This is a genomic window from Paenibacillus xylanexedens (assembly GCF_007680605.1).
Taxonomy (GTDB): Bacteria; Bacillota; Bacilli; order Paenibacillales; family Paenibacillaceae; genus Paenibacillus; species Paenibacillus xylanexedens_B.
Genome location: NZ_VEIO01000001.1, coordinates 519,043 through 576,713 on the forward strand (window position 1 = coordinate 519,043; position 57,671 = coordinate 576,713).

The 57,671-nt window shown below is 47.5% G+C and carries 50 protein-coding genes, 1 tRNA gene and 1 pseudogene (1 of these 52 running past the window's edge); 35 read left to right on the forward strand and 17 right to left on the reverse strand.

The window, feature by feature from the left end; translation table 11 throughout:
- Window positions 1–390: 390 nt before the first annotated feature.
- The 7 genes from FS818_RS29180 (at window position 391) to FS818_RS02465 (ending at window position 13,917) form a co-directional block, all read left to right on the forward strand.
- Window positions 391–6,150 (forward strand): collagen-like domain-containing protein, encoded by a 5,760-nt coding sequence (locus tag FS818_RS29180; protein WP_260989769.1) that lies wholly within the window; start codon window positions 391–393, stop codon window positions 6,148–6,150.
- Between the two features lie 372 nt (window positions 6,151–6,522).
- A complete protein-coding gene (locus tag FS818_RS02440; protein WP_145329259.1) occupies window positions 6,523–7,950 on the forward strand; it encodes an NAD(P)-binding domain-containing protein in 1,428 nt (475 codons plus the stop codon).
- A gap of 132 nt (window positions 7,951–8,082) precedes the next feature.
- Window positions 8,083–8,589: a hypothetical protein gene (locus tag FS818_RS02445; protein WP_145329261.1), complete on the forward strand. Its 507-nt coding sequence runs from the start codon at window positions 8,083–8,085 to the stop codon at window positions 8,587–8,589.
- A gap of 571 nt (window positions 8,590–9,160) precedes the next feature.
- Window positions 9,161–9,907, forward strand: a complete 747-nt coding sequence (locus FS818_RS02450) for a DeoR/GlpR family DNA-binding transcription regulator (RefSeq protein ID WP_090920406.1) — start codon at window positions 9,161–9,163, stop codon at window positions 9,905–9,907.
- 2 nt (window positions 9,908–9,909) lie between these two features.
- Complete coding sequence (gene pfkB, locus FS818_RS02455; RefSeq protein WP_145329263.1) at window positions 9,910–10,821, forward strand: 1-phosphofructokinase; 912 nt, start codon at window positions 9,910–9,912, stop codon at window positions 10,819–10,821.
- Window positions 10,822–10,890: 69 nt separating this feature from the next.
- Window positions 10,891–12,861, forward strand: coding sequence for a PTS fructose transporter subunit IIABC (locus tag FS818_RS02460; RefSeq protein ID WP_145329265.1), 1,971 nt, complete (start codon window positions 10,891–10,893; stop codon window positions 12,859–12,861).
- Between the two features lie 267 nt (window positions 12,862–13,128).
- Entirely contained in the window at window positions 13,129–13,917 is a 789-nt protein-coding gene (locus FS818_RS02465) for a class I SAM-dependent methyltransferase (RefSeq protein WP_145329267.1), read from the forward strand.
- 134 nt (window positions 13,918–14,051) lie between these two features.
- Here FS818_RS02465 and FS818_RS02470 read toward each other — a convergent pair whose 3' ends face one another.
- Window positions 14,052–15,215, reverse strand: coding sequence for an oxalate decarboxylase family bicupin (locus FS818_RS02470; RefSeq protein ID WP_145329269.1), 1,164 nt, complete (start codon window positions 15,213–15,215; stop codon window positions 14,052–14,054).
- A gap of 202 nt (window positions 15,216–15,417) precedes the next feature.
- A complete protein-coding gene (locus FS818_RS02475) occupies window positions 15,418–16,263 on the reverse strand; it encodes an SDR family NAD(P)-dependent oxidoreductase (protein WP_145329271.1) in 846 nt (281 codons plus the stop codon).
- A gap of 204 nt (window positions 16,264–16,467) precedes the next feature.
- On the opposite strand from FS818_RS02475, the gene FS818_RS02480 reads away from it, so the two are divergent.
- The 4 genes from FS818_RS02480 to FS818_RS02495 all read left to right on the forward strand — a co-directional run bounded on the left by FS818_RS02480 (window position 16,468) and on the right by FS818_RS02495 (window position 20,443).
- Window positions 16,468–16,902, forward strand: coding sequence for a MerR family transcriptional regulator (locus FS818_RS02480; RefSeq protein ID WP_260984495.1), 435 nt, complete (start codon window positions 16,468–16,470; stop codon window positions 16,900–16,902).
- 45 nt (window positions 16,903–16,947) lie between these two features.
- Window positions 16,948–17,850, forward strand: a complete 903-nt coding sequence (locus tag FS818_RS02485) for a LysR family transcriptional regulator (RefSeq protein ID WP_145329273.1) — start codon at window positions 16,948–16,950, stop codon at window positions 17,848–17,850.
- A 70-nt stretch (window positions 17,851–17,920) separates the two neighbouring features.
- Window positions 17,921–18,655 (forward strand): spermidine synthase, encoded by a 735-nt coding sequence (locus FS818_RS02490; RefSeq protein WP_145329275.1) that lies wholly within the window; start codon window positions 17,921–17,923, stop codon window positions 18,653–18,655.
- 165 nt (window positions 18,656–18,820) lie between these two features.
- A complete protein-coding gene (locus FS818_RS02495; protein WP_145329277.1) occupies window positions 18,821–20,443 on the forward strand; it encodes a sensor domain-containing diguanylate cyclase in 1,623 nt (540 codons plus the stop codon).
- Between the two features lie 71 nt (window positions 20,444–20,514).
- On the opposite strand, the gene FS818_RS02500 is transcribed toward FS818_RS02495, so the two are convergent.
- Window positions 20,515–21,507, reverse strand: a complete 993-nt coding sequence (locus FS818_RS02500; RefSeq protein ID WP_145329279.1) for a Gfo/Idh/MocA family protein — start codon at window positions 21,505–21,507, stop codon at window positions 20,515–20,517.
- Window positions 21,508–21,729: 222 nt separating this feature from the next.
- Between FS818_RS02500 and FS818_RS02505 the strand changes: the two genes are divergently transcribed.
- Window positions 21,730–21,814 (forward strand) — tRNA-Leu (locus tag FS818_RS02505).
- A 65-nt stretch (window positions 21,815–21,879) separates the two neighbouring features.
- Here the strand turns inward: FS818_RS02505 and FS818_RS02510 are convergent.
- A complete protein-coding gene (locus tag FS818_RS02510) occupies window positions 21,880–22,071 on the reverse strand; it encodes a hypothetical protein (protein WP_145329281.1) in 192 nt (63 codons plus the stop codon).
- Between the two features lie 190 nt (window positions 22,072–22,261).
- Window positions 22,262–22,858, reverse strand: coding sequence for a helix-turn-helix domain-containing protein (locus FS818_RS02515; protein WP_145329283.1), 597 nt, complete (start codon window positions 22,856–22,858; stop codon window positions 22,262–22,264).
- A gap of 456 nt (window positions 22,859–23,314) precedes the next feature.
- Here FS818_RS02515 and FS818_RS02520 point away from each other — a divergent pair.
- The 9 genes and pseudogenes from FS818_RS02520 to FS818_RS02560 all read left to right on the forward strand — a co-directional run.
- Window positions 23,315–23,698: pseudogene (locus tag FS818_RS02520) on the forward strand (phage holin family protein); the annotation flags it as partial.
- 315 nt (window positions 23,699–24,013) lie between these two features.
- Window positions 24,014–24,301, forward strand: coding sequence for a Dabb family protein (locus tag FS818_RS02525; RefSeq protein ID WP_123064255.1), 288 nt, complete (start codon window positions 24,014–24,016; stop codon window positions 24,299–24,301).
- A gap of 174 nt (window positions 24,302–24,475) precedes the next feature.
- On the forward strand, window positions 24,476–24,931 hold the full coding sequence (locus FS818_RS02530; protein WP_145329287.1) for a DUF86 domain-containing protein: 456 nt from the start codon (window positions 24,476–24,478) through the stop codon (window positions 24,929–24,931).
- Between the two features lie 17 nt (window positions 24,932–24,948).
- Window positions 24,949–25,851 (forward strand): DUF4261 domain-containing protein, encoded by a 903-nt coding sequence (locus FS818_RS02535; protein WP_145329289.1) that lies wholly within the window; start codon window positions 24,949–24,951, stop codon window positions 25,849–25,851.
- A gap of 186 nt (window positions 25,852–26,037) precedes the next feature.
- Entirely contained in the window at window positions 26,038–26,490 is a 453-nt protein-coding gene (locus FS818_RS29470; protein ID WP_145329292.1) for a YtxH domain-containing protein, read from the forward strand.
- Window positions 26,491–26,713: 223 nt separating this feature from the next.
- Entirely contained in the window at window positions 26,714–27,523 is an 810-nt protein-coding gene (racE, locus tag FS818_RS02545; RefSeq protein ID WP_145332721.1) for a glutamate racemase, read from the forward strand.
- Window positions 27,524–27,810: 287 nt separating this feature from the next.
- Window positions 27,811–29,043, forward strand: coding sequence for a M14 family metallopeptidase (locus FS818_RS02550; protein WP_397351706.1), 1,233 nt, complete (start codon window positions 27,811–27,813; stop codon window positions 29,041–29,043).
- A 315-nt stretch (window positions 29,044–29,358) separates the two neighbouring features.
- Window positions 29,359–29,661, forward strand: a complete 303-nt coding sequence (locus FS818_RS02555) for an iron-sulfur cluster assembly accessory protein (protein WP_145329295.1) — start codon at window positions 29,359–29,361, stop codon at window positions 29,659–29,661.
- Between the two features lie 21 nt (window positions 29,662–29,682).
- Complete coding sequence (locus FS818_RS02560) at window positions 29,683–29,904, forward strand: YuzB family protein (protein WP_145329298.1); 222 nt, start codon at window positions 29,683–29,685, stop codon at window positions 29,902–29,904.
- Window positions 29,905–30,009: 105 nt separating this feature from the next.
- Here FS818_RS02560 and FS818_RS02565 read toward each other — a convergent pair whose 3' ends face one another.
- Window positions 30,010–30,462 carry a hypothetical protein gene (locus tag FS818_RS02565; protein ID WP_145329301.1) on the reverse strand — a complete coding sequence of 151 codons (453 nt, stop codon included), beginning with the start codon at window positions 30,460–30,462 and terminating at the stop codon, window positions 30,010–30,012.
- 156 nt (window positions 30,463–30,618) lie between these two features.
- Here FS818_RS02565 and FS818_RS02570 point away from each other — a divergent pair, with 156 nt between their 5' ends.
- Complete coding sequence (locus FS818_RS02570) at window positions 30,619–30,900, forward strand: hypothetical protein (RefSeq protein WP_145329304.1); 282 nt, start codon at window positions 30,619–30,621, stop codon at window positions 30,898–30,900.
- 133 nt (window positions 30,901–31,033) lie between these two features.
- Entirely contained in the window at window positions 31,034–31,864 is an 831-nt protein-coding gene (locus tag FS818_RS02575) for an aldo/keto reductase (RefSeq protein WP_145329306.1), read from the forward strand.
- 517 nt (window positions 31,865–32,381) lie between these two features.
- Here FS818_RS02575 and FS818_RS02580 read toward each other — a convergent pair.
- The 4 genes from FS818_RS02580 to FS818_RS02595 all read right to left on the reverse strand — a co-directional run bounded on the left by FS818_RS02580 (window position 32,382) and on the right by FS818_RS02595 (window position 37,165).
- The gene (locus FS818_RS02580) at window positions 32,382–33,116 is read right to left on the reverse strand and encodes a DsbA family oxidoreductase (RefSeq protein WP_145329309.1); all 735 of its coding nucleotides are present in this window, start codon (window positions 33,114–33,116) and stop codon (window positions 32,382–32,384) included.
- 88 nt (window positions 33,117–33,204) lie between these two features.
- Window positions 33,205–33,630 carry a cytidine deaminase gene (locus tag FS818_RS02585; RefSeq protein WP_145329312.1) on the reverse strand — a complete coding sequence of 142 codons (426 nt, stop codon included), beginning with the start codon at window positions 33,628–33,630 and terminating at the stop codon, window positions 33,205–33,207.
- Window positions 33,631–33,691: 61 nt separating this feature from the next.
- Window positions 33,692–35,743: an LTA synthase family protein gene (locus FS818_RS02590; RefSeq protein WP_145329315.1), complete on the reverse strand. Its 2,052-nt coding sequence runs from the start codon at window positions 35,741–35,743 to the stop codon at window positions 33,692–33,694.
- Window positions 35,744–36,013: 270 nt separating this feature from the next.
- A complete protein-coding gene (locus tag FS818_RS02595; protein ID WP_145329318.1) occupies window positions 36,014–37,165 on the reverse strand; it encodes a THUMP domain-containing class I SAM-dependent RNA methyltransferase in 1,152 nt (383 codons plus the stop codon).
- 291 nt (window positions 37,166–37,456) lie between these two features.
- Here FS818_RS02595 and FS818_RS02600 point away from each other — a divergent pair, with 291 nt between their 5' ends.
- Window positions 37,457–38,089: an O-methyltransferase gene (locus FS818_RS02600; protein WP_145332723.1), complete on the forward strand. Its 633-nt coding sequence runs from the start codon at window positions 37,457–37,459 to the stop codon at window positions 38,087–38,089.
- A 52-nt stretch (window positions 38,090–38,141) separates the two neighbouring features.
- Here the strand turns inward: FS818_RS02600 and FS818_RS02605 are convergent, their stop codons facing one another.
- Together FS818_RS02605 and FS818_RS02610 are read right to left on the reverse strand one after the other, a co-directional pair.
- Window positions 38,142–38,714 carry an imm11 family protein gene (locus FS818_RS02605; RefSeq protein ID WP_145329321.1) on the reverse strand — a complete coding sequence of 191 codons (573 nt, stop codon included), beginning with the start codon at window positions 38,712–38,714 and terminating at the stop codon, window positions 38,142–38,144.
- Window positions 38,715–38,847: 133 nt separating this feature from the next.
- A complete protein-coding gene (locus FS818_RS02610) occupies window positions 38,848–40,059 on the reverse strand; it encodes an asparaginase (RefSeq protein WP_145329324.1) in 1,212 nt (403 codons plus the stop codon).
- Window positions 40,060–40,479: 420 nt separating this feature from the next.
- On the opposite strand from FS818_RS02610, the gene FS818_RS02615 reads away from it, so the two are divergent.
- Window positions 40,480–41,682 carry a cytochrome P450 gene (locus FS818_RS02615; protein ID WP_145329327.1) on the forward strand — a complete coding sequence of 401 codons (1,203 nt, stop codon included), beginning with the start codon at window positions 40,480–40,482 and terminating at the stop codon, window positions 41,680–41,682.
- Window positions 41,683–41,750: 68 nt separating this feature from the next.
- Here the strand turns inward: FS818_RS02615 and FS818_RS02620 are convergent, their stop codons facing one another.
- The gene (locus tag FS818_RS02620) at window positions 41,751–42,971 is read right to left on the reverse strand and encodes an MFS transporter (protein WP_145329329.1); all 1,221 of its coding nucleotides are present in this window, start codon (window positions 42,969–42,971) and stop codon (window positions 41,751–41,753) included.
- Window positions 42,972–43,174: 203 nt separating this feature from the next.
- Here FS818_RS02620 and hemE point away from each other — a divergent pair, with 203 nt between their 5' ends.
- From hemE to FS818_RS02650, 6 genes are all read left to right on the forward strand, one after another.
- Window positions 43,175–44,239, forward strand: coding sequence for a uroporphyrinogen decarboxylase (hemE, locus tag FS818_RS02625; RefSeq protein ID WP_145329331.1), 1,065 nt, complete (start codon window positions 43,175–43,177; stop codon window positions 44,237–44,239).
- Window positions 44,232–45,182 (forward strand): ferrochelatase, encoded by a 951-nt coding sequence (gene hemH, locus FS818_RS02630; RefSeq protein WP_145329334.1) that lies wholly within the window; start codon window positions 44,232–44,234, stop codon window positions 45,180–45,182. The genes hemE and hemH overlap by 8 nt, the downstream gene beginning before the upstream one ends.
- Window positions 45,182–46,609: a protoporphyrinogen oxidase gene (gene hemY / locus FS818_RS02635; protein ID WP_145329337.1), complete on the forward strand. Its 1,428-nt coding sequence runs from the start codon at window positions 45,182–45,184 to the stop codon at window positions 46,607–46,609. The genes hemH and hemY overlap by 1 nt, the downstream gene beginning before the upstream one ends.
- Window positions 46,610–46,747: 138 nt before the next feature.
- On the forward strand, window positions 46,748–48,142 hold the full coding sequence (locus FS818_RS02640) for a CapA family protein (RefSeq protein WP_145329340.1): 1,395 nt from the start codon (window positions 46,748–46,750) through the stop codon (window positions 48,140–48,142).
- 27 nt (window positions 48,143–48,169) lie between these two features.
- Window positions 48,170–48,922 (forward strand): glycerophosphodiester phosphodiesterase, encoded by a 753-nt coding sequence (locus FS818_RS02645; RefSeq protein WP_145329344.1) that lies wholly within the window; start codon window positions 48,170–48,172, stop codon window positions 48,920–48,922.
- 75 nt (window positions 48,923–48,997) lie between these two features.
- Window positions 48,998–49,630, forward strand: coding sequence for a fumarylacetoacetate hydrolase family protein (locus tag FS818_RS02650; RefSeq protein WP_145329347.1), 633 nt, complete (start codon window positions 48,998–49,000; stop codon window positions 49,628–49,630).
- A 147-nt stretch (window positions 49,631–49,777) separates the two neighbouring features.
- Here FS818_RS02650 and FS818_RS02655 read toward each other — a convergent pair whose 3' ends face one another.
- A complete protein-coding gene (locus FS818_RS02655; RefSeq protein WP_145329351.1) occupies window positions 49,778–50,182 on the reverse strand; it encodes a hypothetical protein in 405 nt (134 codons plus the stop codon).
- A 250-nt stretch (window positions 50,183–50,432) separates the two neighbouring features.
- Here FS818_RS02655 and FS818_RS02660 point away from each other — a divergent pair, with 250 nt between their 5' ends.
- From FS818_RS02660 to FS818_RS02675, 4 genes are all read left to right on the forward strand, one after another.
- Window positions 50,433–51,242 (forward strand): DUF92 domain-containing protein, encoded by an 810-nt coding sequence (locus FS818_RS02660; protein ID WP_145329353.1) that lies wholly within the window; start codon window positions 50,433–50,435, stop codon window positions 51,240–51,242.
- A 14-nt stretch (window positions 51,243–51,256) separates the two neighbouring features.
- The gene (locus tag FS818_RS02665; RefSeq protein WP_145329356.1) at window positions 51,257–51,835 is read left to right on the forward strand and encodes a TetR/AcrR family transcriptional regulator; all 579 of its coding nucleotides are present in this window, start codon (window positions 51,257–51,259) and stop codon (window positions 51,833–51,835) included.
- 83 nt (window positions 51,836–51,918) lie between these two features.
- The gene (locus tag FS818_RS02670; RefSeq protein ID WP_145329359.1) at window positions 51,919–53,856 is read left to right on the forward strand and encodes an ABC-F family ATP-binding cassette domain-containing protein; all 1,938 of its coding nucleotides are present in this window, start codon (window positions 51,919–51,921) and stop codon (window positions 53,854–53,856) included.
- A 195-nt stretch (window positions 53,857–54,051) separates the two neighbouring features.
- Window positions 54,052–54,996, forward strand: coding sequence for a hypothetical protein (locus FS818_RS02675; protein WP_145329362.1), 945 nt, complete (start codon window positions 54,052–54,054; stop codon window positions 54,994–54,996).
- A 188-nt stretch (window positions 54,997–55,184) separates the two neighbouring features.
- Here FS818_RS02675 and FS818_RS02680 read toward each other — a convergent pair whose 3' ends face one another.
- The 3 genes from FS818_RS02680 to pepF all read right to left on the reverse strand — a co-directional run.
- Window positions 55,185–56,225 (reverse strand): M42 family metallopeptidase, encoded by a 1,041-nt coding sequence (locus FS818_RS02680; protein WP_145329365.1) that lies wholly within the window; start codon window positions 56,223–56,225, stop codon window positions 55,185–55,187.
- Window positions 56,226–56,332: 107 nt separating this feature from the next.
- Window positions 56,333–56,719, reverse strand: a complete 387-nt coding sequence (locus FS818_RS02685; protein WP_145329368.1) for a LapA family protein — start codon at window positions 56,717–56,719, stop codon at window positions 56,333–56,335.
- Between the two features lie 133 nt (window positions 56,720–56,852).
- A protein-coding gene (gene pepF / locus FS818_RS02690) for an oligoendopeptidase F (RefSeq protein WP_145329371.1) crosses the window boundary here: on the reverse strand, window positions 56,853–57,671 show its end. The gene runs 972 nt beyond the window's last position; only the last 819 of its 1,791 coding nucleotides appear in the window; its start codon lies beyond the right edge, outside the window; it ends in the stop codon at window positions 56,853–56,855.

Below are 57,671 nucleotides of genomic sequence, written 5' to 3' on the forward strand. Positions count from 1 at the left end.
GAACTTGGTTTATAAAAAATACAGTTACAGTCGGTGTATTTACTCTCCGAAGGTAACTGTTTTTTTGCGTTAGGGGAAGGGCGCTCCAAAATCAAGGAATCCCTGTGAATTAGGCGGCTCACATAGCCAGTCTTAGACATAAAGTATATGAATACAACAGCGGATAAGTACTTTTATGTAAGGGAGGGTTGTTTTGTGAGTGGTACATCCAAACAAGATCGTAAGTTATCTTTAACTAGCAGAGCAAGACGTAACGGTCAAAAGAAGTCAAAAGTAAGGTTGATGTTAGCAAAAAAAAGAAAATCTCGTAGAAAAAATAAACATAAAGTTAAAAAGAAGAAAAGATGTGTCCCTCTATATCTTAGGGGGCCGAGAGGCTTTCGAGGAAAGATGGGACTAAGAGGAGATAATGGAGCCACTGGTGTAACCGGGGTGACGGGTGTAACCGGACCGTCTGGAGTTACAGGAGAAACAGGGGCAACAGGCGCAACCGGAGCTACTGGAGAGTCCGGAGTAACGGGTGTGACCGGAGCCACGGGTGCGACGGGAATAACTGGAGTCACGGGAGAGACTGGGTCAATAGGCACAACCGGAGTTACTGGGTTGGCCGGAGCCACGGGCTCGACGGGAACGACTGGAGTCTCGGGAGAAACTGGGGCAACAGGTGTAACCGGAGCAACCGGAGCAACCGGGGTTACTGGAGAGACCGGAGCCACCGGGGCGACGGGACCGACTGGAATCACGGGAGAGACTGGGACGACAGGCGCAACCGGGGGAACTGGAGTGTCCGGGGCCACAGGTGCGACCGGAACAACTGGTGCAACAGGTGTAACAGGTGTAACTGGAGCTACTGGAGTGGTCGGAGCCACGGGTGCGACTGGACCGACTGGAGTCACGGGAGAGACTGGGGCGACAGGCACAACCGGGGTAACTGGAGTGTCCGGAGTCACAGGTGCGACGGGACCGACTGGAGTCACGGGAGAGACTGGTGCAACAGGAGCAACTGGGGTTACTGGAGTGGCTGGAGTAACAGGTGCAACGGGAACAACTGGAGTTACAGGTACAACCGGAGTTACTGGGTCGGCCGGAGCCACGGGTGCGACCGGACCGACTGGAGTCACGGGAGAGACTGGTGCAACAGGAGCAACTGGGGTGTCTGGAGCAACGGGTGTGACCGGAACAACTGGGTTCACAGGAGAGACTGGGGCAACAGGTACAACTGGAGTTACAGGGTTGGCCGGAACCACGGGTGCGACGGGAACGACTGGAGTCTCCGGAGAAACTGGGGCAACAGGCGTAACCGGGTTTACTGGAGCGGTCGGAGTAACGGGTGCGACCGGAACAACTGGGATCACGGGAGAGACTGGGTCAACAGGCACAACCGGGGTAACTGGAGTGTCCGGAGTCACAGGCGCGATCGGGCCGACGGGAGTTACGGGAGAGACTGGACCGACAGGCGTAACCGGGGTTACTGGAGCGGTCGGAGCCACGGGTGCGACGGGACCGACTGGAGTCACGGGAGAGACTGGTGCAATAGGAGCAACTGGAGCAACTGGGGTAACTGGAGTGGCTGGAGTAACGGGCGCGACCGGAACAACTGGAGTCACGGGAGAGACTGGTGCAACAGGAGCAACTGGGGTAACTGGAGTGGCCGGAGTAACGGGCGCGACCGGAACAACTGGAATCACGGGAGAGACTGGTGCAACAGGAGCAACTGGGGTAACTGGAGTGGCCGGAGTAACGGGCGCGACCGGAACAACTGGAATCACGGGAGAGACTGGAGCGACAGGCGTAACCGGGGTAACTGGAGAGGCCGGAGCAACGGGTGCGACCGGACCGACTGGATTAACGGGAGAGACTGGGTCAACAGGTACAACCGGAGTTACTGGGTTGGCCGGAGCAACGGGCGCGACCGGACCGACTGGAGTCACGGGAGAGACTGGGGCGACAGGCACAACTGGGGTCACTGGAGAGACAGGGGCGACAGGTCCAACTGGAGTTACTGGAGAGGTCGGAGCTACGGGTGCGACCGGACTGACTGGAGTCACAGGAGAAACTGGCGCAACAGGAGCAACTGGAGTTACTGGATTGTCCGGAGTAACTGGCGCGACCGGAACAACTGGAATCACGGGAGAGACTGGTGCAACAGGTGCAACTGGGGTAACTGGAGTGGCTGGAGTAACGGGCGCGACCGGAACAACTGGAGTCACGGGAGAGACTGGAGTCACGGGAGAGACTGGAGTTACAGGAGAGACTGGGGCAACAGGAGCAACCGGGGTAATTGGAGAGGTCGGGGCAACGGGTGCGACCGGAGCAACTGGAATTACAGGAGAAACTGGTGCAACAGGTGCAACTGGGGTAACTGGAGTGGCCGGAATAACGGGTGAGACCGGAACAACTGGAGTCATGGGAGAGACTGGTGCAACAGGAGCAACTGGGGTAACTGGAGTCACAGGGTCAACAGGCACAACCGGAGTTACTGGGCTGGCCGGAGCAACGGGTATGACTGGAACAACTGGAGTCACGGGAGGGACCGGGGCAACAGGAGCAACCGGGGTAACTGGAGAGGCCGGAGCAACGGGTGCGACCGGACCGAGTGGAGTCATGGGAGAGACTGGTGCGACCGGAACAACTGGGGTAACTGGAGTGGCTGGAGTAACAGGTGCGACGGGAACAACTGGAGTTACAGGAGCAACCGGAGTTACAGGGTTGGCCGGAGCAACGGGCGCGACGGGACCGACTGGAGTCACGGGAGAGACTGGGGCGACAGGCGCAACCGGGGTTACTGGAGTGATCGGAGTAGCAGGTGTGACTGGAACAACTGGAGTCACAGGAGAAACAGGGCCAACAGGAGCAACCGGGGTAACTGGAGAGGCAGGAGTAACGGGTGTGACCGGAACGACTGGAGTCTCGGGAGAGACTGGGGCAACAGGTGTAACCGGAGCTACTGGAGTGATCGGAGCCACGGGTGCGACGGGAACAACTGGATTCACGGGAGAAACTGGGGCAACAGGCACAACCGGGGTTACTGGGTCGGTCGGAACCACGGGTGCGACGGGAACGACTGGAATTACAGGAGAAACAGGAGCTACAGGAGCAACCGGAGTTACTGGGTTGGCAGGAGCAACCGGGGTAACTGGAGTGTCTGGAGTTACAGGTGCGACCGGACCGAATGGAGTTACGGGAGAGACTGGGGCGACAGGCGTAACCGGAGTTACGGGGTCGGTCGGAGCAACGGGTGCGACCGGACTGACTGGACTGACTGGAGTCACAGGAGAAACTGGCGCAACAGGAGCAACTGGGGTTACTGGATTGTCCGGAGTAACGGGTGAGACCGGACCGACTGGAGTCACAGGAGAAACTGGCGCAACAGGAGCAACTGGGGTTACTGGATTGTCCGGAGTAACGGGTGAGACCGGACCGACTGGAGTCACAGGAGAAACTGGCGCAACAGGAGCAACTGGGGTTACTGGATTGTCCGGAGTAACGGGTACGACCGGAATAACTGGAGTCACGGGAGAAACAGGTACAACAGGAGCAACCGGAGTTACAGGTGCGACCGGACCGACTGGAGTTACGGGAGAGACAGGGGTAACAGGTGCAACCGGGGTAACTGGAGAGGTCGGGGCCACGGGTGAGACCGGACCGACTGGAGTCACAGGAGAGACTGGGGCAACAGGCACAACCGGGGTAACTGGAGAGGTCGGACTCACGGGTGCTACCGGAGCGACTGGAGTTACGGGAGAGACAGGGGTAACAGGTGCAACCGGAGTTACTGGAGATGCCGGAGCAACAGGTGTGACAGGATCGACTGGATTCACGGGAGAGACTGGGGCGACAGGCGCAACCGGGGTTACTGGAGTGGCTGGGGTAACGGGTGCGACGGGAACGAGTGGGGTCACGGGAGGGACTGGAGCAACAGGACCAACCGGGGTTACTGGGGTAACTGGAGTCACAGGGACAACAGGCACAACCGGGGTAACTGGAGAGGTCGGACTCACGGGTGAGACCGGAGCGACTGGGGTTACTGGAGTGGCTGGAGTAACAGGTGCGACGGGAACAACTGGAGTTACAGGGTTGGCCGGAGCCACGGGCGCGACGGGACCGAGTGGAGTCACGGGAGAGACTGGTGCAACAGGCGCAACTGGGGTAACTGGAGTGGTTGGGGTAACGGGTGTGACTGGAACAACTGGAGTCACGGGAGAGACTGGGGCGACAGGCGCAACCGGGGGAACTGGAGTGTCCGGGGCCACGGGTGCGACCGGAACAACTGGTGCAACAGGTGTAACAGGTGTAACTGGAGCTACTGGAGTGGTCGGAGCCACGGGTGCGACGGGACCGACTGGAGTCACGGGAGAGACTGGGGCGACAGGCACAACCGGGGTAACTGGAGTGTCCGGAGTCACAGGTGCGACCGGACCGACAGGCGTAACCGGGGTTACTGGAGCGGTCGGTGCAACGGGTGCGACCGGAACAACTGGAGTCACGGGAGAGACTGGAGAAACAGGCGCGACGGGATCAACTGGAGTAACAGGAGAAACTGGGCCAACCGGAGCAACCGGAGCTACTGGAGTGGCTGGGGTAACGGGTGCGACGGGACCGACGGGAGTCACAGGAGAGACTGGGGCGACAGGAGCAACTGGGGTTACTGGAGAGGTCGGAGCAACGGGTATGACAGGATCGACTGGAGTCACGGGAGAAACGGGTGCAACAGGTCCAACCGGGGTTACTGGGTTGACCGGAGTAACAGGTGCGACCGGACCGACGGGAGTCACGGGAGAAACGGGTGCAACAGGTCCAACCGGGGTTACTGGGTTGACCGGAGTAACAGGTGCGACCGGACCGACGGGAGTCACGGGAGAGACAGGGGCAACAGGCCCAACCGGGGTAACTGGAGAGGTCGGACTCACGGGTGCTACCGGAGCGACTGGAGTTACGGGAGAGACTGGGGTAACAGGTCCAACCGGAGTTACTGGAGATGCCGGAGCAACAGGTGTGACAGGTGTGACAGGATCGACTGGAGTCACGGGAGAAACGGGTGCAACAGGCCCAACCGGGGTTACTGGGTTGGTCGGAGCCACGGGCGCGACGGGAACGAGTGGGATCACGGGAGAGACTGGTGCGACAGGTGCAACCGGGGTTACTGGAGTGGCTGGGGTAACGGGTGCGACGGGAACGAGTGGGGTCACGGGAGGGACTGGAGCAACAGGCCCAACCGGGGTTACTGGGTTAACTGGAGTCACAGGGGCAACAGGTACAACCGGAGTTACTGGGTTGGCCGGAACCTCGGGTGCGACGGGAACGACTGGAATCACGGGAGAAACTGGCGTAACAGGTGCAACTGGAGGCACTGGGTTGGTGGGAGCCACGGGTGCGACGGGACCGACTGGAGTCACAGGAGGAACAGGGGCAACAGGTGTAACCGGTGTAACGGGTGCGACAGGCACAGCAGGAATCACTGGAGTAACAGGAGCGACAGGCACGGCAGGAGTCACCGGAGCCACAGGTGCGACAGGTACGGCAGGAGTCACCGGAGCCACAGGTGCGACAGGTACGGCAGGAGCAACCGGAGCCACAGGTGCGACAGGTACGGCAGGAGTTACCGGAGCCACCGGAGTGACGGGCACAGCTGGAGCAACGGGACCCACAGGAGCGACTGGTCCTAATTTTGCAACCGAAGGATTTTCGGCTTTTCTCGCCAATCTGACTACGTCTACAAGTACACAATTAACAAACTGGTCGACAGCCAGTCCGTTCTATACTAGTCCTAATTTTAATGCAACAACAGGGAATTATACGATTCCAACGGCAGGAAGGTATTCAATTGAAGCCACAATTAACTATGCAACAACCGCAGCCATTGCTCTTTCTCTGGGTGCAGGAGTAAATCCGGCTTTTCTGGTTCAGAGAACATCGCCAACCGTCACAACATTAGTGAGTGGACTGTTGCCCGTTCTGAATGTAGCTGTTACGTTGCTCACCCTTAGAGCTGTGCTCGGTAGCAGCTCTGTTACCTTAGCGGTGGAAGTGGCTTTAAATGCAGGTGACGTCATCGGGCTGTTCTATGCTGCAAACGGTCTAACCATTTCACTCAACTTAGGTAGCGGTGCGACGAACGGGATTTTCTGGTCTGTTCATCAGATGACTTAGGCACGCTTATTTAAAATGTGATGTACGAGGCATATAGATAATTTGGCAAAAGTGCAATAACGGGTAGTCATAGAAAAACAGGCTTGGAGCAGATCTGAGTCTGTCTTTTTGTACGCTCTCCCGTTATCTTCATTGATTAAAAAGTATCTCAGCGCAAATTTTAAACATAGTGATTTTCTTTAGTATAGGGAAACAAGTATACCCAACTTTTTTAGGTTGAATGACAATTACGTTTCTGTTAGCTTCCCCTACCGGATTTCAACTCATATAATAACGCTAATTCTATTCGGATATTGCAAAGTAACCTGGAGATGAGTGTGTATGAATGCAACGAAGCCTGTTCTAGATAGATTATGAAAGGGTTGGTGAAGTATGGGCCTCGAAGCTTTGAATGAACGTGTGAAGCAAGATTTAGCTTATCTATGTTTTGGAGGTACCAGCTGGGTTCGTACAAGAGAGCATGCAGAGGGGCATGTCTATGATGTTGTTGTTGTAGGCGGTGGACAGAGCGGCCTTGGGGCTGCATTTGGACTTTTGCGCGAACGGATCTCGAATATTCTGATCATCGACGAGAATGTGGCAGGGCAAGAAGGGCCATGGGAAACTTATGCACGTATGGTAACGTTGCGGACGCCGAAGCACCTAACTTCTATTGATCTAGGGATTCCATCGCTGACTTTTCGTGCATGGTGGGAGGCTCAGGAGGGTGTTGAGGGATGGCAGCAGATCGATAAAATCCCGCGCGGGGACTGGATGAATTATTTGCGTTGGTATCGGGAAGTGCTGGACCTTCCAGTACAGAACGAAGTTAAGTTGAACCTCATTGAACCTGGGCAGGATGGAATCCATCGTCTGCATGTAAACGAAAAAGGAACTCGTGAAAAGCTGATTTTGGCTCGGAAAGTTGTGCTTGCAACCGGTATTCAAGGAGGCGGTGAGTGGCATGTACCCTCAATAATCTCAGATCATCTGCCGCGAGAGTTGTATGCCCATACCTCAGAAAAAATTGACTTTGAACGGTTAAAAGGAAAAAAGGTTGCAGTGCTCGGCGGTGGTGCATCGGCTTTTGACAATGCAAACCACGCGCTAGCCTCAGGTGTGGCTGAAGCCCATGTTTTTGTCAGACGTGAACAATTACCACGAGTCAATCCGATTCGTCAAATGGAACAATCCGGCATGATCGAGCGGTTTCACGCTTTACCTATGGCTGATAAGTATCAGGTGATATCTCACTTTTTCAAATATAATCAGCCACCTACCAATGATACGTTCAACCGGGCCGCATCTTGGCCTGGATTCGAGCTACATCTGGATTCACCGTGGTTAAGCGTGCAGGCTACGAATCAAGGAGCAAAGGTTGAAACGGCACATGGAACTTATACGTTTGATTTCCTTATTGTAAGTACAGGTCTGCTCAGCGATCCCGCTCTTCGTCCTGAACTGCAACTCGTGGAACAGCACATTGCTCGCTGGCAAGATTGTTACGAAGCCCCGCTGGAAGTTCGGAATGCGCTACTTGATGCACACCCTTTTTTAAGCGCTGGATTTGCAATGACCAGTAAAAGTGAACAGGGAAAAACGCTACTGCATGGTTTGTTTATATTCAATTATTCTGCTCTGGCCAGTTGTGGGCTGTCTGCTTCAGCGATATCGGGCACCAGAAGTGCCATCCCCAAACTGGTTGCAGGTATAGCCGATCAATTGTTCCTCGATGACCGGGAGGAGACACTTCGTGGGTTTTATGATTACAATGAGCTGGAATTTACGGAGACATGGGTGAAACGCCCCGTTCTTGGCTGAGGCAATCCTATAAATTATTTCGTGCAGCAGGAGATGCTGTACGTTTTTTTTGTTTTTTTACATTGTGACTTACACTCGGTGTCGATTTATTGTAAAATGTCGTTTGGATCATGTTAAAGGCAGGGATAACAAATGGTAGAAAAGAAACAAATAAAACAAATGAATTATGAGCAATTCAGGGCTCATGTCAAAAAAGCATCACGTGTACGCAATGTACCTCTAACCAAAATTGTAGCTTTTCAAGAGAAGTTTATGAAAATTGAGGAAGTACAGTTCTATGATGTAGAGCAAAATTATATGAGTGTGCAAGCCTGTAACACGTTGTGGATGAATCTTGAGAACAAATCATTCCGTAATATGGTCTCTCAGCCATTACAGCTCTATCGGCAGATGCCCAATCTTGGGCGACTTTCTTTCGAGAATCTGATCCGTGAATTATATGACACCGCTGTACCCATCTTGATTGATTATGATCCAGAACAATATTACACCTTAGAACAGTTAATTGAGATACTGGCAACGGATGAGGAAAAGCTCATCGAGCAACTGGAGATGGGAAGATTCAAGGGTGCTTTTATCAACGAAGAAGGCAAATGGCTCAAACCCAAGCCGGAAGTGGAAAGCACGGAGTTATTGTAGAAATACGCCGTATTATACAAAAACGTCAAAATCCTGCAGCACTGCCACCAGAAGCGGCGGTTGTTGCAGGATTTTTAATGACAAGTCTTAATGAGCACGACGAACTACAAATCCATCTCTGCGACAATTGGGAGATTCGGGTATCGATAAGATACGCTGGCCCTGAATCAGGATTCCTTTATCTCTGGTACAGAAGGCAGGAGGGCGGCCGTTCAGACGACAGTACGGTCCAATCAGCAGAAATCCGCCTATAGGGATGAGTTGTTTTTCTTTTTGCGTAACCGCTCCAATTGAAGGAAATCCAGCCCGAACGCATGCGTGAAGATTCTTTGGTTGGATGTAACACACAGGTTTTCCGTCGTTTGATCGTACGGTCTGACATTGAAGTCATCACCTCTCCGTTGCAGGGACTAGGTTATCAGATGCGTGCTAGGGATTATTGGATAGGGACACTTGGACAAGAAAATAAGTCGAACAGTGAAAGTTTTTGAAGGTTTTTAAATTATTTTGAATGAAAATGATTGTTTTTTACGGGATTTATGATACTATAGAAGCAGTTGGAGGAATGCATATGCTGACTGAAGAACGATATGCTGCAATTGTAGAGCGCTTACATTTACAGGGAATTGTGAAGTTGCAAGAACTGGTTGATGTGTTGGGTGTTTCTGAATCCACGATTAGAAGAGATTTGATTGATCTGGAAAGCCGACAGATGCTCAAACGTATTCATGGTGGTGCTTCACTGGTAAATGAAAAGTCATTAGAACCAGGTATGGAGGAAAAAACGTTCAAAAACATTCAACAGAAGACAGTGATTGCCCGCCTGGCAGCGCAGGAAATCCAGAATGGAGAGTGCATTTATCTGGATGCAGGCACAACAACACTCGCTATGATCCCTTTTATCGAAGCCAGGGATGTAACCGTGGTCACCAATGGACTATCCCATGTGGAGGCGCTGGTAAGCAAACGAATTCGCAGTTACTTGCTGGGTGGCATGATGAAAATTCATACCAAAGCGGTGATCGGCAGTATCGCGCTACAGAACATGGATAATTTCCGATTTGACAAGTGTTTTCTAGGAAGTAACGGAGTAGATCCGGAAATGGGGTATACAACTCCTGATCCAGAGGAAGCCTTGATTAAGAGGCGTGCACATCAATTGTCAGGGAAATCCTATGTGCTGGCTGATTCCAGCAAAATCGGGGATATTACTTTTGCCAAATTGTTTGATTTGGAGGAGGCAGATTTGATTACGGAGCGAATGCCTGAACATTGGCGTGCAGTAATCACCCAGAAAACTAAAATAATTGAGGGATAGCGATGATATATACGATAACACTCAACCCGTCCATTGATTACATCGTCGAAGTACACGATTTGAAGCTTGGCGGGCTTAACCGCATGAATCGGGATTTGAAATTACCTGGCGGGAAAGGCATTAACGTTTCCAGGATTCTGAATCAACTCGGTGCTGCGAACACAGCTATCGGATTTTTGGGTGGATTCACGGGACGTTTCATCAATGACAAGTTGCAGGAAGATGCGATTCAAACGGATTTTGTCACCATTGCAGATGATACTCGCATTAACATCAAGCTGAAGCATGGGGATGAGACAGAAATTAACGGTCTTGGACCAGCGATTCGTACAGAAGAGGCCGAGCAATTACTAAATAAACTATCTTCTTTGCAAAAAGGAGATATCGTTGTTCTCTCTGGTAGCGTTCCGCCATCACTTGGTTCAGATTTCTATGATCGTCTCATTCATGTATGTAAACAGACAGAAGCCGAGTTCGTGATTGATACAACAGGACCTGCTCTGATGCAAGCACTCGTTCATCAGCCGCTACTGGTGAAGCCGAACCATCATGAACTAGCTGAATTGTTTGGCGTAACCATTGAAACACGTGAAGAATTGGTTTCTTACGGACGTAAATTGCTCGAAGCAGGTGCCAAACATGTGTTGATCTCCATGGCTGGAGAAGGAGCATTGTTCATCACCGAGACGAATGTCTATCACGCAACCGTACCTAAAGGCACTGTGAAAAATTCCGTTGGTGCCGGTGATTCGATGATTGGCGGATTTGTTGGTACCTATGTGTTACAAGGAGACTTGCTTGAAGCATTCCGTACAGGGGTAGCTTCCGGCAGTGCGACAGCCTTCTCGGATGACCTCGCTACACGTGAGTTTATTGACGAATTGCGTAATCAGGTGACGATTACAACGCTTTAATTACCTTGAATAACTGATATAAGGCCTGCCCCATGTGCAGGCCGACCGAACTTAAGGGAGTGTTCCAAGATGAAAATCACTGACTTAATGATCCAGGAAACGATGATTATGGATCTGCAAGCAACAACCAAAGACGAGGTGATCGACGAACTGATTGCTAGTCTTAACCAGAGTGGACGTATTAATGATCCAGCGTTATTTAAAGAAATGATCTACAAAAGAGAAGCCGAGTCCAGCACTGGCATCGGCGGCGGTATTGCTATGCCACACGCAAAAACCAAAGCGGTCAATGAACCAACAGTCGTTTTTGCAAAAAGTAAACAGGGTTTGGACTTCGAAGCGTTGGATGACCAGCCTGCTCATATCTTCTTCATGATTGCAGCTCCAGAAGGCGCGGGCAATACGCATCTCCGCACATTAGCGGCTCTTTCAAGGTTGCTCGTTGACAGCGATTTCATCGCTGAGCTGATGAACACCAATACACCTCAAGAAGTTAGCGCTTTGTTTGATGCGAAGCAAGCGGAAGCTGCAGAGAAAGAAGCAATGAAAGAGAAAGCGAAATTAGAGAAAGAAGCACAAGCATCTTCGACTGAAAGTAGTGCTAACAACGTGAAAAACAACTCCGGTGTCATTGTTGGAAACGCAAATACAGAAGATTTCGTTGTTGCTGTTACAGCATGTCCAACAGGTATCGCTCATACATTTATGGCAGAGGATGCTTTGAAGAAAAAAGCCCAAGAAATGGGCATCAATATACGTGTTGAGACCAACGGTTCCGAAGGTGCACAAAACGTATTAACTGCTGACGAGATCGCTCGTGCCAAAGGTGTTATCATCGCTGCTGACAAAAATGTAGAGATGGCTCGTTTTGACGGTAAACCGGTGTTGCAAAGACCCGTAAGTGACGGGATTCGTAAATCCGAAGAACTGATCCGCAAGGCGGTTAACGGCGATGCACCGATCTATCGTAGCCAAGGTGGAAAAGCGAGCGATGAAGGTGCAGGCGATAGCAAGATAAGCGTGGGAAGCAAAATTTACAAAGATTTGATGAACGGGATTTCACACATGCTACCATTCGTTGTCGGCGGTGGTATCCTGCTCGCCATCTCCTTCTTGTTTGAACAACTTGCAAGTCCTGAGAATCCGATCGTACAATTGCTGCAAACCATTGGTGGAGGAACAGGCGCGTTCCATTTCCTGATTCCTGTACTTGCCGGATTTATCGCGATGAGTATCGGTGATCGTCCAGCCCTGATGCCTGGTATGGTCGGTGGTTTGATGGCTGTAAACTCCAATGCAGGTTTCCTTGGTGGTCTAGCTGCCGGTTTCCTTGCGGGTTATGTTGTTATTGGATTGCGTAAAGCGCTGAAAGGTCTTCCAAAAGCGATCGATGGCTTGAAACCGATCCTGCTCTACCCGGTACTTGGTCTGCTGATCGTGGGTACAATTAGTTTCTATGTTTTTGATCCGATTTTTGGTTCCCTGAACACCTGGCTTGTAGATGCACTGGGTAACCTGGGAACAGGTAACAAAGTATTGCTCGGTTTGCTGCTCGGCGGCATGATGGCGATTGATATGGGTGGTCCGTTTAACAAAGCGGCTTATACCTTTGCGATTGGTGTATTCACATCCAGCGGAAACACAGACGGGGCATGGATGGCAGCGGTTATGGCAGGCGGTATGGCTCCTCCACTGGCGATTGCCCTTGCAACAACGTTCTTCAAATCCAAATTCACGGAGCAAGAGCGTAAATCCGGTCTGACAAACTATGTACTCGGCCTTTCCTTTATTACGGAAGGTGCAATTCCATTTGCAGCGGCTGACCCGCTTCGTGTACTGACCTCTTGTATTATTGGTTCTGCGGTAGCAGGTGGACTTACTCAGCTGTGGAGCATTAATGTTCCCGCTCCGCACGGTGGTGTCTTTGTAGCACTTCTCGCTAACCACACTCTGCTGTTCCTGCTCGCAGTTGTTATTGGCTCTGTCATCTCCGGTCTGATTCTTGGATTGTGGAAGAAATCACCTACGCTTGTTAAATAAAAAAAATAGGTTAATGCAAGTTCAGGTGAACTTGCTGTACCCATGGTGAAACGATTATCAACTCTAGGCATCTCTCCAGTGAAATTTTCATTGAAGGGATGCTTTTTTGTGTTTCTTGTTTCGTTTGGGTAGGGGGTATGATATGATGAATGTATATATAATGAAACTGAGTTTCACTAGATGGAACTTTAGAAATACAGAAGTGACGGAAAGTAAAATCAAGCATATATCCGTAAGATATGTCCAAGAGAAAGAGGAGGAATCAAAATGGAGAGGGATCAGATCAAAAATCAGATGCGGAAGCAATTTTCTCAGAATGCCGAGCATTATGTCACAAGTGCAATTCATGCACAAGGTGAGGACCTTGCGTTGCTCGTTGCATCATCTCAGGCGGCAGAACATATGAATGTGCTGGATATAGCAACGGGTGGAGGACATGTGGCGAATGCGCTTGCTCCGCTGGTAAGTCGCGTGACAGCCCTCGATCTGACTGAAGGGATGTTAGAGGTGGCTACACGTTTTATCCAGGGCAATGGTCATGAAAATGTGGATTTTGTAACGGGAGATGCAGAGCATATACCTTTTCCGGACAACAGCTTTGAGTTGGTGACCTGCCGGATTGCAGCGCATCATTTTCCGGATGTATCCTCGTTTGCTTCTGAGGCTTATCGAGTTACCAAACTTGGTGGCCGATTACTGTTCATTGACAATGTAGCTCCGGAGCAGGATGAACTGGATCGTTTCTACAACGACATAGAGAAGATGCGTGACCCTAGTCATGTTCGGGCATGGCGGAAAACAGAATGGATTGCGCTTTTTGAACGTATGGGGTATCGGGTCGAAAAGATGGTTTCTTTTGCAAAAAAATTTCATTTTGATGATTGGTGCACACGTGCAACCCTCTTTGGAGAAGGGCGGCTGGAGCTTGAAGCAAGATTACTACATGCGAAGGAAAAGGTGAGAAGTTATTTTAATATCGTGGAGAAAGAGCAGGATGAAATTCTCAGCTTTGAAGGGGAAAGCGTGTATATCCAGGCAATCAAGCGCGGAGTGTGAGAGTGTAGGGAACGTTGCGAATACTAGAGGACAATAAAAATCGAGGAGACAAAAAAGCAGACCACTTTTTCAAGGGTAAGTCTGCTTTTATTGTTACCCGAATTCGAAAAGCATGATACAGGCTCATGTTATTTTTATACGACAGGCCATTTCACTTTGCGCAATGCATCCAGCAGTTCTGGAGGGGCATTCAGATTGTCTCGTACCAGATCGCGCGGTGTCAGAGCCATCCATTGATTCAGAGAAACATCCTCAAAACGGTCACTTCGGAATATTTCCAAAAACCATAATGTGTCTTTACCGGTATTTTGTATATAGTGGCCCATGGCAACGGGAACATACCCTACATCTCCAGCCCGGTAATCAAAGGTTCGTGCGATACCATTGCCACCAAAGACGGTCATTCGTCCTTCACCCGTCAAATAGTACTGCCATTCATCGGCATTGGGGTGCCAGTGTAACTCACGCATCGCTCCAGGTTTAATCTCGACTAGTGCTGCAGCGACTGTAGTGGAGATCGGGAAGTTGGTGGAATCGACGATGCGCACACTTCCTCCTGGTGTAATCAAAGGTTCCTGTGCTAGCAAACGATAGGTAAACGGAAGAGGAACCGTTCCGTAGGGTGATTGAACACGCTGGCTTTCGAGTGAACCGGGTACATCATCTTGAAAAATATAAACCTGTTCCTTGGGCATCGATTGAAAGGCTGATTCAGGAACGCCGAAATTCAAGGATAATACCTCTGGTGGCGTATGGGCAAACCAGTCTGAGATGGATAATGTATTTAGATCAGAGAAGCTCCCATCATCGAATACCAATAAAAATTCACACCCGTTCTCCAACCCTTGAATCGAATGAGGAAGTCCTTTTGGGAAAAACCAAAGATCACCAGGACCCACATCAGCGATAAAGTTCCGCCCGTTCTGATCCACAGAAGTGATGCGGGCTGTACCCCAGATCATATAGGCCCATTCCGATTGCTGATGCCAGTGCAGTTCGCGGACGCCGCCCGGAGTCAGGCTCATATTCACTCCGGCGAGCGTCGTGGCAACAGGCAGATCACGCACCGTAATTTCACGTGACCAGCCGCCGTGATTGAGCTGCATGTGGGTGTCAGAGAAGGACATCCTGAGGTTAGGTAACAAGCCATTGTCTGTCTTAGGGGGCACAAGCATATCGGGATTTTGCTTGTCTCTTAATACATCTCTTGGTCCATAATCCGGGCCGCCTGCACCGTCACTTCGAATAGGCTGGGGGATAATAAACGGCTGAGCACTGGGCTGTTTTTCTTTACTCATCCTGATGTCTCCTTCCGAATATCTGCCGCGATCCGTTTCATGCGGTCTTCTCACTATGTTTACACCTATGAAAGCAGGCTTGGAAAATATGAAGGACAAACATAAAAAGACCTGACCGTAGTGGTCAAGTCAAGGACCTGAGATTAGCATTTTAAAGCTCAAGAAGAGGTACAGTTATCTCAGAGAAATCTCTAGCTGGAAATTAGTCCAGATAGTTTTGCTCATAGATCTCATGCACGCGTTGAAGTACAGCAGAGCCCTGCTCCTGAAAACGAAGCCGTGCTGCCTTATTGTTAACCAGAAACGCACCGGAATCATGCTTCACGTTCCCGAGTACAGCGTCATGAAGCAGTGATGCGCCGCGACTTGGATGAGAAAAGAATAACTTCATAACAGGTTTGATATAGAAGGGCAAACCGGATGTTTTGTCGTTTTTTAGCGTGTTGTTTCCACCCGGATCAACACTAAGAAGTCGAATATTATCCACCATAGCACTAGATGCAGCCTCGGCTGTCCATAATGAGAGGGCAAGCTTGGACGCAGCGTAAGGACCAAACAGCTTTTTGAACGAGGCTGGCCGCTCCAGCGTACCCGGGTCGAACGTCCTCATCGTACGAAAAGCAGTTGTGGAGGTGTTCACGACGGTTTTCATCGTCCCTTGGCGGAGCAGATCATAAAGCTCCTGGTAGATGATATAAGGAACCACCGTCTGAAGCTCAAAATGCAGCTCACGCCCCTGATCGGAGTATTGAAGGGTAGATGAGCTTCCGCCCGCATTGTTGAACAGAACGTCGATTCTATCCGTCTGAGACCGAATCTGCTCCATTGCAGAGCGGAGGCTGGCATAATTCGTGAGGTTGGCTTGAACAGAGCGCAGTTGACCTGAGATTAATGCGGATTGGATGAAGCTATCATCTGCTGGAAACGGGGAGCGGTTAAGACCGATAATCTCCCATTGATTTGTTAGAAGCTGTCGTGTAAGCTCCAGGCCGATTCCTGAAGTGGAGCCTGTTATTACGGCAGTGCGAAGCGGGTTAGCATGGGTCATCATGAAGACCTCCTCATGTATTCGTGTAATTTCAGAAACAATCGGCGTGCAATACATAGAACGGTAATTTCGCCGATGAATCTGCAGGAGAGCTCATTCTACAATTTGGAGTCGGCTCCAAGTCAAGAGGGATATTTCAGGCTTGACTTGGAGCCAACTCCAAGTTATATGATAGAGAGAAGTATGGGTATGGGAGGGCTAATGATGAGTGAGCAAAGTACGTTCTCCATTCATGAAACATCAGAGCGGTCGGGGTTATCCAAAGATACCATTCGTTATTATGAGAAGATTGGTCTACTCCCCCGTGCGGAGCGTAAAGCAAGTAGCCACAGGGTCTATTCGGAACAGGACATCCAGACGATGAGTCTGATTACTTGTCTGAAGAAAACAGGCATGTCGCTTGAGGATATGAAGCCATTTCTGCAGATGTCGCTGGAGTCGGATTTGAACGATTTCCCTGAGGAACGGGAGATGCTGGTCAATTATCAGAAAAAAGTAGAAGATCAGATCGCCTCGCTGCAACAGGTCGTTGATTTTATTCAGGATAAGCTGGAGCAACGTAGTATGTTTCCTGAACGTTGTTCGCTGGAAGCAGAGAATCTAGTGACAGGGATCGCCCAAAAGAAAACTTTCTCTTGATGGAATATAGGATGTACAAGGGATATCGGAAAAAGGAGTCAAGCCATGACATTACAACAACTTAAATATGTAATCGAGGTTGCCACACACGGATCGATGAACGAAGCAGCCAAACGGTTGTTTATCTCCCAGCCGAGTTTATCAAACGCGATTCGCGATCTGGAACAGGAGCTTCGTATTACCATTTTTGAACGTACGAATAAAGGCATTACTCTTTCCAAAGAAGGGGTGGAGTTTCTAAGTTATGCTCGTCAGGTCGTTGAACAGGCCGAACTGTTGGAGAATCGCTATCTGAATGCGAAGCCGTCTCCGCAACACTTTTCGGTATCCACACAGCACTATGCTTTTGCGGTGAATGCCTTTGTAAAGCTTGTTCAGCAGTACGGTCATGATGAGTATGAGCTTGCACTGCGCGAAACCAAAACGTATGAGATCATTCAGGATGTAAAAAGTCTTCGGAGTGAGATTGGCATTCTCTATCTGAACGAATTCAACGCCAAAGTCATCAATAAATTATTAAAGGATGCCGGACTTGTGTTTACAAGTCTGTTTACAGCGAAACCGCATATTTTCATCAGTGTGAACAATCCGCTTGCGAAGCAGGTGTCCGTGGCTATTGAACAGCTTCAGGATTACCCTTACCTGTCCTTTGACCAGGGAGAGTATAATTCTTTTCATTTTTCCGAAGAAATTCTGAGTACGTTATCTCATCCGAAAAGCATCCAGGTGAACGACCGGGCAACTTTATTTAATCTTCTTATCGGTCTGAACGGGTATACGATATCGACTGGAGTGCTCAGCGCCGATCTGAACGGCAACGAGATCATTCCGGTTCCGCTCGAATGTGAAGAGTCCATCAATGTCGGGTGGATTTGTCATAAAAGCACGTCACTTTCCAATCTCGGCGTGGCTTATGTGCAGGCATTACACGAAGCGATTGGTTTGTAATATCGATTTCATCGTTTCTTTGTAATATGGATTTCATAGGTTCAAAGGTTCATCCGAAGGGAGCAGGAAGTTGAGAGTACTATACCGGAATAAAAGTGAGCAGCATGAGTTGACTGTGTACGAGACGAAAAGGCTTTACGGGGAAAAGGGACACTTTCGCGTATTGCAATTCTCCAATGATGCCGTGCAGGGGGCGATCGATGTAGAGCAACCTTCCAGAATTGTTCTAGAGTACCCGCGGGCTATGCTGCATCTGATGGAACGAAATAACCGGCATTACAATCGCGTATTCGTCGTGGGGCAGGGTATTGGCACAATCCCATCTTATTTGTCTGATCGACAAGTTAAGGTAGCGGAGCTGGATGCGGAGGTTGCGGAAATTAGCCAGCAATTTTTTGGTTATAAAGGGTCGCCGGTGCTGATTGGTGATGGTCGGGAACTGTTGGAACGGGAACAGGCTGGGACGTATGATTATATTGTTATTGATGCATTTACGGCCGCAGGCACGCCGGAGCAGTTTACGAACCGTTCTTTTTTTAACATGGCAAAAGACAAACTGTATGCAGGCGGTGCTGTGCTGCTTAATGTGTTTGGACGTAGTGGTAACGATCAACTTGTCAACGCAATCTACACAACGCTTGGAATAGAATTCCCTTACGTACGTGCCTTTGCACTTCCGGCTGAGCCCAATGACGTTCAGAATCGCATATTGATGGGAAGTCTTCGCCCAATTGATGTTCAGGTGCGGTATATGGCGGGCTTTGTTGAGCAAAACCTGGAAGAGGGTTATATCATTGAAGGATAACAAGAGGAAAAGGAGTCGCAATTTTTCCCGGATGCATTATTTTGTCATAAATTCGTCAATCCTATAAATTCAAAGTTAATATACGTCATTTCTTCATTGTTTCTTAACAACTTTATTATATGATGATGTAGGTATGCTTTTTTATGAAAATCCGGGGGAAGCAAAATGATTGCAAATAAAAAAAAATCCAGATTGCGCAGAAAAGTAAAGAAGTTCAAAAAAGTCAGCCTTACCGCATTACTTGGTGGATTCGTTACAATCTCCGTATTGATGACGTTAACAATTATGGTGATTACCTCGTATACCACCCAGAAACAATCTCTTATTAACAATACTCTTTCGGTTAACTATGCGAGTGCTGTACAGATGAGTCAAACGTTAGATTCCTTATTTGAATCCATGAAAAAAAGCTTAAAGTATGGGGCCGCACATTTTAAAAATGTCGATTTCAATGATAAGGAGAAACTGAACACTACGCTGGATCTCATCCATAATAGCAGTGATTATTTTAACGCTGTAGTCTTGGCAGACCAGATGGGGCTTGTGCTGTCGAGGTCACCGTATTCTCAGGCCAGTATTGGTACACATGTGAGCTCCGAGGCGGCCAAAGCGGCGATCAAATCCAAAGCCTCATACATATCAGATGCTTACGTGACACCGCGAACGAATCGTAGAATTGTTTTTCTCAGTGAACCAATTTTTGATCCAATGGGGAAATACAAAGGCATGATTAGTGGGAGTATCTATTTGCAGGAGAATAATATACTCGATTTGTCGTTTGGGAGTCAACTTAAAACCGACAACGGTACATACTTTTTTATAGTTGACCACAAGGGAACGTTGCTTTTTCATCCCAACGTCAGCCGAATTGGCAGAGATATTAGGGCGAATACAGTGGTGCAGAAACTCATCAAAAATCAGACGGGACAAGAGCAATATACGAATTTGGATGGGGTTAATACGCTTGCAGGATATTACAAAGTTCCAGCAACCAACTGGGGAGTGGTTGTCGTATCTCCAACCCAAATCGTATATGATCAGTTAAACCGTCAGATCGGACTGTTGCTGTTATACATAGCTGTACCCTTTATATTGTTGACTCTAATTGTGTTAAGAGTTGCCCGGAAGCTGGTACATCCGTTTGTATTCTTGGCTGATCTTGTGCAACAAGTAGACAAAGGGCAGGTGGAGTTGCCTGTCGTGAAGCCGCATTGGAACAGGGAAGCCGATCTGCTTACTCGAGCGGTGCTTGGAGCTATGACAAGTTTCAGAAACAAGACAGATCAGTTGGTGTATGATGCAAGAACGGACGTATTAACTGGTTTGAACAATCGCAGAACCTTTGAGGAAGTGATTCAGGCATGGACTCATGATGAGAATCCATTTGCAATCATTGTTCTCGATATAGACCGCTTTAAGTTAATTAATGATACCTATGGTCATTCGACCGGGGATGAGGTTTTAAAACAGATCGCGAAGCTGATTCAGATGTCTGTACGGCCTGAGGATGTTTGTTTCCGGTTTGGCGGTGAAGAATTTGTTGTACTGTTGCGGAATTGCGATTCGAAGAAGGCATATGAGACGGCCGAACGCATTCGGATTTCAGTTGAAGAAAGTGTGCTGGTGGTCGATCGTACAGTTACGATATCTGCTGGCATTGCTGAGTTTCCGTTGCATTCCCGCACGGAATCGGAATTGTTTCATCTGGCAGATAATGCGCTCTATCTGGCCAAAGAAGAGGGCCGTAATCGAACCGTCATCATTCAGACGGTGGAAAAAGCAAAATAGTAGCACAGGAGAACAGAGAAACGGAAGAATACGAACAGACCCTTATGAACAGGGTCTGTTTCTGTTTGTTTTTATATGAAAGATGACAGGATTCGGTCACATAAAGCCATTGTGCTAACATTATCGCGGGCGCTTGAGAGTGGAACGGCCCCCGTCTGGCAACAGGTCATAAAGTGTCTCATTTCACCTACAAAGCCACGCAGATAAAGATCTCTATAGGCACCAGACATTGGCGTGCCGGAAGGGGTGTATACCGAATCGTGTTCTTCAAGAGACTTCCATGGAAGAAGATCTCCTTTATGAGATTCATGTATTGTAAGTTTGGTGATCTCATCGGCTAGAGCGAATCCGTGCTCAAAAGTAACCAGAACACTTTCGCTTTCGCGTGACCATGCACTCATTCCTGTAAAGTAGGCATTGCCGATGACACCTTCATCAAAAATCAAGGAAATACTCTGGTTAATATGTTTTCCATCTCTTACAGTCGTTCCTGTTACTTGTGTAGCTTCGCCAAACAAATAACGCATGAGATCCACCATATGTATGGCAGCAAGTTTCATAAACTGTTCTTCATTTTCACAAAAGGGCGTGCTATCTACGGCAAATTTCATCTGGAACGAGCGCACTTTACCGAGTGTTCTCTCATCAACCAATGCCTTGAGTTTCCGATAGATCGGGGCATAACGTTTCATAAAACCGACCATGACCACAACATCAGCCTGATCTGCTGCTTGGGCCACCTTAGCGGCTTCTTCTGCTGTCCAGCCAAGTGGTTTGTCCACATAGACATGTTTACCTGCCTCAATGCATTCCAGAACAAGTTTGGTTTGATCGACTGGCTGAGCAACGACGACGACTCCGTCACAGGTTTCCTGCTCCAGCATCTGGCTGGCATGATCATAGGCTTGACCTGAACTGCCAAAGCGAAGCAGGGTCGCCCTAGAACGTTCGAGACTCCTTGTAGCCACAGCCTGAATGGTTGCCCCCGCTTCGATCGCTGCAGGGTAAATATTCGTGGAGGCATGGAATCCGGCTCCGATAAAACATAGTTTTGAATTCAGCAAATGAAAGTCCCCTTCATTGGTATAGGTGCTTTATGTCATTATAAAATTACTATTGATAAACATAGGCGGTTTGAATTCGTGAGGAAAGGACATATGTCCTTCTAAGGGATTAAAAAAGTTGTTGCAATATAAAAATGTAACATGTATACTCTGAATTACGGTAAAACAAGGAATTGCTTCGCCGGATATACTTTTCATCGATGATGAAGAGATACATAATATGCGGTCGTGGCGGAATTGGCAGACGCGCACGGTTCAGGTCCGTGTGGGCTAACCCCCCGTGGAGGTTCGAGTCCTCTCGACCGCATAACAAAAAGGTTTGTATGTTTCCCGAATGGGAAATGTACAAACCTTTTTTCGTTTGCTTTTTCCTTAATGCTCCTGAATCCGATTATACCAAATTTTACTGGTCAGCAGACCTGAGAGGATGCCGGCTAAACCGAATAGAGCAACACTGAGCATTAATTGAACGGGCGAGAAACGAAACAAAAACGCAATTCCACTACCAAAGGTAGTTCCAGCGAGAAAACCCAAGGCGACCCCCAGATGTTTGAATGACTTCATTGTATTCACCTGCTTAAAGTAGAGTATGGAGTGGTTCATTTTTGTAATGCAATGATCAATCCGCTCGCTGCACAGTTTCATTTTGTGGTCTTTTCAGGAAAATTATGCATCGTTCATCGTCTGGCGTATCCAACTAAAATAGGCTCTGGCCCCCAGGAGAGGGCGCAGAGCCTTTTGGCTGTTCGCTGTTCTAGTGATTACGACGATCTTTAAGAATGACATCTGCGAACAGAATAGTTTTCGGGATGCGGAAAAATTGTTCCGCTTGTTCCTGAAACGCGGCAGAAGGCAGCGTCCCCTGATGCAGCCATTTGCGGAAAGTGCCGGGATGAACCCCGATCCAGTGGCTGACATCTGTCACCGACAAATCATGGACCATACACAGGCCTGTCAAAATACGGTTACTCACTGGAGAGCGGGTTACCGTTCGCTTCATAAAGCGGGAAGGCTCAGGTTGACAGATGACAGGACTATTGCGCACGACCTCTTCATTAAAAAGAATATGTCGCGGGTAGCCAAGCAACTGACAAGTTTTGTCCAGATTGGTACTGCCGGGTATTCGCCCTTCATACACCCACGCGCTTACACTGCGTGAGGAGATTGAGAGGTCTTCAGCGAGCTGAGACAACTTAATATCATTGGCCATCAGCACGGCAAGAAGAACACGATTGCGGATTTGACAGCGTGTCGGTTTGCGGAACCGTTTAACACGGACACCTTTTCCCAAATATTTACGGTTGATCAGAGACCACGCCTGGATGGAATGTTGTTCTGGTTGATTAGGCATATTTCCTCCGATTTTTTTAACCAAATACTACAATAAATAATGGGGTACTTTCAAGTGCCGCATTTACTGGTTTGAAAACCGCTTGTGCGTCATTCTACATGAAAGAGGGAACTACGAACTAGACCTCTTGCGAAACGCATCCTAGTATATTCCTAGATTACAATGATTCACTAAAAAAGATGGAATGAATTGTACAAGATTACAAATTAATTAGTTCTATTTACCTATTTATAGGCCTTTAGAACTTTTGTGTTGTTTTTGTTGATTTCATGCTGTTTTTCCCCTGAACTTCTACTATATTTGTAAATCTGCTTTTGGTATTCAAACGAAAAAAGTGCACAAATCTGAAACGATAAATCCGCATGTTCAGCAAGACAGATGAACGGTCACAATCTCTCATTCTCACATATATTGTAGGGTGCTCAAACAACAAAGAACAAGGGAGAGGTGAGGAACGTGAGCCCAGCGGTGAGTTCGGTTACTGCGATTTCGGGAGCGGTTGTGACGTTCGCTTTTGGCGGGTGGGATCAGTTGCTTAGTCTGCTTGCGATCGCTATGGCTATTGATTATGTTACGGGTCTGGCGGCGGCTGTGAGAACGGGAACGGGATTGAACAGTAATATTGGCTTCTGGGGACTTGCACGAAAAGGGCTAATGCTGACCGTTGTTCTGCTTGCTCACCGTATTGATCTGATTATGGGGACCGATATTATTAAGGGAGGAGCCATTTATTTTTACTTGGTTAATGAATTGATCTCAATCACAGAGAATTATGCCAAAATTGGATTACCTTTACCTGCCAAGCTCAGACAGGCTATCGCGGTACTTAAGAAACAGGAGGAACAGAGCAGTCTGCCTGACCGGGAATGGAGCTTGCCTCGGCAAACTTCCGCCAGCTCGTCACCAGTGAAAGAAGACGTTCAAGCGAAAGAAGAAGATATCCAAACTGTACTAGGTGAGGAGAAGAGGGCTGATAAGGGAGTATCTTCGGATCGGCAGTCGGAAGCAACCAAAGATTAACTCTCAGGTTCATTACCATTGTTCAGGAAACGCATACAAGCATCCTTTCGTAATAGACGGTGATATGATATATTTTGGATACACGAAACATTGCTAATAGTTCTACTCATTAATTCAAACGAGGTGTTTAACCAGATGATTAAGCATATTGTCCTGTTCAAAATGAAAGATCGTTCTGCAGAAAGTATTGAGGCCGCTGCACAGGTTCTTCGTAATCTGGAAGGTAAAATTGATGTTCTCATGTCGCTTGAGGTGGGTATCGATGTCTTGCGCTCGGACAGATCGTTCGACATTTCACTGACGGCGGAATTTGCTTCGCTGGAAGATCTTCAGGCGTATCAGGTTCACCCGCTCCATCAGGATGTCATCAAGTATATGAACGAAGTCCGAGAACAATCCATTGCTGTTGACTATGTGATCTAAAGTTTTACACATTCTATTCTGGATTTGAAGGGGAATCTTCATGAGCGATTTAAGAGACGTTATGGAATTTTTATATATTTTTGTTGTGTTTCTGATCGCTTGCCCTGTCATGATCTTCTGGCTTAAGCGCAGAGGGAAACGAAACCGATAACTCACTGAACGGGAAGTGAATGAATGTATTATGTGAATAGGGAGCAGATTGCTCGCCGACTTGACGCGATACCGGAAGTTGCTGAAGGGCTTCGGCAGGTAGTACAGGCCTGGGATGGTGGTCTGGTATTGGGGATGGTTCAAGAACGATGTCTGCATCTTGCCGTTGAGATCGTGACTGATGTGGGCAGTTATCTCATTGATGGTTTCATTATGAGAGACGCAAGCAGTTACGATGATATTATCCAGATTAATTATGAAGAGCACGTATTTGATGAATCAACGTACGGGGTTTTGCGTCAACTTGTTACGTTACGTAAACCGCTTGTGCAAGATTATTACAGTTGGCAACGAACTGTGTTGAATCCACTTAGTGCAGCCTTGCCGGATGTACTTGAACATTTCTCCGGCCAGGTAAGCGCTTATGTGGAAAAAGAACTTGGACCTTTCCAGGGAAATGAAGGCCAAGTGACAGAGTAAGGAATGAGGGAAGTTGTATGGAGAAAGATTCGAAAGGGACAGATCAAGGGAAGCGCGAAAGCGATGAGATGTCATCAGGTTTTCACCCCGTGTATATGGTGGAGTTCCTGTTTAATGAAAAGCCGGATTTGAATCGGTCTGTTTTACAGGAGGCACTCAGCAATCGGACGGGGCAAGGGAGACTCGATGTAAAGCAGGGGGAAAAGGAACAGGAAACACAGGAGATGCTGGTGTTTTACCATATGGCACATAAAGTGGCTTTCCAGGAAGGCAGTATTCCTGCTCAAACTTGTTTCCTGCCCGTACATGAGATTGTTGAGCGTACGCGTTTTGCAGGGGCTTTGCAGCAAGCTTGGCATTGGCCTGAAGCGGGACAAGCTGTAGCTTCTGCCCGGTATTCGCTTCGGATTCATGATATGTTTACTGCGGCCATGCCGCGTAAACAGCGTCTGGGCTTGTTCCAGAAAACGGTGCTGGCTGTGTTGGACACACTGAATTGTGATGCTATTTACTGGTATGGCAGTGACAAACTGGTTGAACCTGAAGCTTATATTCAATCCCAGGAACGCGAGGAGCATCTCTACGCCGCAATGAATGTGCGGATGTATCAAGCGGGAGGCACAGAGCAACAGCGAGAACTGGTTATGGATACCGTGGGTTTATCTGCGCTTGGAGTACCTGATGTGCAATGTCACTTTACTGGACTTGACCCCGATACGGTGGCTCAGACACTGCTCGGTGCTGCGTATTACATATTTGATCAGGGAGATGTATTGCAGGATGGTCAGACCTTGGGCTCATCTGGAGGGCAGCGCTGGCGCTGTGAGCATCAGTTTGCTTTAATTGCTCCGGGGCGATACGTCGTAGATCTGAACCCGGGGGAAGAGCATGCTGTGCCCACGCCTCAGACAGTTCGGTAAAAAGGAATGAGGATGGGTATCTTAACCCAGAGCGGCATTTGTTCCGTTTTTTTTTTCAATCCGGAGTGTCAGGTCAAGCCCATCCTGCTTATAATGCATGAACAGAATAGGCATTGGCCCAGATGAACAGATCCTATCGTTGATTCATAAACCGGTGTCTAATCCAATGAAAGGGAGAGATGGATCATGAAAGATTCGAACAAAAGCTTGTTGTGGGGGGCTTTAATCGGCTCCGTCGTTGGTTCGGTTACTGCATTGTTGCTTGCGCCAAAATCTGGACGTGAATTGCGTCAGGATATTTCCGAGGGAGCTCGTCAAGTTACGGATAAAGGTCAGGAACTGGCTGTAAAAGTGGGAGAGCAAAGCTCACAGATCGTATCCAAAGTGAAGGAAACGGCGGATGTCGTTATTAAGGATATCCAGTCCTGGCGTTGCTCTTCAGATGGCAAAGAAATCCGGATCTCTGCTGCGATTGCAGATACGGATAAAGCTGGAGGAGTACAGGGGTATGTTCAGCCTGAGATCCAGGTTCAAGCAGAGGATGCAGTACAAAATCAAGGCTTGAAATTGGTGCCAGCAGAACAGGGGAACGAAAATATTGTGAAGCTTACTACCGATGAGTCCAAAGACGAAAACTAAGCAATGCGGGTTTAGCAGGCTTTCCCCAATCCGGTGGAAAGCCTGCTTTGTTGTGTTCTCATGCTCTGCGTGACAACAGGATTCGCAACCCTATATTTGAACCCGGCGATGAAATCGGGTAAGATGTAGGTACCTTTTTGCCGGAAATATCATAGGGTAGGTAGAAAGCTTTTTTGATATGGAGTATCAGAATGAATTTAATGAAGAAGGAAGCGGTGTGTTCGTGCAGCAAGCTATTGCTATATTAGACTCCGGTGTAGGGGGATTGACCGTTGCGAAGGAAGTGATGCGTCAGCTCCCGCGGGAAAAGATCATTTATTTTGGGGACACTGCCCGGACACCGTACGGACCCCGTTCGTCCGAACAAGTGAAACAATTTACGGAGCAAATCGTTGATTTTTTGATCCAGTTTAATCCGAAAGTGATCGTGATCGCCTGCAATACGGCAACAGCCGCCGCACTGGAATATATACGGACCAAGGTGGATGTTCCTGTCATTGGGGTGATCCATCCTGGTGCAAGGGCAGCCATCATGGCAACACGTACAGGTCGGATCGGTGTGATCGGGACTGTAGGTACGATCGGTAGTGGGGCGTATACGTCGGCACTCAAGCAGCTGTCTCCTTATGTGGATGTGGTCAGTCAGGCTTGCCCTGCACTGGTGCCGCTGGTGGAGAAAGGTGAATTTCGTTCCGAACATACAACGCATACGGTGGATCAAGCGCTCGGAGAAATTAAAAGACAGCCTATTGACTGTCTGATTCTTGGTTGCACTCATTATCCGTTTCTAATGGATACCATTCAGGATGTCATGGGCCAGGATGTAAAGCTCATCAGCTCAGCCGATGAAACAGCGAGAGAAATCAGTACCATCTTATATGATAAACGCAAGCTGGCAAGCGGAGACGAAACGCCCGTGCATCAGTTTTTCTGTACAGGTGATCCGCGTATGTTCCAGAATATTACGAAGCAGTGGCTGGGAGAGCAAATTTCCAAGACACCTGTCGTCTGGCAGGTCACGCAGTTGTCGTAATCGCTGTCGGAATGTATTAGTAATCATCATTATTTGGAATAAAATAGGATTAAGCCTGCGTTCATCTATGTAATTTTGCTTCGGTGCCCGGACCTGTAAAGGTTCGGGCTTTTATATTATTCTTAGGACGCTGCAACTCGGGTCTGCTCTGGTGGCCAGAATATCTAACGTAACATAGAAGTCTGCGAACGATGTCACATGACGGACAACCGGGCTTGCATACGATAATACAGGTACGATTAAACGAAATTAATTGGGAGAATCAAACCTGTGGAAGGGAGAACAACATGGAACTGCAATGGATTATCGTGAAAACAGGTGACACGTTACCGCGAATTGCTTCGGCATATCGTATGACTAATGCATTATTGTGTGCGTTGAATCCCGAAGTTGCAGCCCAGCCTTACTTGCTTGCGGGTCAGATGCTACGTGTGGTGCCGGGGACTGGGCGCAGATATGTCGTGCCACCGGGAGAAACGGTGCAGGAAACGGCAGAGCGTTTTGGATTATCGGAAGACCAGCTTCGTGAGAGGAATCCCGAAATCTCCAAGGTGAAGGATTGGGGGGGCTGCTGTATACATATTCCTCAGGCTGGTGGCAAAACCATCGTGAACATTGAGGGTGAATATGGATATCGTGAATTGATCAAAGATATAAAGAGATTGGAAGCGCGTTATTCCTTCATAGAATCGGGGGAGATCGGTACAAGTGTGATGGGCAAAAAACTGCCCTATGTGCGAATCGGGCAAGGTCCTCGCCATATCCATGTTAATGCATCGGTTCATGCCAATGAATGGTTAACTACGCCGGTTCTAATGAGGTTTATCGAAGAATACGCCGAGGCGTATTCCACGCATTCGCTTTGGCATACGTATGATCCGCAGCGCTGGATGCAAGAGACGACGTTGTGGGCAGTTCCTATGGTGAATCCGGACGGTGTGGAATTGGTTCAGGAGGGCGTAGTGAATCATCATAAGTATGCTTCGGAATTACTTGCGTGGAACGGCGGGCGACCACACTTTACACATTGGAAAGCTAACATTAGAGGTGTGGATCTTAATGATCAGTTTCCGGCTCACTGGGACGAAGAGGTTGCGCGCAGGAGTATTTCTTCGCCCGGACCGCGGGATTATGCTGGGAAAGCTCCACTGACGGAACCTGAGGCTCAGGCACTTGCACAGTGGACGCAGGAACAAGCATTTTCCGCAGTTGTATCCCTGCACAGCCAAGGTCAAGAAATCTATTGGAATTATCGAGATCTGGAGCCGAGAGAGAGTGCACCACTGTCGCGCAAGCTTGCCAAAGCGTCCGGATATAAAGCGGTAAAACTTGGTGGCAGTGATGCCGGGTATAAAGATTGGTTTATTCAAGCGTTTGGCAAGCCGGGCTTCACCGTAGAGGTGGGTCTGGGAGTGAATCCGCTGCCTGTGGAGCAGTTTGATGACATTTGTGTGGAAGTGGGCATGCTACTGGCAGAATTGTTATCCCATGGAGAGCGTGAGGCAGGTGCCTCGGGTTAGCTGGCATGAAACGCAATTATTGTTCAAACGTGTAACTGGAACGGGCGCTGAAGCGGCGCTCGTTTTTTTATCTTTGTAAATTGAAGTTTAATAACCCTGATTCTGATGAATTGGTTGGTCAGCCGAGCTGAATGCAAATATCCAATGCTGGGGGACAAAGCAACATCCTGAGGTCGTGTCGAAAATATGACTTCACGTTGTTTTCGCATCAATGTTATTGCGATTAGCTGTAACTTTCTTTACAATAGATGCTGGAGTTTAAAATGAATGCTGATATTGTTGAAACCAGCAATGATGATATAGGAGATGAATTGAATGAACTGCAAAATCACTCGTAACGCAGCGAAAGTGTTGAAGCTTGAACTGGACAAGCCGGAGAACGAAGGTAAACTATTGCGTGTTGTGATTACACATGCGCACGGAGACCATGCGCATTACGGTCTTGACCTGGATACGCCAGGAGATAATGACACTGTAGTATCTACAGATAAAGGCATTGACGTTATTTTGGAAAATGGACAACCGATGCTCCATGGCGTAAAAATTGATTACCTCTACTTGCCACAAGAAGGATTTGTGATCACGAATCCATCCAAAGGCAACCACGGCGACCACTAAGGGAGCGAAGAAGGGGAACTCATGGCTAACGATATCCGCGTATGTGAAAAGTGTAATCATATCCGATTGAAGTCCATTGTGCCTAAGCTCGAGAAGATGGCTCCAGGCACAGAAATCAAGATCGGTTGTAAATCTTATTGCGGCCCATGTGCGAAGCGTGCTTTTGTTTTCGTCAATGGCCGATACATCAGTGCTCCAACAGAAGAAGAGGTACTGACGAAGGTTTCCAAGTTCATCAAGTAACCGTATACCAAGATCTTTTGACAACGGCAATGAACCGGTAGAAACGATCTGATATACCTGAAAAGGAGGGGCAAAAGCCTCTCCTTTTTGTGTTGCATTTTTTTGTTAGCCTAAGTTTTGACGATGATCCTCATCCGAACGGAGCAAAAATATTTGGAAGGTATCCTCCCGAATTTCAATGGCGATCCGAACCTCTTCTTTATATAGAACATGAATATGGCCCATCCGTTCCTCCTTCAGTTCCGTCCAACCCGCTTCATGTAACTTTTGAAAATATTCTTCAGGTGGGTATAGTCCTTGTTCACCCCCGATGTGTTTCAGTTCATACGTTTCGCTTTGAGATTGCGTAGGGTGATCGGAGTATGCTGCGGATTCAATGAGTTTGGCATTGGCAGGCACGGGAATATCTCTATGCATCGCTGAAGTGACGTATCCTTTGATCTCATAAGTGGAGTTCGAATTCGTGAGGCGCTGTGTCCAAACGATAAAAAATAGGAGTAACAGAACGGATAGCAATGAAACGGTCAGGAGGCCTAAACGGATCCCTTTTGTGTTCAAACGGTATTCCTCCTTTTTTGATCTTAAATGCTTCTGATCTTTAAACGTATCTTGGAAGTATAAAGTTTGAACAAATTTTTGAAAAAAGAATAAGTCTGCTCTATGCAATCCATGCTAATAGGGTGACAGGAATATGATTCCGAGGAGGAATAACTCATGCCCAAGCGTTATGATTCCAGTTTGCAAGCGGGTACAACGGTATCTCAGGCGCAAAATGCGGTGAACAAGCTTCATTATGCTGTTTCCCAGGCCATGTCCCATCCAAATGCGCAGACCATTGTGCAGGCAGAGCAGCGGCTGGCTCACACCGAGCAGGCGATGAAGCAAGCGGAGTTGTCTCTGGGTGGACAAGGCTTCGAGTTAGCACAGGAAATGTTCATTGAGGAGAAGAAGAGGTTACATTCGCTCCAGAATCAGCACAGGCAAGGGAAGAAGTAAACCGTTCCTGTTACACCGTAACCTGCAGGCCATGATGGTCTGCAGGTCTTTTTTGTCTTTTTACAAGCGCTTAAAATTCTGTCAGAAGGTTAATAGACCGTGAGCAGGCAAAAATCAATACGGGAGGTACAGGATGACCAAACATATTACAGATTGTACAATTCTGAACAACGGAGTGACGATGCCCTGGCTTGGAATCGGGACTTATAAGGCGAAGGGAAAAGAAGTGCAACAGGCGGTAGAGACCGCTCTGGAAGTAGGGTATCGCAGCATTGATACCGCGTCCGTTTATGGCAATGAGGAGGAAGTGGGACAAGCCATTGCGAGTAGTGGTGTGGCCCGTAATGAACTTTTCGTAACAACGAAGCTCTGGAATGATGATCAAGGTTATGATTCGACGCTTAGAGCGTTCGAAGCCAGCCGGAAGAAGCTTGGTTTAAATGTTATTGATCTATATCTCATTCACTGGCCTGGCCGTGATCAATATAAAGAGACGTGGAGAGCCTTTGAACGTCTGTATAGTGAAGGAAGCGTGCGTGCGATCGGTGTAAGCAATTTTCAGGTACATCATCTGCGCGATCTTATAGATGAAGGTGGTACGGTGCCTGCGGTGAATCAGGTGGAATTACATCCAGGTCTGATCCAGCAGGAACTGCAGGATTTCTGCGGAGCACAAGGGATTCAACTGGAGGCGTGGAGTCCCATCATGAAAGGGAAGTTGAATCAGGATTCGACTCTTAAGGGACTGGCTCAGAAGTACGGCAAAACGCCGGCTCAGATTATTCTACGCTGGGATATTCAGAATCAGATTGTGACGATTCCCAAATCGGTGACACCTGAGCGGATTCGAGAGAACGCGGATATCTTTGATTTCGAACTGACACCAGATGAGTTGAGACAGATTGATGCACTCGATGCGGACAAACGCACAGGGCCACATCCGGATCAATTATTTTGGGATTAAGGGCGAAGCTCATTTTCCAGTTAAATAAGTATGAACATTGGTGGAAGCTCCGGGGCGAATCGTTCATGATGTAGACGTTGGTGGAAGCTCCAGGGACGAATCGTTCTTTTGATCGCTGTTGTTTTCGAATTTCTTTGATTGAAATTTTTAAAGGTTTGAAATTCGAAAACAAAGGCGAACGCTCCGCTTCTACAGAATCGATTTCGCCCCCTCCGCAGCAATGTTGGATAGGAGAGTCACTTGGAAAAGAAGCTTCGGAGGGTAAGGGCAGTAACAAAACGGAGGGCTTCGCTTCTCCGTTTTGTTCTGTTTAGGTTGTTTGTTAGTGTGTAGAGGGAGGCAACTGGTTGGGGATGAATGGAGAATAGAATGGGAGAAAAACTAAAATAGTGGTGAAAGAGAGTAAAGATAATTAAAGTTGATGGATGACGAATTAAAAACGACTAAGAGAGAGTAGTAGTAAAGCAAAAAGCAGCAAGGTCATGAGCATTGCCATGATCCTGCTGCTTTTTTTATGTTAGTTGGAAGGTTTGTTTTGAGGAACCTCGCAACCTTCCTCTGTGCATACACCGTTACGATCTGATGCGGCATCGTTCGATTCAACAATGGTGAACGGGGAACGTTCATCCCACGCTTTTTGCAGGGCATCCAGGAAGACATCGTCGGGCTGTGCTCCGGAAACGGCAAATTTACGATCGAGAACGAAGAATGGAACTCCTCGGATGCCGAGCTGTGCGCCTTCTGCCTGGTCAGCGCGTACGTTCTCGGTATATTGGTCGCTGGACAGAACGGCAACCGCAGCTTCGCGATCCAAACCAACCTCCTGGGCGAGATCGGCGAGCACTTGGTGATCACCAACGTGTTTGCCTTCAATAAAGATGGCGTGGAACAAACGCTCACTCAGATCAAGGGCCTTACCTTGAGTGTCTGCCCAGTGAGTCAGACGATGAGCAGCAAAGGAGTTTGTTGGGATCATGGCATCAATATTATATTCGAGCCCTGCTGTACGAGCATTGGCATTCATCTGTGCATTCATTCCGCGAGCTTGTTCTTCGCTAATGTTGTACTTGGAAGTTAGATAGTCTACATTCGTTTTTCCGCTGTTCAATTCTGCGTTAGGATCAAGCTCAAAGCTTTTAAATTGCAACTTTACTTCATCCCGATGCGGGAATTTTTCGAGTACGTTTTCCAGACGGCGTTTGCCGATATAACAGAAAGGGCACATGAAATCAGACCATACTTCAATATTCATTGGTTTAAAACCTCCATTATGTTCCTAGTTGAAACTATTATAGTTACAATTATAAAGTGACTTTCAAATTTTCGCAAGTTATTCGAATTTATTCCGTCCGGTAAGCTCTTGTCCAATGGTCTGGCTGAAGCTCACTTAATGTTTTGAAAATAAGCTGTCCGGACGGATCGTATACAGCTGCTTTGACGTCCTCTCCCCAGTAAAAGAGACGTTCCTGGCAGATTCCGCAAGGTGTAAGCACTTTGAATGCAGCATTTTCGTCATCGCGCGCTACGCAGAGAGAGTGGGTTACCCGCTCATTTAATTTATGAGCTTCCAGATAAGCGCCTGTTTCCATGCATAGATGCACGGCATCGTTAATTACCTCTGGAGCTACGCTGATGAGCAGAGATCCTGCGTCGGTAAACACAGCGCCTGCCCCGCCCCAACCTTGGGGGTATCGCTCTTTCACAAACTCGGTAGCAGCATCAAAAAGCTTTTGTTCGATATCGTGTACATGAATGTTAGTTGACATAAGGTGAGTCTCCTTCAATATAAGAGTGTGTCTGACATGGATTTCGTTTTTCTGTACCTGATTATTTTTTCGAAGAGTTCACGGTTGCGTCTGCTGGTCGTTCCTTCTCCTCGCGGAATTGACGTATCAGATCGTAGGTAATGAGCGTATCAGACACATGCAGACGTTTTGAGGCTGTTTCAAAACCAACCTTGCAGGCGTCAATATCCGTCTTTTCGTGAGTGGATTGGTCGTAACAGGCTCCATTGGCATAAAGATAATCATCCGAGGGAATATAGAATACTTTACCGTCTGTGAACGAACCGTTACGCAGTACCACCATGCGTTCCGTGTCATTGTACACATTGTTTCCCATGTGATAATAGGATTCATCCGATATCCCGAGCAAATGCAACACCGATGGTGTAATATCCAGCTGCCCTGCTGGTTTATCGAAGGTACCCGCTGCAGCCCCGTCCGGTAAATGTACCAGCAGTGGAACTTCGTTCATGATCTGTGCCATATCAAGGTCGTTCAGCCCACGGCCTAGAAACTTCTCATATTGAGCTTTGTCGGTAATCGAGCTGTCATGGTCACCGTAGAACATGAAGATAGTGCTGTCCCATAGTCCGCGATTCTTCAGATCCTCCACCATACCACCGAGTGCGGCATCCACATAGTGAATAGACTGCAGATAGTTTCCGAACATTGTGCCCTGAAATTCCCCCACATCCAGCTGTTGTTTTTCTTTAGGCAGAGAGGCGTAAGGGTGGTGGCTGCTAAGCGTGATGAGGAATGAATAAAAAGGTTCCTTTGCTTCATTGCTCATTTTTTCAACAGACTGTCTGAAAAAAGATACATCGGACAAAGACCAGCCAAGCGGGTCATCTTGTATAAAATCATTTTTGCTGTAGAACTTGTCGTATTTCATATTCTGATACATCGTATATCGGTTCCAGAACCCGCTCTCGTAGGCGTGAAATACGTTGGTGCTATAGCCATGTTCCTTCAGAATGGAAGGTAGCGAATCATACGTATGATCTGCGTAACGCACAAAAGCTGACCCTACAGGAAGAGGGTGCAGAGAGATGTTGGTGCCGAAGTCGGCATCTGACGTTCTGCCCTGTCCAGTCTGGTGATAAAAGTGGCTGTAATACTGGCTTTCTTTCATCAGTTCATTGAAGTGGGGTGTGATTTCCTGCCCACCAATGCTTTGTCCAATCATAAAATTCATAAAGGCTTCACCTTGCACGATAATGACGTTGCTATCTTTATATTTTCCGTATAAGGGCTGGCTGGTCTGTCCTGCATTCGACTTTTTTTGATCATCAAAAAAAGTTTTAACCTGCTGGATATCGGCCGGATCGGCTTCGGGGCCGGAACCCATGTTATTTTTGACATAAGAGTACGCATCATAGCCGTGAAAAGCGAGCAATCCGGTTACGTTGTACATGGATACATTCCACCAATTGTTATCAAACAGCCCCTTGGCCCAGGTTTTGCTGTAATAATATATAGGGCCTGCGCCAAGAACCAATCCCAGAATGAGCGCTGTGACACCTGCTAATAGACGGCGACGGAGACGCTTTTTATGAGATATGGAGGAAGTGGAGGAATAACCGCTATAACTACCGTTAGAACTGCTTGTGTACATCCCTGACGGTTGACCTGAGCGATAACGTCTGCTGAACAGCATTAAGACAGCAAATGGAATAACAATGAATAAATCGGCAAAAAACCAAATATCGCGAGCATAGATTAAAGTGGCAATGCTGTCACCAAGTGCATCTACCTGTCGTGCCTGTAATAGCACAGGAATGGTAAGGAAATCCTGAAAGTAACGATAATAGACCATATCCGCATAGATGAGTGCAGTAAGGAACAAGTGAAGGACAGCAAGTGCAGCAATCATGCCCCTACGTGGCAACCACCAGACCCAGAAGGACAGAAGCAACAACGATCCAACGGCAATCACTTTGTCGAGCAGTCCCATGGTAATGTTGTACGCGTGCAGATTGTGATGTAGCAACATCAGCTTAAGCAGGATAAGTATCGTGAAAATAACATATAGCGTCAATGGGTGACGCAGAAGCCCGGGCGTTCTGGAACTTCGCATAGGCTGAGTGAAAACCATATTGTTTCCCCCTTTTTTTTTTGTATAGCTGTTCATGATTCGAGAGGATGTAGATTAAATATTGTCATTTATTTTGTTAACGGAATGTAAAACAGGGCTTCATATATTATAGCGTGACCGCTTCGCATTTCAACTATGCTCGTCATACTTGGCTATCATACAGAGCTGTGAGATCGGGGATGAGCAGTGCTTGTTAGATAGATAAACTTGAACAAACGAAAAAAACGCTCCAACCATAAAGGTCAGAGCGTTTCTTAACCGTAAATATCGTTAAGCTTGAGGTGTTTTGTTGCGTGGGGGCAATGGCCCCAAATATTGATAGTACTGGGTTTCGATCCGTCCGTTGAACAGCTTGCGACGCTTGTCCGCTTTGTGTCCGAAATACTCTTCAAATGCTTTGGTGGAGGTTATGGCAAAAAACGACCACGTTGGCATATCCAGATAAGAGCGGCCGAGGGAACGAAGTAGCTTCTGCACTTCTTTTTCTTCACTCAGGCGTTCGCCATAAGGTGGGTTGGTAATAATAACTCCATACTCTCCTTGAGGTCTGGCCCGGTGTGCTGGCAGTACGCTGACTTCGATATCTTTGGCAAAGCCCGCACTTTTGATCGCTGCTTGCGCAACCTCAATCGCTTCCGGGTCGATGTCGCTACCTGAAATCTGCAGAGGTACATCGTCACGCACGGCATCAAATGCTTCCTCCCGTGCCTGTTCCCACAGTTCAGCAGGAATTACGTCCCAATTCTCGGAGTTAAATGTACGGCGAAGTCCTGGTGCGATATTCCAGCCAATCATGGCTGCTTCAATCAACATCGTACCTGAGCCGCAGCATGGATCGTAGAACGGGCGTGAAACATTCCAGCGGCTAAGCTGAATCAGGGCAGCTGCCAGTGTTTCCTTGAGAGGTGCTTCTGTAACAAGTCTCCGGTATCCGCGTTTATGAAGTCCTGGGCCTGTTGTATCCAGCGTAATCAGAGCGCGGTCATTCAACAGAATCACTTCAACCACATAACGGGCTCCATTTTCAGGGAACCATTCGGTGTGATGCGTCAGCTTCAGTTTTTCAACAATCGCCTTTTTGACAATACCTTGGGAAGCAGGCACACTGCTCAGTTGCGATTTCTGTGATCTTCCTTCAACCGGGAATTCACCGTCTGCCGGAATCCAGTCTTCCCAAGGCAGTGCCTTGGTACCCTCAAACAATTCGTCAAATGTAGTTGCGGGGAATTCCCCCATGTTGACCAGTACGCGGTCCGAACTTCTCAGCCACAGGTTACAGCGACAAATATCAATGTAATCTCCTGTGAAAAATACGCGGCCATTATCGACCTTGGCATCCTCATACCCCAACTGTTTCAGTTCCCGGGCTACAACAGCCTCGAGTCCCATTGCGGAGGTCGCAATCAATTGCAATCGAGCCATATGAATTCATTCAACTCCATTTCGAGCCGCAGCTGGCTTAAGCCTCTCGCGGCCAATATAGTAACGGCGCGGCCTTGCCGCTTTCCGTGAAAAAACTTACAATGAGTAATGCGGCTTAAGCGCAAAAACTTCAACGCAGGTAAAGTAACGTTCAATAGTCTGTGTTGATACCAAACATTCATTATAAAACATTGGCATCCATATGAAAAGCTATCCAGGGTATTTATAGAGAAAGCTACCTGGGGGCATTGATATGGAAAGTAGTCCAAGTGTGCAAGGAGGAACTTCGTGTTGAATCTGACCCCTGACGAATATGTAAATCAATTATTTCAAGAGGATGAGCTCTTGTTAAAGGTAAAATCGGCCATTCGAGCGAATGGCATGCCAGAGGTTTCCGTGGCTGCGGCGTATGGACGCTTGCTCACCTTTCTGGCGAAAACCTCAAAAGCTGAAGCTGTGCTCGAAATCGGTGTGCTCGGCGGTTACAGCGGCATCTGCCTTGCTCGTGGGCTGAGCGAAGGAGGAAGCCTGACTTCCCTTGAACTGAAAGAAGAATATGCGGCTATGGCTCGCGGACATTTGGAGGAAGGTGGATTCGGCAGTCAAGTCGAGTACCGGATCGGGCCTGCGGCAGACAGTCTGGAGCAATTGGCACAGGAAGGGCGTACCTTTGATTTCTTCTTTATTGACGCAGATAAGGAAAATTATCCGGTTTATCTCGATTATGCAATTCGCCTTGCGCGTCCGGGTGCAGTCATTGTAGGTGATAACTGTTTCCTACGTGGTCGCACGCTTAATCCGGACAAGCAAGGACCGGCCGTGCTTGCTGTACGTCGTTTCAACGAGCAGATGGCAAGTGACCCGCGTCTAGTTACAACCATGCTTCCGGACTATGACGGATTGGCGCTGGCTTGGGTGAAATAGGTTACTTGAAACTCCGTTGAAAGCTCGTTTGAAAACCAAGTTAAATGTGAGATTAGATTGTGATGACATGTAGTTTTAATTTATGCTTTTTGCATGTGTCATACAATTCACTTGAGATGATCGGTTTCAGTAGTTGTACATGCGCCAGCTTGAAAAAATGGTACCCGTTGATTTTGCTGTGATCAAGAACAAGTTTGGAAATCACTTTGACAAGTTTACGTGGTGGCTGGTGCACGGAAGCGGCGATGACCGCTTTGCGTCCGTATTCCGACCGTTCATAATCGAAGCAATCCACTTGCTCCATCAGATGCGCGATCCAGTATGTCTTTTCAACCGGGCGGTCATCATGATAACGGACAATGGCGGGAATAAACTGCACGTTCGATCCGGTTTCTTCCAATAGCGTTTTGAAAGCGTCCGATACAACACGGGTACCTGTAATGGTCTCGAAGTAGTCTACCTTCAAGCTGCGTACTGATGACAAAAGTTCGACCTCGGCCTTTGTATGATCAGGCAGTGGATAATTTACATTGATGTAATTTTTATCCAATTCAGGAGTGAAGGTTGTACCGCCGCTAATAAATCCACTGCGCGGATACTGAGATTCGAGAAAATAATAGCCCATATGTGTTGATGTTCCTTTCCGACTGTAATCTATTATATATTATAAAGATTGATAGGATGGGGAAAAAGACCAAAGCAGGATGACCTCTGCTTTGGTCTTTTTTTCTATAATATGACAATTATTTTCCGTTGATTTATACCTCTGGGGTGCCGTATGTTTCAAACCATTTTTTAATGGTATCAAAATCATCACTGAAAGACAGTCCAAGCATCAAGAGAATCCGGGCTTGCTGTGGACTGAGATTATCCCCTGCAATGATGCCTTTTCCTCCGCCGTATACACTGCCTGAGCCGGTTCGGGTTGTCGTGACGAAAATAACGCCTTCTTCAATGGCCTTCGTACGGGCTTGACCCATTGCTCTGGAGATTCCGCCTGCACCTGTACCTGAGGTGACAATGCCTTTCACTCCGCTTTTTACAAAGCCTTCTATCGCTCCGCCGCCGGCTTCTTGATAAGAGATGGCGATCTCAACTTTGGCAAGATCGGCTTTGGTAATTTTGCTAAGGTCGAATGCAGGTTTTGCCGTGCCTTCGGGTTTCATCGCGCGAGCAGGAGCCCGGTAAATCCGGATATTCTCTTCATCAATATAACCCACAGCACCGAGCATAGGTGTTTCGAAAGTGTCTGTCCGGTAGTCGTTAGTTTTGGTTACCCCGCGTGCAAGCTGAATGGTATCATTCAGCATTAAGACGGTGCCGAAAGATTTCGTGCGCCCGCTGCCAGCCAGCTTAATGGCATTGTAGAGATTCGCTTGGGCATCAGAGCCAATTACCGTCCAAGGTCGCATCGAGCCTGTGATGATCACAGGTTTATCGCTCTGAACTGTCATGTCAAGGAAGTATGCAATTTCCTCCATGGTATCTGTTCCAGTGGTTACCACGACGCTGTCATATTGAGCCAGTGCTTTATCCACCGTTTGAGACAAGTCGTACAGATCAGCCATTGTATAGGAACCTGAACCGGAGTTACCGAACTGCAGTGTGCTCACATCTGCAATTTTCTGTTTATCCGGCAAATCTTTGACCATATCAGCAATAAGAAGTGTGCCGGCCTTATAGTTCTGGAAGCTGGTTGCGTCTTCCGATTGTCCCGCAATCGTTCCGCCTGTACCGATCACGAGTACATTAGGAAGTGGGGATTGTTTGGAAGCATCAGGCACTGAGGGGATAGTGGTATTGCGTGTGGGCGTGGCTGGTGTGCTCTGAACCGTGCCGACGGTGCCTTTTACCTCTACCGTAGCTGCCTGAGCGGCATAGGTTCCGATCGGGGACAGGGATAGAGTTAGTGCGGTAAATGCGGCGGTACTCCATACGGCCCAAGGGCGAAGGTTAGAAGATTTTTTCATGATGACACACTCCTTCAAGTGATTTTTGTGTGAGGTATTTTCTTTTTTTTATGTAAGTAGATTGAGATAATATTATTTAATGTTATGTAATATAACAAATCTAGTTTTATGCAGGAATAACGCTTACAATCAACGTTTTTAATAGATAAATAGATATTTAATAGGGAAAATGGCTGAATTTGAATTTTATATATTCTTGTTTAAAAGGAAGGTAGAGAGAAAAAACGGAGAATATACGTCATTTTAATGTTATTTTAATTTACATATTTAACTTTCGACACTAGAAGGGTAGTTGGTAGCATACGTTGGGACGAGAGGCTTATTTATGCTGAAATAGTTGGAATCGCTATCCAGTTGTGGTTATAATGGATATGAGTCTTATATGTAAATAAATATATATTATTGATTGGAGGAAACACGATGAAACAAGCACCCCGAAAATATGCCAATTACATTCCTATTCGGGAATTGCACAACAAGGAGCGACAATTATCTCCCTTCCAGGTGTATGCAGAACTTCGTGAGAACACTCCAGTCCGATATGATGAGCATCGTGAATGCTGGGACGTGTTTCGGTACGAAGATGTGCAGTATGTGTTAAAAAATCCGAAGCTGTTCTCTTCTGAGCGTAACCGTGGCGGTACCAGCATGTTAACGACAGATCCACCGAAGCACAAACAGCTTCGTGACTTGGTTAATCAGGCGTTTACGCCCAAGGCGATAGAAGCTCTTGCGCCACGTATTCAGGAAATTACGGATGAGTTGCTGGCTCCACACTTGTCGGGTGAAAGGATGAACCTGATTGATGATCTTGCAACGCCACTTCCTGTCATTGTTATCGCTGAACTGATTGGTGTTCCGGCTACAGATCGGCGTGAATTCAAGGAGTGGTCTGATGTGCTAGTGAAGGGTGCACGTGATGATAGTGAAGAAGCTTTTCTAGAGTTGGAGAAGGAAAAGCTGAAGAATATCCAGGAGTTATATGCCTATTTCACAGACATTATGGAACAGCGTCGTCTACAGCCTCAGGACGATCTTATCTCTTTGCTACTAGATGCGGAGATTGAGGGTGAGAAGTTAACGGAGGAAGAAGTGGTCAATTTTTGCATTCTCCTGCTGGCTGCAGGGAACGAGACAACGACCAATTTGATTGCCAATGCAGTGCGCATTCTCTCTGAACAACCCGAACTGCAAGAGGAGTTGCGTGGGCATCCGGACAAGGTGGCCAGCGCTGTAGAAGAGACACTACGTTATTATCCGCCGATTGTAGCCATTGGACGTGTTGCGAGGGAAGATATAGAACTAGGAGGCAAGGCGATCAAGGCAGGTCAACAGGTTATATCCTGGGTAGGGGCTGCCAATCGTGACAGTGCACAGTTTGAGCGTGCAGATGAGTTTGTGTCCGATCGTAAGCCGAACCGACATATGGGATTTGGGTTCGGAATTCATTTTTGCTTGGGCGCGCCGCTAGCACGTTTGGAAGCGAGAGTTGTTCTTCACACGCTGCTCCAGCGTATGGAGCAGATACGGCTAGTTCCTGAAACGGCTCTGGAGCCGATTCAAAGCGCTTTTGTATTTGGTGTGAAGGAATATCCGATTCAATTCAACGAACGACGAGTGTAATAGAAAAGCCGCTCCCAGGCCAGTCATGGCACTGAAGCGGCTTTTGTTGTTTGTTCCCGTTAGAAAATTTAAGTTGTCTTCGATTCTTTAATGCGGACAGGTGTTTTGTACAATTTGAATCGAACCCAGACCATATTGAGTAATAATAGGCCGCCGGATACGATAAACAGCCCCTCAATACCGATGAAACCGGCGAGGAATCCGCCAATGACTGCGCCCAGCATATTACCGAGAGCAAGTGTGCTTGTGTTAAAGCTGAATGCCCGGCTGATCATGTTATCAGGTGAATACCCCCGAATTAGCGCATTTACGCTTGGAAGCAAGCCGCCCATAAATATCCCCATCACAAAGCGAACAAGAATGAGTTGCCATACCGTTTGCACAAAAGCTTGCGGAATAAGCATGAGTCCGGTTCCGATCAGTGAAAAAGTGAGGACTCGGTGTGATCCGATCCGGTCACTGAGTTTTCCGAGTACCGGAGACATCGCCATATTGGATATCCCTGTAACTGCACCGACCATACCTGCCCAGAAGGCCACGTCGACTGCGGTTCCATGCAGTTTTTGTACATATATAGGCAAGAGCGACATCGGACTGATCATCGCAAATTGCAACAGGAACGTCACAGCGAAGAGTGCAGGTAGCTGAGGCAATTTGCTGAGCTCCTTCAATCCGGACAATACCGATTGATCTGGCAATTTTGCAGCTTTTTCACGGTCGAACGTCTCTCTTACGAGGAACATTGCAAGCATAGAAGCTACAAAGATGAGCCCGCCTGTAATGTAGAAAATTGGACGAAACCCTACCGCATCCGCAAGCAATCCGCCGATAAGCGGACCCAAAATCGTACCTGCCACCTGACCGGACTGGCTGATCCCCATCGCAAATCCCATACGATCCTTTGGCGTTGTGCCTGAGATCAGAGCAACAGCCGCGGGGTTGAAGCCAGAGATGGTTCCGTTCAGCAAGCGCAATAAGAGAAGTTGCCAAGGGTTTTGCACGAGACCCATCAATGCGATAACAACAGCCATGCCGAAACCGGAGCGAAGCAACATAATTTTGCGTCCGTATTTATCCGACAACTTGCCCCAGAGCGGCTGAAATAAAAAGGAGGTGAGGAAATTGGCTGCAAAAATAAATCCGGCCCAAATTCCAATTTCGTGCTCACCTACAACGCCCAGATCTCTGGCAAGAAACAGCGAAAGAAACGGTGTAATCATGGTCATGCCTGCATTGACCAGAAACTGTCCAAACCAAAGCACAATGAGATTAACTTTCCACGTTTTCAAAGTGCTTTCACTTCCTTTCAAAAAAATTTCTGCAACTCTCAAAAAAAGCGATTCTTTTATTATATCACAAATGGCATATCCATGAGGGGTGTAACGAATGTCATAGTATTGTCACTTGGAACACATCCCCATATGGTTGTTACTGCTGTTTAAAAAGGGCATAATGGTAGTTATGAGTCCAAAAACTATTGGAGGCTTCTTACATGAGCTATAATGATCGACTGATTCGGGCAAGTTTCAAACAGCAGGTTGACCGTGTGCCGGTATGGTATATGCGGCAGGCTGGACGTTACGATCCTGAATATCGCAAAATCAAAGAAAAGTACTCCTTGCTTGAAATATGTCAGCAACCTGAGCTGGCGGCTGAAGTTACACTCATGCCTGTACGTAAACTGGGTGTGGATGCGGCTATTTTGTATTCCGATATTATGAATCCGGTTGCTTCGCTTGGCATTGATTTTGACATTGTGAAAAATATAGGTCCGGTGATTGATAACCCCATTCGTTCGGCTGCCGATGTAGATCGTCTGCGTCCCATCGACGTGGAAGGGGACTTGTCTCACATTCTGGAAACCATTCGTATCCTGGACAAGGAACTTGACGTTCCGCTAATTACATTTGCCGGGGCACCGTTTACGATTGCAAGTTATCTGATCGAAGGTCAACCTTCCAAAGGATATATTCGAACGAAAACGATGATGTACAGCGAGCCGGAAGTATGGCACAAACTGATGCAGAAGCTTGGCGATATGGTCATTACATATATTCGTGCTCATATCGCAAATGGCGGTAAGGCATTCCAGTTGTTTGACAGCTGGGTAGGGGCGCTCTCTCCCAAAGATTTCAAAACGTACGTGCTGCCTACGATTACTCGTATCTTTACCGAATTATCCGATTTGAATGTACCGAAAATTTATTTCCCTGGTGTGGCCTCGGGTGAGTTGTTGCCAACCCTGCAGGACTTGCAGGCGAATGTCATCGGACTGGACTGGAGAGTTTCCGTATCGGAAGGACGCAGGCGTTTAGGTGGGAAATTTGCGGTGCAGGGTAATCTGGATCCCTACATCCTGACTGCGCCAATGGAGTTAATTAAAGAACAGGCAAAAGTAATCATAGATGAAGGTATCAAGGACCCGGGTTATATTTTCAATCTGGGACACGGCTTGTTCCCCGAAGCTTCTCTTGATAAATTAAAAGAACTCACAGCATATATTCATGAATATTCAACAGAAGCTTTGAAGACGGGAGTGACGGTAAGTAATGACTAATACTGTAGGCGTACTGGTGATGTCGTATGGCACACCTGAAAATATGGAAAGTGTTGAGGCGTATTACACGCATATCCGCAGAGGGCGTCCGCCTGAGCCGGAACAACTGAAAGAGCTGACAGATCGCTATGAAGCAATTGTTGGCGGTGTTTTCCCGTTGCGTGAAAATACGGATAACCAGGTGAAAAACCTTCAGGAGACGTTGCAAAAGGATGAACGTCGCGGCGAGATTGAGTTCCGCTGTTATCAAGGACTAAAACATGCGTATCCTTTTATTGAGGATGGTGTGGAACAGATGGCGAAGGATGGCATTCAGACCGCTATCGGCATTGTGCTTGCGCCTCATTTCTCCACGATGAGTGTGGGGAGTTACATCAAACGTGCACGAGAAAAAGCCGAAGAGCTTGGTATCCAGATGTCCTTCATCGAAAGTTATCATTTGCATCCGAAGCTCATTCAGGCTCTTTCCACGCGAGTAAGTGCGAAGCTTGATGCATTTGAGGAAGCGGGTGCGAAGCGTGGAGATGTGAAAGTGTTATTCAGTGCTCACAGTCTGCCCGCCCGCATTGTGGACATGGGAGATCCTTATCCGAATCAATTGCTGGAAACTTCCGAGGCCATCGCTTCCCGAGTGGGGATTGCGAACTGGCAGTTCACTTGGCAAAGTGCCGGACGAACTGCCGAGCCTTGGCTCGGCCCAGACATTCTGGACACACTCCAAGAGCTTTCGCGCGAACAAGTGGAAGATGTACTTGTGGCTCCTATTGGATTTGTTTCAGACCATCTGGAAGTGTTGTATGATCTCGACATCGAAGCCAAAGCGATTGCTAAAGAAATGGACATGCGATTGATGCGCATCGATTCGCTTAATAGTGACCCGTTGTACATGGAGACATTGAGCGACTCTATTATTAGCCAATGGCAGCAAGGGTCTGATAACTAATGGAAGACAAGAAAAGACGTATTGTTATTGTCGGCGGGGGCCTGACGGGCCTCAGCGCGGCATTTTATATCCGCAAGCATTACAGGGAAGCTGGTTTTGAACCGGCGATAACCTTGCTTGAGAAGAGTTCGTCTATGGGCGGCATGATCGAAACGTTGCATCGGGACGGATTTGTCATCGAGAAGGGTCCTGACTCTTTCCTGGCTCGCAAAACAGCGATGATTGATCTGGCAAAGGAACTGGAGATGGATCATGAACTTGTCAGCCAAAACCCGGAGTCGAAGAAAACATACATTATGCAGCGCGGTAAGCTTCATCCCATGCCAGCGGGTCTGGTGTTAGGCATCCCGACAGAACTGAAGCCTTTTTTGAAAAGCGGGCTGGTCTCTCCGGCAGGCAAGCTGCGAGCGCTGATGGATTTTATTATTCCACCCAAACGTACAACAGAGGATGAATCTCTCGGTTATATGATTGAGCGCAGGCTTGGCCCGGAAGTGCTGGAAAACCTGACTGAGCCGCTTCTGGCAGGCATTTATGCAGGAGATATGCGAAAGCTCAGCTTACAAGCGACCTTCCCGCAGTTCGGAGAGGTGGAGAGGGATTATGGCAGCTTAATCCGAGGCATGATGACAGGACGCAAACCGACCGAGACACATACAGGCACCAAACGGAGTGCGTTTCTGAACTTCCGTCAGGGGTTGCAAAGTCTTGTGCATGCGCTTGTACATGAGCTTCATGATGTGGATCAGCGTTTGAATACGGGAGCCCAATCCTTGGAGCGTGTGGATGGACAGGACGCCGGATATCGGGTTGAACTCAATAACGGACAATTTTTGGAAGCAGATGACGTTGTAATCACCGTGCCGACCTATGTGGCTTCTGGGCTTTTAAAACCGCATGTGGATACATCGGCGCTGGATGCAATCAATTATGTATCTGTTGCTAATGTCGTTCTTGCCTTTGAGAAAAAAGAAGTGGAACATGTCTTCGACGGTTCAGGGTTCCTGGTGCCACGAAAAGAAGGACGTAATATTACGGCCTGCACATGGACATCTACCAAATGGCTGCATACCAGCCCGGACGACAAAGTTTTGCTTCGTTGTTATGTTGGCCGCTCTGGAGATGAACAGAATGTGGAGCTTCCCGATGAGGCACTTACGGAGCTGGTCATGAAAGATCTGAGAGAAACGATGGGTATTCAAGCAACACCCATTTTCTCCGAGATTACCAGATTGCGTAAATCGATGCCGCAGTATCCTGTCGGCCATCTTCAGCACCTCGCTAACCTTCGGAAAGAGCTTGGAGATAAACTTCCGGGTGTTTACATTGCAGGGGCTGGTTATGAGGGTGTCGGGTTACCAGATTGCATCAGACAAGCGAAAGAAATGTCCATACAGGCCTCGGCACAGCTGACTTCGACGAACTAAAAGTATGAATTATAGATCTGCCGTCTCCAATGTAGCAACATCTACAGAAGGGACGGCCTTTTTTATAGGATGTACATCCAGAATATGCTTGATATAATGGTATTTATATGGATCTATTGTTAAGAAGAGGAGTTGCTTATGTATCCCCCAAGATCACAGCGAAGCTCAGAAAAGAAAAAAGTAAGACGAACCCGTAATACAAAAATCAGGATTGTGAATGTAATATTGATTGTAGCCATTGGTCTTATCGGCTTATATTACCTTTTGAACACACGTGAACAGCAACCGTCCCAGCCTGCCAATTCAGAGGTCGTGCAACAACGGCCGCCCTCGGGAGCTGACGATAAGGGCGGGGATGCATTGAAGCAGTCCGAGCCAGATGATGATCCAGCTGAGACACCGGGTAAAGATGTTGCTCCGGTAGATGGGAAGCCAGATGGTACTGTAGATAACTCGGAATCGGGTACCAATGAAATTTCCGGGGCAGGCGGTGAAAAGCCTTCAACGGGAACAAAGTCTGCCACCACTACTGGAAAAGGAACCTCGGGTAAGACAGATGGCAATAAGGGAACGCCAACATCTGATTCATCCAAGGATGTAACCATTCATTTTGTCGGCGATATTCAATTTTCCGGAAAAGTCGCAGAATTGCTGGAGAAGAACGGATATGATTATCCTTTTGCCAAGCTTGGCTCTATGTTTCAGAATGACGATCTAACGATCGGTAATTTGGAGACTCCGGTGACCCATGGTGGTACGGGGGCTGCGGATAAAACCTATGTTTACAAATCCTCACCTAAAGCGTTGCAAGCGATGTCTGCGGCAGGGTTTGATGCCGTTAATCTGGCAAACAATCACATTCTGGATCAAGGTGTGGAAGGGCTGGTCGATACGTTAACGTATCTGAATGATTACGGCATCGCACATGCTGGCGCGGGTATGAATGGTACTGAGGCTTATGAACCTGCCTATTTTGAGCGCAAAGGCATGAAAATTGCCTTGCTTGGGTTCAGTCGGGTTGTTCCTGTGGCTAGCTGGAAGGCAGACGGGAATCGGGCAGGCGTAGCGGAAGCGTATGACTCCACAAGAGCGATCGCAGCGATTCAGTCGGCCCGGAAGAAGGCTGATCTGGTTATCGTCGTCGCGCATTGGGGGGAAGAGCGTGTAAGTACCCCGAATGCCGATCAAACGAGGCTTGCGCACGAGTTTGTGGATGCGGGAGCCGATCTGATTATTGGCGGTCATCCTCATGTTTTGCAGGGGCTTGAGTACTATAAAGGCAAATGGGTTGCATATAGTACGGGGAATTTTATTTTTACAAAATCGACGAATGAAGAAACGTGGAAAACAGCTGTCTTTCAGGCACGTTGCAGTCGCGAAGCGGTGTGTAGTATGAAAGTGATTCCGTATGAGGCTGCTCTTGGGCAGGCTGTGCCAATGCTTGATGAGGCGAACCGACTTCTGCTGGAGCAGATGGCTAAGATGTCATCAGGCATTCGAGTGAACGCAGATGGAACTGTAGTACCCAACTAAGTAGCGTTTTGCTGAGGAGAGATGATGATGAACAATCTGTGTGTAGCGCATCGTGGATTTTCTTCCATTGCACCAGAGAACACGATGGCCGCATTTAATATGGCGATGGAAAGACCGGAAGTCCAGTGGATGGAACTGGATGTGCAATTATCCCGGGACGGCGTGCCTGTGGTAATCCATGATTTCACATTGGAACGTACGACGAATGGTAAGGGTCGAGTGAAGGATACCGATTGGTCTGTCTTGAAACAACTGGATGCAGGATCATGGAAAGGCAAGAACTACACGGGGGAGCGTATACCTTCCCTGAGCGAACTCTTGGATCGTTCCTGTGGCAAAGTTCGATTAAACATCGAATTGAAAACACAAGGAGACATGTATCCGGGTTTGCCTGCAGCGGTGATTCACGAAATTAGAAAAAGACATATGCAGCATGATGTTGTCATCACGTCGTTTGAGCCGGCAGCACTGGTTGAAGTGAAAAAGCTTGCGCCTGAATTAGAAACGGGTCTCATCATTGATGCCAAACCCGGGGATCTGCTTGTAGCATTGAAACAAATGCATTGCACGTTCCTCTCCATCGGATACACCAATGTAGACAAAGCATTAATGAACGAGATGAATGTTGCCGGCATTCGAGTGATGGCGTGGACAGTGGATGACAAGGCAAGTATGAAAAAGCTGGCTGCCATCGATCCAGATGTGATGATATGTACCAATCGTCCTGATGTTTGGGAAGATGCGTTTCAGGAGACGAGTAGCCGCTTTTTCAGACCTTAATTGTAAGGCTGTAATCGAACTAACAAACAAAGCAATGAACGAAGTAATGAATCCAGTAAAGGTGGTTGCAACTCTATGTTGACGAATATTCGCAATGTGTATTGTGTAGGACGAAATTATAAGCTTCATGCGGAGGAGCTTGGTAATGCGGTTCCGGATGAACCGATGATTTTTATGAAGCCTTCTCACGCGGTTGTGCCATTGAATGGAGGAAGTTTAGAATTGCCAGCTTCTAAAGGCGAAGTTCATTATGAGGCTGAATTGGTCATTCGCATTGGTGAGGATTACAAGCCGGGAGCGCATGTCGATGAACTGGTCGATGCCTATGCGTTCGGTATTGATTTTACGCTCCGTGATGTACAGACCGTGATTAAGAAAAAGGGACACCCGTGGACGGCCGCCAAAGGGTTTAAAAACTCCGCACCCATCACAAGCTTTCAAACATTTCCTGGAGCAGTAGCACTTCTCGAAAAAGATTTCACTTTGACGAAGAATGGTGTTCAAGTTCAGCGCGGCAATATCGTCAACATGATTTTCAGTTTACAAGATATTGTAGATTATGTAGGTCATCATTATGGCCTGGGGCCGGGAGATATTATTTTTACAGGTACACCTGAGGGAGTGGGAGCTGCGCAACCGGGAGATATGCTAGAGCTTGCGTGGGCCGGTGATTCATTGGGAGCATGTACGATCAAGGCAGCGGAGTAATTGAATCAACGCTGTAAGCCATAAGGTTTATGCCACCGAGCGCAAACAGAATCAAATAGATTCGTGTTAACAGGAGGAGCGTGATTATGCGCTCCTTTTTTGCGTTGCGCTGCCTTGAAGTTTTTATAGATTGAAGTGTAACGGGAACTAGATATATGTTTTGTTTGCACTCTCTGTGAGCAACTCTGCAATTTCCAGGGACTGAAGAGCGTGCTGCTCAGAACTGATACTTCCGCTAGCAAGGCGCTCATCCAGCTGTGACTGAAGCTGTTTGATCTGAATGGCAAGGGCCTTGGCAAAATCTCCACCGCTACTCTCGGCAATTGTTCGTAGTGAATGACCCTGATAGAGTTTCTCCGCCAGTTCCTCTTCTGAAGCCTGGTTCAGTGCACTAAGCAAATCATCATCTTCATTCTCATTGCTGTTCTCCAGATCGACAATCGACCATTTGGGTTCGGGAATGGGGGAGATGGTAGATTTGCTCCATGCAGAACCAGCGAAAGACATTGTAACAATCATTGTGCCTAGAATAAAAACTCTTTTCATATTCATCGTTATTATGCTCCTTGTTTTGTTTTGTTTTGTATTGTTGTGTATAAACCGAATTGTAGTTGTTCAATTGATCTTGTTGTTTGAGCTAAACTTATTGTAACTCGGAAACCTGAAGTAAAACTTAAAAATGAATAAGGTTTTGTCTGTGGCATGTTCAGTTTCTGCTTTGGCGTAAAACCGTGGTATAATTAACTTTCAAAAATATATAAACGTCATGTGCACGGTATTAATGTCACATGCAGGAGAACCTATGGATTGGATTATTGGTGCTGTGTGCGCTTCTCTGGTAGCGGGGGCCGCTTATGCAAAGAAATCGCTAACCCTGTCTGGATGCCTTGCTGCAATTCTGATGGGTACGATATATTACGGGGCAGGAAATCTGTTCTGGTTTGGCACACTGCTGTTATTTTTTATCACGTCAACACTGCTTTCCAGGTTTCGCAAAGATCGCAAGCAGGAGATGGAGAAGTCTTATGCCAAGACAGGAAACCGGGATGCCGGGCAAGTGATGGCCAATGGCGGTATAGGTATGCTCTTATGTCTGGCAAACTGGATCATGCCGCATCCAGCGTGGTTGTATGCTTTTATCGGAGTTATGGCAACGGTCACCTCGGATACATGGGCAACCGAAATCGGAAGTCTCAGTCGTAAGCCCCCTCGATCTATACTCACATGGAAGGTGTTAACCCCCGGAGCCTCGGGAGGCGTTTCTATGTTAGGGAGTTCAGCTGCTGCGCTCGGCGGTATTGTCATTGGTACCGGGGCTTTTGCCTTTGCGTCGATTAGCGGATTGGAACAAACAGGCTGGTTTGGCTGGACTCTGGTTGGACTGATTGGTGGACTAGCAGGAGCGTTCGCTGATTCCTATCTCGGTGCAACCGTGCAAAAGATGTATCGATGCACAGTATGTGGCCGAGAGGTTGAAGTTCATGAACATTGTGGTCAGCCAACAATACAGGCTCGGGGCTGGAACTGGATGAGTAATGATCTGGTCAATGTGCTCAGTTCTGTGATTGGTGCATGTATAGCTATAGGATTAGGTAGTATTTTGGCGTTGTAGGGAGGGGATGCAGGTTGAATACGGTACAGGGAGACAAATCGGAGGCGATTTTGGATGCGGCCTACGGCATATTCGGATCGAAAGGATTCTATGAGACTAAAATGTCCGATATTGCTGATGAGGCTGGCATTGCCAAAGGCACGATTTATTTATATTTTAAAAGCAAGGAACAACTGTTTGTCGCTGTATCCAAGCGGGATTGTAACAGTTTTATCAGTCGTCTGGAGTATGCATTGCAAGCGCACGAGAACACGGGGGACAAGCTTGGCGCGATCGCCAAGACACATCTGACGTATTATTATGAACGGCGCAATCATACGAAGTTATTTTTTATGGCACCCAATAATGATCCGGATTTGATGAAGTTTATGAAAGCTTTTATGAACGAGTATATGAGCATGGTATGCAGGGTTTTGGAAAGTGCAGGTGTACCTGAGCCTGTGCTGCTGGCTGAAGCGTATATCGGCATTCTGGATCGGCTGAAGATGGATATTATGCTGAATCCAGCTTTTAATGAACAAGATCTGAACAAACGAATTGCTTTTGCCGCGGCGTTGTTTTTGGACGGATGCCGTTCCTTTCTGCGAGTATAAGCTGGTATGCAAGATCATGTAGTAGAGGATAGCTGATAGAGGATAGAGCATTTCAAATTATAGAGAAGTGTGGGTAACGTGCAATGAATATAATGACGGTAGAACAGATTGCAAAAAGTTATGGCGAGAAAATCCTGTTTAAGGATGCTTCGTTTGGTATGGCAGATCAGGATAAAATCGGTGTTGTTGGTGTAAACGGTACCGGTAAATCGACGTTTTTACGAGTTATTGCAGGTATGGAGCCTGCAGATGAGGGACAGATTTCCATCGGCAATGATGTACGCGTGCAGTTTCTGGCGCAAAATCCGGATTTTAATTCGAACAACACCGTATTGCAACAAGTGTTTGAAGGTGATAGCGCCGAGATGAGAACCGTGCGTGAGTACACGGAAACGATGGAATTACTCGAATTAAACCCATCGGATCCGGCTTTGAATGAACGTCTGATGCGCCTGAACCAACAAATGGAGCAACTTCAGCTTTGGCAGATGGAGAGTGAAGCGAAGAGCATTTTATCCAAGCTGGGTATACAGCAATTCGATGCACTTATGGGGACATTGTCAGGTGGACAACGAAAAAGGGTTGCGCTTGCTTCCGCGTTAATCCATCCTTGCGAATTGCTCATTCTCGATGAGCCTACGAACCATATCGATAATGATTCCGTCGTGTGGCTGGAGCAATATTTGCAGAAACGCCGGGGCGCATTACTTATGATTACGCATGATCGCTACTTCCTGGATCGTGTGGCCAATGTCATGCTGGAGCTTGATCACGGGCGTTTGTTCCGATATGAGGCGAATTATACGCGGTTTCTGGAGCTGAAGGCTGAACGGGAAGAACGGGAGTCGGCTTCAGAACAAAAGCGCAAGAATCTGTTGCGAACCGAACTTGCGTGGATTCGTCGCGGAGCTAAAGCACGGACGACAAAACAAAAAGCGAGAATTGATCGCTTCGAACAACTGAAAGATCAGCAGGGTGTCCAACGCTCGGGCTCTCTGGAAGTGTCTGTTGGTTCTACGCGTCTGGGGAAAAAGATACTGGAGATTGAGCATCTCTCCAAATCTGTCGATAGCCGCAAGCTGATCGACGATCTCAGCTATATTGCTGTGCCTGGCGATCGCGTAGGGATTGTAGGCCCGAACGGTAGTGGTAAGTCTACTTTATTACAGATGATTTCAGGCCGTTTGTTGCCAGACGCTGGAGAGGTTGTCCTGGGGCCAACAGTGAACTTGGGTTATTTCACACAAGAGCATCAGGAGATGGATGAAACGCTGCGAGTGATCGAATACATCAAGGAAGTGGCTGAAAATATAAAAACAGCAGATGGTTCATTGATCACTGCTTCCCAGATGCTAGAGCGCTTTTTATTCAACCCCACCTCCCAATGGACGCCGATTGCTAGGTTGTCTGGCGGAGAGAAACGTCGTTTGTATCTGCTTCGCATTTTGATGGCCGCTCCGAATGTACTGCTACTGGATGAGCCGACTAATGACTTGGATATTCAGACACTTGCCGTGCTTGAAGATTATCTTGATGATTTTCCGGGCGTTGTGTTCGTTGTATCCCATGATCGTTACTTCCTTGATCGTACAGTGGACAAAGTGCTGGCGTTTGAGGGGAACGGCGCTGTGCGTGTGCACGTGGGTGATTATAGTGAATATGCGGAATGGATGCTGAAAAATGCCGCTGGGAATCAAGATAGCGGTGCGAGTGCGTCCAAGAAACAGGTCACTGAGAAAAGCGTTGAAGCTTCGACTCCGGTTACAACGCAGGTAAAACCTAAATTGAAATTCAGCTTCAAGGAACAGCGCGAATACGATCAAATCGACGAAAATATCGAAAAGGCTGAAGCGAACCTTGCCCGGATTAACAAGGAGATGGAGGAAGCCTTTAGTGATTCAGCCCGTCTGCAAGAGTTAATGGCGGAACAGGCTGAGGCAGAGCGTCATTTGGACGAATTGATGGAGCGCTGGACTGTACTAAACGAGCTAGCAGAGCAGATTGAGCAAAACAAATCTTGATTTGGTTGACGTCAAACAAACAAACCATACTATACCATACCAATGCCTTTCTTCATCAGGCGGCTTAGTGCCGCCTTGGAGGAGGCATTTTTGCTTTAAAAACATAGATGAATCCAGACATTGAACATAAAAGATGAAACGTTACCCTTGTTTATTACGTTTTATTAGTAATGAATTCCATAGAAGGGGGAGAGCTTGAAATTGATCAATAATGATATCAATGAACAACTCGCCATACTTAAGGAAAAAGGAAGAATCTACGAAAAATGGACAAAACGACTTCATAAGCTCCAAGAGGAGGAGAGACAGTGGGAAGCGAAAGTGGAACATTGCACCATAGCTCTTCAGAAGGAACAGAAGGACGTGGATCGGCTGAACGGCATGAGCTTGGCCTCATTTTTCTATGATCTGATCGGCAAGAAGACGGAACGTTTGGAGAAAGAAGAGCTTGAACTGCTGGAGAGCAAATCAGCTTATGATACGGCTTGCCGAATGTTACAGGATGTACAAGAGCAACGGATTCAAGTTGAACAAGAGCTTCAAAGACAATCGCAGTATAAGTTCTGGGAGAGTGACTACCTAATTTTATGGGGGAAAAAAGAACAAAATCTACTTAAGCAGGATGAAGAACTGCAACAATTGGCCGAAGATCAGGAACATCTGGCGAGTGAGCTTCAGGAGCTTAACGAAGCTCTCAGAGAAGGAGATTACTTGGTATATGCGCTTGAGCGTGCAGAGAAAGCTTTAGAATCAGCAGGAAATTGGGGGATCTATGACATGATGGGGGGAGGTGCAATCTCCACGCATATCAAGCGCAGCCGTATGGATGATGCTCAGGTGGCTATTATGGATGCGGGTAAGCGCCTGCGTCGTTTTCAGAAGGAATTAGAAGACGTAGAGATGGCGGTAAACGCAGATTTGAATTTGGGCGGTCTGCTGTCCTTTGCGGACTATTTCTTTGATAACTTCTTTGTGGATTGGATGATTCAGGATAAAATTCGTAGCGCCGAGAAACAGGTGAAGCATGGACTTAGCATGGTACGACAGACAATACAGGTTTTACAGGGAGAGATCAAGGATCACGAAGCCCGGCTTCAGGCTCAGGAACGCCGGTATAGAGAGTACGTGGAACAGGCCTGATCATGAGATGTACCTATTGTGGCTACATGGTTCAAATAATAAAGGACACAACTTCACACGCTGTTTATGCGGTGAAAGAATGTGTCCTTTTTAATATTGAGCATGGCTTAATTTAACGAACTGAATGAAATGCATCAAAGCAATAAACAAAGTGATTGTGATTTAAGAAGTAAGCTACCCTAAATTCCTTACTTCGTAGTAATGTATGCTGCAAGTAGCTTGGCTGTATTGATTACCGCGCTTTTATGCGTGCGCTCCATAGAATGAGAAGCGTGAACGCCTGGGCCAATCAGGGCAGCGCGAATATTATTTCCTCCGCGCAAGGCAGCACTGCCATCAGAGCCGTATTGCGGATAAATGTCTACCACGTAGTCCATGCCATCCTGTTTGGCTAGCTCAATTAGGCGACTTGTCATATCGTAGTCATAAGGACCGGAAGAGTCTTTTGCACAGATGGACACATCCGTTTCTTTACAACTAAGATCATCACCCATGGCACCCATATCCACAGCGATCATTTCGCTGATTTCTGCCGGAATATATGCCGCTCCGTGTCCAACTTCTTCATAGTTTGAGATTAGCAGAGAAACATTATGTACAGGCTTCCAGCCTTCACGATGAGCGGATTCAAGAATACCAAACAGGGCAGCGACACTGGCTTTGTCATCGAGATGGCGAGATTTGATGTAACCGCTTGGTGTAATGACAGCCCGGGCATCAAAAGAGATAAAGTCACCTACACTAATACCTAGCTTTAATACATCCTCCTTGGACGATACCACTTCATCAATCCGGACTTCCATATGATTTTCCGAGCGTTCAAACGTACGAGCATCAGGGTATACGTGTACGGATGGATGCAGAGAAAGAATCGTTCCCGTATAGACCTTGCCGTCTCTAGTGTGAATGGAGCAATACTCATTCTCAATGCTATGCATCGTAAAACCGCCAACAGAGGTCAGTTTTAACGTGCCGTAAGAAGTGATGGACCGCACCATGGCACCAAGCGTGTCCACATGCGCACTTAAAGCAATGGTTCTGGAAGGGTCTTCACCGGGCAAGGTGAGCATAGCTCCGCCTTTGTTGTTCAGTTCACAGGAAATGTTCAGGGAACCCGCTTCCTTGCGAATCATCTCGATAATGTGGTGGGTGTATCCGCTAGGACTGGGTGTATCCAGTAATTTTTTCAAAAAAGACAGAACGTAAGATTCATCAATAGTAAAACTCATCATTATTTTCCTCCTTTGTCTTGCAGGTACAGGTCAAACAGAATACAGCCTGTCTGGGGGAATGTATGTCCATTCCGATCTACCAGCAGGCTGTTTCTGATTGATCTCTACAACGTACCTGTATTGTTGCCTTTTTGCTGAGTCTGGATTGAATCGTTGTGCAACTGGTGGTCGTGTTCAGGTTCAGTTGAGCGGGTGGAATCCATGTTATCGTACGAAATGGGTGTAGTAGCGCTGGCTACAGAAGCTTCCAACTCAGCTACGCGCAGGTGCAGGCGTTTATTCTCCCGTTGCAGTCGATATTGACGGTAAATCCCGTAAGAACCTACAATGATACCGCCAATTAAAGTACAGCCTAAAATCAGCAAAATCAATGGAACCCGAACCGTATTAAACAGCAGATTAACCTGAACAGAATCTACATTGATGACTGCGAAAATTCCTGTAAGCAGTGCAAAAACAAGACCTGCGATAAGTGCCCATTGCATTTTCATGATGTTGCCTCCTTGTTGTGAACCAAATGCGAACTAGAATGCATTACCCTTTTTCAAGCGTACTGCATCTCGCTTGATTATAAAATCCCTTGCCCGCCCGGGGCAAGGGATTAGATTACAGGGGATTGCAACCTTATTTGGTTAACTGTTCCATCTGCTCGATTAATTCTTTGAATACACTCATCGCTTCGCGAATCGGCTGTGGTGTTGACATATCCACACCTGCTTTTTTCAAAATATTGATGGAGTAATCACTTCCACCGCTCTTCAGGAATCCGAGATAACGATCGACTGCAGGTTGACCTTCTTCCAGAATTTGCTTCGAGAAGCTGGTCGCTGCCGAAAAGCCTGTAGCGTATTTATACACATAGAAGCTGTTATAGAAGTGGGGAATACGTGCCCATTCCATCTCGATATCTTTGTCAACGACCATATTTTTGCCATGGTATTGTACATTGAGATCATAATAAATTTCTGACAGTAACTGTGGTGTAAGAGCTTCGCCTTGTTCAGCACGTTCATGAATAATTTTTTCAAACTCGGCGAACATGGTCTGGCGGAATACCGTAGTCCGGAACTGATCTGCATAATACGTAAGTAAATACAGTTTTTCCTTTGGATCTGTTGATTTATTCAACATGTAGTCCATGAGTAGTGCCTCGTTTGTCGTTGATGCTACTTCTGCAAGGAAAATTGTATACTGTGCATCACGATACGAAAGGGTTGTATCCGAATAATGGGAATGCAACGCATGACCCATTTCATGTGCCAATGTGAACATGCTGTTCAGATTGTCCTTATGGTTGAGCAGTACATACGGGTGAGTGCCATAAGCACCCCATGCATAAGCACCTGAGCGTTTGTTCTCATTTTCGTACACATCAATCCAACGATTATCATATCCAGCCTGAAGAGCCTCTGCATATTCTTTGCCAAGCGGCGCCAGACCTTC

What these genes read in the sequence shown, in the direction of transcription:
- hemY (WP_145329337.1), top strand. Translation starts at nt 45,182, where the DNA reads ATGGAAGACAAGAAAAGACGTATTGTTATTGTCGGCGGGGGCCTGACG.
- FS818_RS02680 (WP_145329365.1), bottom strand. Translation starts at nt 56,225, where the DNA reads ATGAGTTTTACTATTGATGAATCTTACGTTCTGTCTTTTTTGAAAAAA.
- FS818_RS02605 (WP_145329321.1), bottom strand. Translation starts at nt 38,714, where the DNA reads ATGGGCTATTATTTTCTCGAATCTCAGTATCCGCGCAGTGGATTTATT.
- FS818_RS02555 (WP_145329295.1), top strand. Translation starts at nt 29,359, where the DNA reads ATGAACTGCAAAATCACTCGTAACGCAGCGAAAGTGTTGAAGCTTGAA.
- FS818_RS02560 (WP_145329298.1), top strand. Translation starts at nt 29,683, where the DNA reads ATGGCTAACGATATCCGCGTATGTGAAAAGTGTAATCATATCCGATTG.
- FS818_RS02440 (WP_145329259.1), top strand. Translation starts at nt 6,523, where the DNA reads ATGGGCCTCGAAGCTTTGAATGAACGTGTGAAGCAAGATTTAGCTTAT.
- FS818_RS02670 (WP_145329359.1), top strand. Translation starts at nt 51,919, where the DNA reads ATGAATATAATGACGGTAGAACAGATTGCAAAAAGTTATGGCGAGAAA.
- FS818_RS02535 (WP_145329289.1), top strand. Translation starts at nt 24,949, where the DNA reads ATGGAGAAAGATTCGAAAGGGACAGATCAAGGGAAGCGCGAAAGCGAT.
- FS818_RS02615 (WP_145329327.1), top strand. Translation starts at nt 40,480, where the DNA reads ATGAAACAAGCACCCCGAAAATATGCCAATTACATTCCTATTCGGGAA.
- FS818_RS02655 (WP_145329351.1), bottom strand. Translation starts at nt 50,182, where the DNA reads ATGAATATGAAAAGAGTTTTTATTCTAGGCACAATGATTGTTACAATG.
- FS818_RS02530 (WP_145329287.1), top strand. Translation starts at nt 24,476, where the DNA reads ATGTATTATGTGAATAGGGAGCAGATTGCTCGCCGACTTGACGCGATA.
- FS818_RS02660 (WP_145329353.1), top strand. Translation starts at nt 50,433, where the DNA reads ATGGATTGGATTATTGGTGCTGTGTGCGCTTCTCTGGTAGCGGGGGCC.
- pfkB (WP_145329263.1), top strand. Translation starts at nt 9,910, where the DNA reads ATGATATATACGATAACACTCAACCCGTCCATTGATTACATCGTCGAA.
- FS818_RS02515 (WP_145329283.1), bottom strand. Translation starts at nt 22,858, where the DNA reads ATGCCTAATCAACCAGAACAACATTCCATCCAGGCGTGGTCTCTGATC.
- FS818_RS02585 (WP_145329312.1), bottom strand. Translation starts at nt 33,630, where the DNA reads ATGTCAACTAACATTCATGTACACGATATCGAACAAAAGCTTTTTGAT.
- hemE (WP_145329331.1), top strand. Translation starts at nt 43,175, where the DNA reads ATGAGCTATAATGATCGACTGATTCGGGCAAGTTTCAAACAGCAGGTT.
- FS818_RS02645 (WP_145329344.1), top strand. Translation starts at nt 48,170, where the DNA reads ATGAACAATCTGTGTGTAGCGCATCGTGGATTTTCTTCCATTGCACCA.
- FS818_RS02650 (WP_145329347.1), top strand. Translation starts at nt 48,998, where the DNA reads ATGTTGACGAATATTCGCAATGTGTATTGTGTAGGACGAAATTATAAG.
- FS818_RS02595 (WP_145329318.1), bottom strand. Translation starts at nt 37,165, where the DNA reads ATGGCTCGATTGCAATTGATTGCGACCTCCGCAATGGGACTCGAGGCT.
- FS818_RS02480 (WP_260984495.1), top strand. Translation starts at nt 16,468, where the DNA reads ATGAGTGAGCAAAGTACGTTCTCCATTCATGAAACATCAGAGCGGTCG.
- FS818_RS02450 (WP_090920406.1), top strand. Translation starts at nt 9,161, where the DNA reads ATGCTGACTGAAGAACGATATGCTGCAATTGTAGAGCGCTTACATTTA.
- FS818_RS02470 (WP_145329269.1), bottom strand. Translation starts at nt 15,215, where the DNA reads ATGAGTAAAGAAAAACAGCCCAGTGCTCAGCCGTTTATTATCCCCCAG.
- FS818_RS02485 (WP_145329273.1), top strand. Translation starts at nt 16,948, where the DNA reads ATGACATTACAACAACTTAAATATGTAATCGAGGTTGCCACACACGGA.
- FS818_RS02465 (WP_145329267.1), top strand. Translation starts at nt 13,129, where the DNA reads ATGGAGAGGGATCAGATCAAAAATCAGATGCGGAAGCAATTTTCTCAG.
- FS818_RS29470 (WP_145329292.1), top strand. Translation starts at nt 26,038, where the DNA reads ATGAAAGATTCGAACAAAAGCTTGTTGTGGGGGGCTTTAATCGGCTCC.
- FS818_RS02445 (WP_145329261.1), top strand. Translation starts at nt 8,083, where the DNA reads ATGGTAGAAAAGAAACAAATAAAACAAATGAATTATGAGCAATTCAGG.
- FS818_RS02610 (WP_145329324.1), bottom strand. Translation starts at nt 40,059, where the DNA reads ATGAAAAAATCTTCTAACCTTCGCCCTTGGGCCGTATGGAGTACCGCC.
- FS818_RS02685 (WP_145329368.1), bottom strand. Translation starts at nt 56,719, where the DNA reads ATGAAAATGCAATGGGCACTTATCGCAGGTCTTGTTTTTGCACTGCTT.
- FS818_RS02550 (WP_397351706.1), top strand. Translation starts at nt 27,811, where the DNA reads ATGGAACTGCAATGGATTATCGTGAAAACAGGTGACACGTTACCGCGA.
- hemH (WP_145329334.1), top strand. Translation starts at nt 44,232, where the DNA reads ATGACTAATACTGTAGGCGTACTGGTGATGTCGTATGGCACACCTGAA.
- FS818_RS02475 (WP_145329271.1), bottom strand. Translation starts at nt 16,263, where the DNA reads ATGACCCATGCTAACCCGCTTCGCACTGCCGTAATAACAGGCTCCACT.
- FS818_RS29180 (WP_260989769.1), top strand. Translation starts at nt 391, where the DNA reads ATGGGACTAAGAGGAGATAATGGAGCCACTGGTGTAACCGGGGTGACG.
- FS818_RS02575 (WP_145329306.1), top strand. Translation starts at nt 31,034, where the DNA reads ATGACCAAACATATTACAGATTGTACAATTCTGAACAACGGAGTGACG.
- FS818_RS02570 (WP_145329304.1), top strand. Translation starts at nt 30,619, where the DNA reads ATGCCCAAGCGTTATGATTCCAGTTTGCAAGCGGGTACAACGGTATCT.
- FS818_RS02460 (WP_145329265.1), top strand. Translation starts at nt 10,891, where the DNA reads ATGAAAATCACTGACTTAATGATCCAGGAAACGATGATTATGGATCTG.
- FS818_RS02495 (WP_145329277.1), top strand. Translation starts at nt 18,821, where the DNA reads ATGATTGCAAATAAAAAAAAATCCAGATTGCGCAGAAAAGTAAAGAAG.
- FS818_RS02580 (WP_145329309.1), bottom strand. Translation starts at nt 33,116, where the DNA reads ATGAATATTGAAGTATGGTCTGATTTCATGTGCCCTTTCTGTTATATC.
- FS818_RS02525 (WP_123064255.1), top strand. Translation starts at nt 24,014, where the DNA reads ATGATTAAGCATATTGTCCTGTTCAAAATGAAAGATCGTTCTGCAGAA.
- FS818_RS02510 (WP_145329281.1), bottom strand. Translation starts at nt 22,071, where the DNA reads ATGAAGTCATTCAAACATCTGGGGGTCGCCTTGGGTTTTCTCGCTGGA.
- FS818_RS02590 (WP_145329315.1), bottom strand. Translation starts at nt 35,743, where the DNA reads ATGGTTTTCACTCAGCCTATGCGAAGTTCCAGAACGCCCGGGCTTCTG.
- FS818_RS02640 (WP_145329340.1), top strand. Translation starts at nt 46,748, where the DNA reads ATGTATCCCCCAAGATCACAGCGAAGCTCAGAAAAGAAAAAAGTAAGA.